The sequence below is a fragment of the Streptomyces sp. NPDC002206 genome, from assembly GCF_053593595.1.
In genome coordinates, this window is the sequence record NZ_JBSFCW010000022.1 from 55,943 (window position 1) to 113,613 (window position 57,671).

A 57,671-nucleotide genomic window follows, 5' to 3' on the forward strand; every position below is an offset into this window, starting at 1 on the left:
GAAGGCGTCCAGGCCATCGGCGTGTCCGCGCAACAGCACGGTCTGGTGCCGCTGGACCGGCAGGGCAACCTCGTACGCCCGGCGCTGCTCGGCAACGACAAGCGGGCGCAGGTCGCCGCGGCCGATCTGATCGACGGGCTCGGCGGACGGCAGGCCTGGGCCCAAGCGGTCGGGGCCGTGCCGCAGGCCGCGCAACCGGTGTCGAAGCTGCGTTGGCTGGCGCGGACCGAGCCGGAGGCGGCGCAGCGGGTCGCTTCGGTGCTGCAGCCGCACGACTGGCTGGTCTGGCAGCTGCTGGGCCGGCCGAACCGGCGGACCACCGACCGGGGTGCCGCATCGGGGACCGGGTACTGGTCGGCGGGGAGCGGTGCGTACCGGCCCGATCTGGTGGAGCTCGCGCTCGGACACCAGGCCACGCTGCCGGAGGTGCTCGGCCCCGCCGATGCGGCTGGGACGACGCCGGAGGGACTGCTGATCTCGGCCGGGACCGGCGAAACGATGGCGGCGGCGTTCGGGCTCGGGGTCGGGCCCGGCGACGCGGTGGTGTCGCTGGGGGCCTCGGGTTCGGTGATGGCGGTGCATCACGAGGCGCTGGCCGATCCGTCCGGGATGATCACCTCGTTCGCGGATGCCACCGGGATGCATCTGCCGGTCGTGTACACGCTCAATGCGGTGCGTGCGCTGCGCGGCACCGCCGAGATGCTGGGTCTGGAGAGTCTGGAGGAGCTGTCCGCGCTGGCGCTGAAGTCGACGCCGGGCGCCTCCGGGCTCGTACTGCTGCCGTATCTGGAGGGCGAGCGCACCCCGCATCTGCCGCACACCGCGGGCACGCTGAGCGGGCTGCGGCGCGAGTCGATGAAGCCGGAGCATCTGGCGCGGGCCGCGTTCGAGGGGATGCTGTGCTCGCTGGCCGACGCGCTCGATGTGCTGCGTGACCGCGGGGTCGAGGTGCGGCGGGTGTTCCTGCTGGGTGCGGCGGCCGAGCTGCCTGCCGTGCAGGGACTTGCGCCTGCGCTGTTCGGTACGCAGGTCGTCGTACCGCAGCCGGCCGAGTACGCGGCGCTGGGTGCGGCCCGGCAGGCGGCCTGGGCACTGGGGGTCTCGCAGGGGACGCTCGATCCGCGCACCCCCCCGGCCTGGCAGGGCGCGGCGGCGCAGGTGCTGGAGCCGGGCGAGGAGCTGCCGGTCGGTCAGGCGGTGCGGCAGCAGTACAGGGCGACGAGGGACCAGATCCATCCCGGGGCGTTCGACTCCGCGCTCTGATCCGACGCTCCGGGTGACACAGGGCTGTCCCCCGGCCGGAGGTTCGGTCTCCGGTAGGTGGACCGGGTCATGTTTTTGACCTGGGCTTGAGGAAAAACGTTCGCGGTCACGCCGGGCCTTGCCGGAAAATGAGTCGACTCCCGACCTCCTGCCGACTCCGAGAGACACGCGTGCTCATAAAACTCCTGCGGGCCTGTCTCGGCCCGTACAAGAAACCGATCATGCTGCTGGTGGCTCTCCAGCTGCTGCAGACCTGCGCCACCCTCTACCTCCCCTCTCTCAACGCCGACATCATCGACAACGGTGTCATCGAGGGGGACACCGGCTACATCCTGACGTACGGCGGCATCATGATCGCCGTCTCCATCGCCCAGGTCGTCTGCAACACGGGGGCCGTCTTCTACGGTGCGCGAACTGCGGCCGCACTGGGCCGGGATGTGCGGGCGTCGGTCTTCGACCGGGTTCAGTCGTTCTCGGCACGTGAGGTCGGGCGCTTCGGGGCCCCCTCCCTGATCACCCGTACGACCAATGACGTCCAGCAGGTCCAGATGCTGGTCCTGATGACGTTCACCATGATGGTCTCGGCGCCGATCATGTGTGTCGGCGGCATCATCATGGCGCTCGGCCAGGACGTTCCGCTGTCGGCGGTGCTGCTCGCGGTGGTGCCGGTGCTCGGCATCGCGGTGAGTCTCATCGTGCGGCGGATGCGGCCGCTGTTCCGCACGATGCAGGAGCGGCTCGACACGGTGAACCGGGTGCTGCGCGAGCAGATCACCGGCAACCGGGTCATCCGCGCATTCGTCCGCGACGGGTACGAGGAGAAGCGGTTCCGCGGCGCCAACACCGAGTTGACCGATGTGGCGCTCTCCACCGGGCGTCTGATGGCGCTGATGTTCCCGACCGTGATGACGGTCGTGAACGTGTCGTCGATCGCCGTGGTCTGGTTCGGTGCGCACCGGATCGACAGCGGCGGGATGGAGATCGGCGCGCTGACCGCGTTCCTCTCCTACCTGATGCAGATCGTCATGTCCGTGATGATGGCCACCTTCATGTTCATGATGGTGCCGCGCGCCGAGGTGTGTGCAGAGCGCATCCAGGAAGTGCTGGAGACCGATTCGAGCGTGGTGCCGCCGGTCGAGCCGGTGCGGGAGCTGCGCGCCCACGGTCATCTGGAGGTGCGGGCTGCGGACTTCCGCTACCCGGGCGCCGAGGAGCCGGTGTTGCGGTCGGTGGATCTGGTGGCGCGGCCCGGCGAGACGACCGCGATCATCGGGTCGACGGGCAGCGGGAAGTCGACGCTGCTCGGTCTCGTACCGCGGCTGTTCGATGTGACGGATGGTCAGGTGCTGGTCGACGGCACGGATGTACGGACGCTGGAGCCGACGCTGCTGGCGAAGACGGTGAGTCTGGTTCCGCAGAAGCCGTATCTGTTCTCCGGGACGGTCGCGACGAATCTGCGGTACGGAAACCCGGACGCGACCGACGAGGAGCTGTGGCACGCGCTGGAGGTCGCGCAGGCCAAGGAGTTCGTCGAGGAGCTGGAGCACGGGCTGCACGCGCCGATCGCCCAGGGCGGCACCAATGTCTCCGGCGGGCAGCGGCAGCGACTCGCGATCGCGAGGACGCTGGTGCAGCGGCCGGAGATCTATCTCTTCGACGACTCGTTCTCCGCGCTCGACTATGCGACGGATGCCGCGCTGCGCCGGGCGCTGTCGCAGGAGACGGCCGAGTCGACCGTGGTGATCGTGGCTCAGCGGGTGTCCACCATCCGTGACGCGGACCGGATCCTGGTGCTCGACGAGGGCCGGGTCGTCGGCTCCGGTACCCATCACGAACTGATGGACGGCAATGAAACCTACCGGGAGATCGTGCTCTCCCAGCTGACGGAAGCGGAGGCCGCGTAATGGCCGGGCCTGGCGGACGCATGATGGCGGGCGGGGCGCCGACCGACCGGTCCATGGACTTCAAGGGGTCGTCGAAGCGGCTGCTGAAGCGCTTCGCGACGGAGAGGACCTCGCTCTACGGGATGCTGGCGGCCTGTGTGCTGAGCGTCGGCCTCTCGGTGGTGGGACCGAAGATTCTCGGCAGGGCGACGGACCTGGTGTTCGCCGGGGTCATCGGCCGGCGGCTGCCCGAGGGCACGACGAAGGAGCAGGCCGTCGAGGGCCTGCGCAAGACCAACAGCGGCCTGGCCGACCTGCTCTCCGGGGTCGACTTCACCCCTGGCCACGGCATCGACTTCGGTGCGGTGGGCGACGTACTGCTGACGGCACTGGCGGTCTATGTCGGTGCCGGTCTGCTGATGCTGGTGGCAACCCGGCTGTCGATCCGGATCATCAACCAGGTCGTGTTCCAGCTGCGCGAGGACATCCAGACGAAGCTGTCGCGGCTGCCGCTGTCGTACTTCGACCGGGCCAAGCGCGGCGAGGTGCTCAGCCGGGCGACGAACGACATCGACAACATCTCTCAGACGATGCAGCAGACGATGGGCCAGCTCATCAACTCCCTGCTGACCATCGTCGGCGTGCTGATCATGATGTTCTGGATCTCGCCGCTGCTGGCCCTGGTCGCGCTGGTGACGGTGCCGCTGTCGGTGGTCGTGGCGACGAAGGTCGGCAAGCGGTCGCAGCCGCAGTTCGTGCAGCAGTGGAAGGTGACGGGAAAGCTCAACGCCCATATCGAGGAGATGTACACCGGGCACTCCCTGGTGAAGGTCTTCGGGCGGCAGGAGGAGTCCGCGAGGGACTTCGCCGAGCAGAACGACGCACTGTACGAGGCGAGCTTCCGGGCGCAGTTCAACAGCGGGATCATGCAGCCGCTGATGATGTTCGTGTCGAACCTGAACTATGTGCTGATAGCCGTCGTCGGTGGGTTGCGGGTGGCGTCGGGTGCGCTGTCGATCGGTGACGTCCAGGCGTTCATCCAGTACTCGCGGCAGTTCTCGATGCCGCTGACGCAGGTCGCCTCGATGGCGAACCTGGTGCAGTCGGGTGTCGCCTCGGCCGAGCGGATCTTCGAGCTGCTGGACGCCGAGGAGCAGGGCCCCGACGCCCGGACCGGTGAGCGTCCGGCGGAGCTGCTCGGCAGCGTCTCGCTGGAGAAGGTGTCGTTCCGGTACGAGCCGGACAAGCCGCTCATCGAGAATCTGTCGCTGAACGTCGAGCCGGGCCACACGGTCGCGATCGTCGGCCCTACCGGCGCCGGCAAGACGACGCTGGTCAACCTGCTGATGCGGTTCTACGAGGTGACGGGCGGCCGGATCGCACTCGACGGCGTCGACGTGGCGCAGATGTCGCGCGACGAGCTGCGATCGGGGATCGGCATGGTCCTCCAGGACACCTGGCTGTTCGGCGGGTCGATCGCGGACAACATCGCGTACGGCGCTTCGCGCGAGGTCACCCGGGAGGAGATCGAGGAGGCGGCGAGGGCGGCCCACGCCGACCGCTTCATCCGTACCCTGCCGGACGGTTACGACACGGTGATCGACGACGAGGGCACCGGGGTCAGCGCGGGTGAGAAGCAGCTGATCACCATCGCGCGGGCGTTCCTGTCGGACCCGGTGATCCTGGTACTCGACGAGGCGACGAGCTCCGTCGACACCCGTACCGAGGTGCTGATCCAGAAGGCGATGGCCCGCCTCGCGCACGGCCGTACGAGCTTTGTGATCGCGCACCGGCTCTCCACCATCCGGGATGCGGACGTCATCCTGGTGATGGAGAACGGGGCGATCGTCGAACAGGGCACGCACGACGAGCTGTTGGAGGCGCAGGGGGCGTACGCCCGGCTGTATGCGGCGCAGTTCGCGCAGGCGGTCGCCGAGGTCGACTGATCTCTTCGGCGCGACCTCAGTCCAGGTAGCCGCGGAGCTGGTCGGCGAAGGCGTGGTCCCGCAGCTTGTTGAGGGTCTTGGATTCGATCTGGCGGATGCGTTCGCGTGTCACGCCGAAGATCCGGCCTATCTCTTCGAGTGTGCGGGGCCGGCCGTCGTCCAGCCCGTAGCGCAGCTGGACCACCTTCCGCTCCCGCTCGCCCAGGGTGGAGAGCACCGCTTCGAGGTGCTCGCGCAGCAGCAGGAACGCGGCGGACTCCACCGGGGACGCCGCGTCTCCGTCCTCGATCAGGTCGCCGAGCGCGACGTCGTCCTCCTCGCCGACCGGTGCGTGCAGCGAGACGGGTTCCTGAGCGAGCCGCAGCACTTCACCGACCCGTTCCGGCGTCAGGTCCAGCTGGGCGGCGACCTCTTCGGGCGTCGGCTCGTAGCCGCGTTCCTGGAGCATCCGGCGCTGCACCCGTACGACGCGGTTGATCAGCTCGACGACATGGACCGGGACCCTTATCGTCCGCGCCTGGTCGGCGAGGGCGCGGGACATGGCCTGCCGGATCCACCAGGTCGCGTACGTCGAGAACTTGTAGCCCCGGGCGTAGTCGAATTTCTCGACGGCCCTGATCAGTCCGAGGTTTCCCTCCTGGACCAGATCGAGCATGGTCAGTCCGCGGCCGATGTAGCGTTTGGCGACGGAGACGACGAGGCGCAGGTTCGCCTCGATCAGGCGGCGCTTCGCCATCCGCCCCAGGACCACCAACCGGTCGAGATCGACGGCGAGTCGGGAGTCCGGGTCCGGGGTTCTCGCGAGCCGCTCCTCGGCGAAGAGGCCGGCCTCGATGCGGCGGGCGAGCTCCACCTCGTCGGCGGCGGTGAGCAGCGGGATGCGTCCGATCTCCCGCAGGTACTGACGGAAGAGGTCGGAAGACGGGCCGCCGGTGTCGGTGCGGCCGCGCGACTCCGGGAGTTCGGGCATCTCCGCCTGCTCCTCCAGGACGGCGTCGGCTGCGACGACCGCCTCGGGCGGTTCCGAAGGTTCGGGCGGTTCGGGTGTCAGTGGGTCCACCGCTGCCTCCGGATGATGCATGGCCCGGTTCTGCGCGGGGACGGCCGAGACACGCTCGGTTGTGGTCACGGTCCGGGTCTGCACGGGGGCGACCTCCAGGTGATCGCTGCCGGATCGCGGGGATGGGAGGTCCACCGTGCAGTGGGCCGACCGCGCTCCGATGACTCAGGCACCGCCCCCCAGTGTGGGGGAAGACACATCGCCGCCACGAGGGGCGTGCGCGGACTTTCTGAGTCCGGTCCGTAACCGGCCGGTTACGCGCGGGGAGGCCGGGCCCCGGCCATGATCCGCCGGACCGGCCCCGGTCGCGTCAGAGCGCGTCGGCGCCGTTGTTGCTCAGGGACTGGGCGTACTGCTGGAGGACCCAGACCTCGTTCTGCGCGGCCGCCAGATGGTCGGGAGCCACATTGCTGCCGAGACGGCTGAGGCTGCCCTGGACGTCGTTGATCCGCCGGTCGACGGCGCGCAGCCGGACCTTGACCAGGTGCTCGCCCGCGTACGCCTCGTCGATGGACTTGCCGTGGAAGACCTCCACGGCAAGCTCGGTGACCAGCTTGCGCACCGTGTCGTTGGGAGCGGCATCGAGGACGCCGACCAGATACTCGCGGGTGTCGGCGAGGCCCCGCTCGGCACCGCCCGCCTCCGCGATGCACTGCCGCACCGCCGCGTACGGCGGGGCGGTGAACTCGTCGACCCCGTAGGCGTCGAAGGCCGGGGCGACCAGGGCGGGCCGCTGCAGGGCGAGCTTGAGCAGCTCGCGCTCGGTGCGGTGGGCGGGGCTGCGGAGATGGAGCGCGGGGCCCGACGGGCCGGCGGTGGGCCGGGCCTGCTGGTGCTGGGGGCCGCCGCGGGTGGGCGCAGGGGCGGGGCCCCGGTCGCCGCGGTCGCGGGCCCAGCGGGCCAGCTGGGCGACGCGCTTGACGACGAACTGGGTGTCGAGGATGCCGAGCATCCCGGCCAGCTGGACGGCGACCTCGTGCTGCGAGGAGCTGTTCTTGATCCGGGCGACGACGGGGGCGGCCTCGTCGAGGGCCGCGCCGCGGCCCGCGGGGGTCTCCAGGTCGTACCGCCCGACGATCTGGCGGAGCGCGAACTCGAAGAGCGGCGTGCGTGGTTCGACCAGGTCGCGGACGGCCTCGTCGCCCTTGACGAGCCGCAGATCGCACGGGTCCATGTTGTCCGGGGCGATCGCGATGTACGTCTCCGCGGCGAACTTCTGATCATCCTCGAAGGCCCGCAGGGCGGCCTTCTGACCGGCCGCGTCGCCGTCGAACGTGAAGATCACCCGGGCGCTGCCGTTGTCCATCAGGAGCCGGCGGAGGATCTTGATGTGGTCGCCGCCGAAGGCCGTACCGCAGGTGGCGATGGCGGTGGTGATGCCGGCGAGGTGGCAGGCCATGACGTCGGTGTAGCCCTCGACGACGACGGCCCGGCTGGCCTTCGCGATGTCCTTCTTCGCGAGGTCGATGCCGTACAGCACCTGCGACTTCTTGTAGATCGCGGTCTCGGGGGTGTTGAGGTACTTCGGCCCGTTGTCGTCGTCGCGGAGCTTGCGGGCACCGAAGCCGACGACCTCGCCGGACGTGTCGCTGATCGGCCACATCAGCCGGCCGCGGAAGCGGTCGATGGGACCGCGGCGGCCGTCCTGGGAGAGGCCCGAGGTGATCAGCTCCCGGTCGCTGAACCCCTTGCCCCGGAGGTAGCGGGTGAGGTGGTCCCAGCCGGCCGGGCTGTAGCCGACGCCGAAGTGGGCCGCCGCCGCCTGGTCGAAACCGCGCTCGGCGAGGAACTTCCGGCCGATCTCCGCCTCGGGACCGTCCAGCTGCTCGACATAGAACTGGGCGGCGGCCTTGTGCGCCTCGACCAGCCGGATGCGCTCACCGCGCTGGTGGGAGGGGTTGTAGCCGCCCTCCTCGTAGCGCAGGGTGATGCCCGCCTTGGCGGCGAGCCGCTCGACCGTCTCGGAGAAGGAGAGGTGGTCGATCTTCATCACGAACGCGATGGTGTCGCCGCCCTCCTGGCAGCCGAAGCAGTGGAAGAGTCCCTTGCTCGGGCTGACCTGGAAGGAGGGCGACTTCTCGTCGTGGAACGGGCAGAGCCCCTTGAGGTTGCCCCCGCCCGCGTTCCGCAGCTGGAGGTACTCCGAAACGACGGCGTCGATCGGGACCGCGTCCCGGACCGCCTTCACATCGTCGTCATTGATCCTGCCTGCCACGGGTGAAGTCTACGGGTGAGGGCGGACAGCAGGAGCGCACGGTCGTCGTCGCGGGCGCCGGACGGAACCCTGATCACGACCGCCCGGCGACGGAGAAGACAGTGGGGAACACCGCGCAGAACACCGTCCTGATACGGCTCAGATCAGCGACTCCAGGGGCACCGACGGGTCCGCGAGCGCGTCCGGGTCGATCTGCCGGCCGGTCCGGATCAGCTCCTGCACGGTCTCGGTGACATCCCACACATTGACGTTCATCCCGGCCAGCACCCTGCGGTCCTTCAGCCAGAACGCGATGAACTCCCGCTTGCCCGCGTCGCCGCGGATGACGACCTGGTCGTACGAGCCCGGCGGCGCCCAGCCCGAGTATTCGAGCCCCAGGTCGTACTGGTCGGAGAAGAAGTACGGCACGCGGTCGTAGCCGACGTCCCGGCCGAGCATGGCACGGGCGGCGGCCGGGCCGCTGTTGAGCGCGTTCGCCCAGTGCTCCACGCGCAGCCGGGTGCCGAACAGCGGGTGCGGCATGTTGGCCACGTCCCCGGCAGCGTAGATGTCCGGGTCGGAGGTGCGCAGCGAGGCATCGACCGCGATGCCGCCGCCGTCGCTGCGGGCGGCGATCGCGAGGCCGGCGGCTTCGGCGAGGGCGGCGCGCGGGGCGGCGCCGATCGCAGCGAGGACGTCGTGGGCGGGGTGTTCCTCGCCGTCGTCGGTGCGGGCGGCGAGGACCATGCCGTCCTGACCGATGATCTCGGTGAGCCGGGTGCCGAAGTGGAAGCGGACGCCGTGGTCTCTGTGGAGTTCGGTGAAGATCTGGCCGAGCTCGGGGCCGATGACCCGGAGCAGCGGGGTCGCCTCCGGCTCGACGACGGTGACCTCGGCACCGTATCCCCGGGCCGCCGCCGCGACCTCCAGGCCGATCCAGCCCGCCCCGGCGATCACCAGATGGCCGTTGTCGCGGCCGAGCGCGGACAGCACGTTCTTCAGCCGGTCGGCGTGGGCGAGGCGGCGCAGATGGTGGACGCCGGCCAGATCCGTACCGGGGATGTCGAGGCGGCGGGGTTCGGCGCCGGTGGTGAGCAGCAGCTTGTCGTAGTGGATGACGGTGCCGTCGCCGAGCTCCACGGAGCGGCCGCCACGGTCGATGGCGGTGACGGGCTGGCCGAGGTGGAGCTCCACATCGGCGCCCGCGTACCAAGCCGTCTCATGGACGAAGACGCTTTCCCGGGCCTCCTTGCCGACCAGATAGCCCTTGGAGAGGGGAGGTCGTTCGTACGGATGGTCACGCTCATCGCCGACCAGGATCACCCGGCCGCTGAAACCCTCCGAACGGAGTGTCTCGGCTGCCTTCGCTCCGGCCAGTCCTCCCCCGACGATGACGAACGTCCGATGTGCGTCGACCACTTTGGTACCTCCTCGGTGCTTGCTGCGCTCCGCCGCCACCTGCGAGCGTCCCGCACGCAGCGTGATGGCGAAAGAGGGTGTACCCCGATCAGGTCACACCCGGTGGCCACAGGCCGGGGCCGACGCCGCACGGAACGGGCCCCGGGCGGAGCCGCGCGCCCGCCCGGCGTGGCATGTGCTCCCAGCACATCACCTGCGCCGTTGCCGACCGTCATCGCCGCGCCCCACGGCCGCAGGACTTGCCCGCGGCCGCCGAACAGGCAGGCGAATACGGAGGGGACGCCGGCGGGTGCCCGTATCCCGGACGGCGGCCCGCCGGGCCACCTTTCGCCCACAACGCACAGGTGGCCCGGAGCGCGGGCGGCCGGTCCGCGTCCGGGCAGGGCGCGCGGCAGCGGGGCGCTCGGGGACGCGGCGCACCGGGGCAGCCGCCCGGCGGTCCCTCACCGCCCCCGGGCGGTGAGGGAGGCGTGCAGTGAGCGGGCCGAGGCGTCCGTGAGGGCGGCGATCTGATCGACCAGGACGCGCTTGCGGGACCGGTCGTCGCAGGCGTGCTCGTACAGCGCGCGGAACTGTGGTTCCAGGCCCTCGGGGGCGCGCGCCGTCAGCGCCGCGGCCAGTTCCGCGATGACGATCCGCTGGGCGGCACGGATCGCTTCCTGTTCGGCGCGCTGCATCACATAGCGGTCGGCCACCGCCTTCAGGACCGCGCATTCATTGCGTGCCTCGCGCGGGACGACGAGCTCGGCCGCGTACCTGCCGAGGCGACCGGCTCCGTACGCCTGGCGGGTCGCGGTCTCGGCGGCGAGGCAGAACCGGCCGATCAGCTGGCTCGTCGCGTCCTTCAGCCGGGCCTGGGCGACGGCGGATCCGTCGTAGCCGTGCGGCCACCACTCCTGGCCGATGAGCCGGTCGAGGGCGTCGGCCAGCTCCTGCGGCTCGGTGTCGAGCGGGACGTAGCGCCCGATCGCCACGTCCCAGATCTCGCGGCGCTCCGGCTCCGCGAAGAGGCAGTCGGGGTCGATGTGGCCGGCGTGCAGACCGTCCTCGAAGTCGTGTACCGAGTACGCGACATCGTCGGACCAGTCCATCACCTGGGCCTCGAAGCACTTGCGGTACGACGGGGCGCCCTTGCGGGCCCACTCGAAGACCGGCAGGTCGTCCTCGTACACCCCGAATTTCCGGGAGCCGGGGTCGGTGGGGTGGCCGCCGCGTGGCCACGGGTACTTGGTGGCGGCGTCCAGCGCCGCCCGGGTCAGATTGAGCCCGACGCTGACCAGTTCGCCGGTCCGCACGTCGCGCACGAACCGCTTCGGCTCCAGCCGGGTCAGCAGCCGCAGCGACTGGGCGTTGCCCTCGAAGCCGCCGCAGTCGGAGGCGAAGTCGTTGAGCGCCTGCTCACCGTTGTGCCCGAACGGCGGGTGGCCCATGTCGTGCGCCAGACAGGCCGTCTCGACCAGATCGGGGTCGCAGCCGAGCGCGGCGCCGAGCTCCCGGCCGACCTGGGCGCATTCCAGGGAGTGCGTGAGTCTGGTCCGGGGACTGGCGTCCCAGGCGAGGCTGCGGGTGCCGGGCGTGACGACCTGGGTCTTCCCGGCGAGTCTGCGCAGCGCGGCGGAGTGCAGCACCCGGGCGCGGTCCCGCTGGAAGGCGGTGCGGCCCGGCCGTTTGTCGGGCTCGGTGTCCCAGCGCTCGGTGTCGGCCGCGCCGTAGGGCGTGGTGCCGTGTTCCTGTGTGCCCCGCGTACCGTCCATGGTCACGACAGTAAACGGCCGGACCGACAAGAAGGCTCAGGCGGACGCCAGGAGATGGCCGTTCGTCGCGACTTCATGTGCCGGGAGTGCGCCGGCCAACGCCTGGTCGTACCGGTGCAGGAGGAGTCGCGCCATCGCGGGGTGCGCGCCGAGCGGGGCCGCGGCGGTGCCGGGGGCGGCAGCGGCGGCGGCCGTCGCGAAGCGGCCGGGTGCGGTGAAGTACGAGGCGACGGCGACCCGGTGCCGGCCGCGGGCGGTGAGGGCGCGCACCGCGACGGGGACGGTGGGCGTGGTGGCGGAGGCGTACGCGGCGACGACGGGCACCCCGCCGAGCCGTTCGCTGAGCATCCGTGCGGTGCGGCGGGTGTCTGCGGCCGAATCGGGGTCGCGCGAACCGGCGGCGGCGAGGACGACGGCGGAGCCGCGGCTGTCGGCCTCCTCGGCCGGCCAGCCCGCTTCGACGAGCCGTTCGTACAGCGCCTCGACGAGCAGGGGGTGCGGCCCGAGCGGCGCGGCGATCGTGGCCCGTAGGGCCGGTGCGGCGGCGACTGCCGCAGGTATGTCCCGCTTGACGTGGTGGCCGCGGCCGAGCAGCAGCGGTACGAGAACGGCGTCACCGGACCCCAGGCCGGCCAGGGCCGCCGGCAGGAGCGGCTCGTTCAGCTCGATGTGGCCGAGCCGGACGTCCAGCCCCGGGCGCAGCTCCCGCACCCGGTCCAGCAGTTTCATGGCCGTGCGCAGCGCCTGAGGGTCGCGGCTGCCGTGCGCCACGGCGACGAGGGCGGGGGCGCGGGTGGTGGTGGCGGGGCCCGGTGCGGAGCCGCCGGTGCGGTGGTGCATGGGTCTGCGCGTTCCGTTCAGGGAGACATGGCTGAGCTGGGCGCCGAGCTGGGCGGTGATTCGGGTCAACAGTTGCGCTGTGCTGTCGAGAGGCAGGGACTCACGGGGCTGTGCCGATGCCGACTCCGTCATGCACCGATGGTGGCGGGCGCAGGTTGCCAGGTCGTTGCGCAGGGGTGACGAGTCTTTGCCACGGGCTCACGGCGCGGTCGGCGGCCCGAAGAGGCGCTCCAGGACGTGGGCCACCCCGTCCTCCTCGTTGGACATCGTGTGTGACGGTACGGCGGCGAGCACGGCCGGGTGGGCGTTGCCCATGGCGTATCCGGTGCCCGCCCAGTCGAGGACGGTCAGGTCGTTGGGCATGTCGCCGAAGGCGATGACCTCCGTGGCGTCGATGCCGCGTCCGGCGCAGAGCTCCGCGAGAGTGCCCGCCTTGGTGACCCCGGACGCGCTGATCTCCAGGAGCCCGCGCCCGCCGGAGTGGGTGAACTGGACTTCGCTGCCCGCCGGGCCCACCCCTTGCCGGGCTGCGGCCAGCAGGGTGTCCGCGTCGAGCCGGTCGGACCAGGCGAGGAGTTTGGTGACGGGTACGTCGGTCAGCCACAGGTCCGCCAGGGACGCTACGGGCAGTTCGGCGTCGATGTCCTCGGACAGGCGCAGCCGGTACGCCGGTTCGTAAAGGACCTGGTTGCCGGTCTCCAGGGCGAAGCCCACCTCCGGCAGGACGGCGGCGAGTGCGGTGGCCACGCGCTGGGCGACGGTGACGGGCAGGGCGCGGGAGGAGACGACCGTACGCGTCCCGATGTCGTAGACCAGCGCGCCGTTGCTGCACACCGCCGTCCCCGTCAGCCCCGTCGCCTCGGCGAGCCGGTCGACGAACCTGGGCGGCCTGGCAGTGATGAGGACGACCTCCGCACCGGCGCTCTCGGCCGAGCGCAGGGCGCGGAGGGTGCGGGACGAGAGGGTGCCGTCGCGGCGCAGAAGAGTGCCGTCGAGGTCGGAGGCGATCAGTCTGGGAAGCAACATCGGCCGATTTTATTGGGCGGGGTCCGCGCCCGGCGTGTGTACGGCACGCTTTGCCGCCGCATGTCACCGGCGCGGTGGCGACGGCACGTCGGGCTGCGGCCGAGGCCGGTCCGGATGAAGAAAGTCGCGGCGTGGAGAACCCTTTTGACCTGATACTCGTCCGATCAGTTGACGCAATGACACCGACCGAGGGACTCCGATGCGAGGGAAGCGGCCGCAATGGCCGGGGTGGCTCGGGCGGCTGCGGCCGCGCCGGCCGCGCACGCGGCGTGGGCAACGGTGGGCCGTGCAGGGGGTGATGGCAGCCTGTGTGCTGGGCCTGGCTCCCGCGACCTGGATGTACTCCGTCGCCGACGCCCGTGTCCGGACGACCGCGGACGCGCCCGCGCAGCAGGTCGCCGTGGTGTTCGGGGCCGGGCTGTGGGACGGGAAGCCGTCGCCGTATCTCGCGAACCGGCTGAATACGGCCGCCGAGCTGTACCGGGACGGCAAGGTGAAGGTCGTGCTGGTGACCGGTGACAACAGCCGGGAGGAGTACGACGAGCCGGATGCCATGCGGGCGTATCTCGTGGCGCACGGGGTGCCGGACAAGCGGATCGTCAGTGACTTCGCCGGGTTCGACACGTGGGATTCCTGCGTGCGGGCCAAAAAGATCTTCGGGGTCGACCGGGCCGTGCTGGTGAGCCAGGGGTTCCACATCCGGCGGGCGATCGCGCTGTGCCGGGCCGCGGGCATCGACGCGTACGGGGTCGGGGTCGACGCCGAGCACGATGCGACCTGGTACTACGGCGGGACACGGGAGGTGTTCGCGGCGGGCAAGGCGGCACTGGACGCGATGTTCAAGCCGGATCCGCACTTCCTGGGGCCCGAGGAGCCCGGGGTCGGGGAGGCTCTGGCGACCGGCGGCCGGTGAGGACGCCGACCGGCCTCACCGGCCCGGCGGAGGCCGACCTCACGGGCCCGGCGGGGGCGGGCTGAGGTCCACGTTCCGGCGGCGTAACCGGTCGCGGGCGCCCGCGTAACACCTGGCCCGCACGCTGGGGCCCATGGCCCGCACCGAGACTGCCCCCACCGCGACCCACTGCCCGTACTGCTCGCTGCAGTGCGGGATGAATCTGCGACCGGTCACCGGCGGCCCGGTGGTCGAGGTCGTGGAGCGTACCGATTTCCCCGTCAACCGCGGCGCCCTGTGCGGCAAGGGCCGGACCGCGCCGGCCGTGCTCTCCTCACGGGTACGGCTGACCGGACCGCTCGTGCGCGACGCGGTCAGCGGCGAGCTGGAGCCGGCCGGCTGGGACGAGGCGCTGGCCGCGATCGCCGACGGGCTCCGGCGCACCCGGGCCGTGCACGGGCCCGATGCCGTGGGGGTGTTCGGCGGCGGTGGGCTCACCAACGAGAAGGCGTACACGCTCGGGAAGTTCGCCCGGGTCGTCCTGTCGACCTCGCAGATCGACTACAACGGTCGGTTCTGCATGTCGTCGGCGGCCGCCGCGCACCAGCGGGCCTTCGGCCTCGACCGCGGGCTGCCGTTCCCCCTGGAGGACATCGCGCGCACCGGGTGCGTGATCCTCGTCGGGTCGAACCTCGCCGAGACCATGCCGCCCGCGCTGCGCTTTCTGACCGAACTGCGGGAGAACGGCGGCCGGTTGATCGTCATCGATCCGCGCCGGACCCGCACCGCCGAGCAGGCCGATCTGCATCTGGCGCCCCGGCCCGGCACGGATCTCGCGCTCGCGCTCGGAATGCTGCATCTGGTGGTGGCGGCCGGCCGGGTGGACGAGGAGTTCGTACGCGACCGTACGACCGGCTGGGACGAGGCCAGGGCCGGAGTCATGGCGCACTGGCCGGAGCTGGTGGAGCGGCTGACCGGGGTGCCGGTGCCGCAGCTGCGGGAGGCCGTCGAGATGTTCTGCGATGCGCGGAACGCAATGGTGCTGACCGCGCGCGGACCCGAGCAGCAGTCCAAGGGCACGGACACGGTCGGCGCCTGGATCAACCTCTGTCTGGCCACCGGCCGGGCGGGCAGACCGCTGTCCGGGTACGGCTGTCTGACCGGGCAGGGCAACGGTCAGGGCGGGCGCGAACACGGGCAGAAGGCCGACCAGTTGCCCGGCTACCGCAAGCTCACCGACCCGGCGGCGCGCCGCCATGTGGCGCAGGTGTGGGGGGTCGACCCGGACTCGCTGCCGGGGCCGGGGCGCAGTGCGTACGAGCTCCTCGACGCGCTGGGGACGGACGTGCGGTCGCTGTTGGTGATGGGGTCCAACCCGGTGGTGTCCGCGCCGCACGCCGCGCATGTGGAGGAGCGGCTGCGGTCGCTGGACTTCCTCGCGGTCGCGGACGTGGTGCTGTCGGAGACGGCGGCGCTGGCCGATGTGGTGCTGCCGGTGACGCAGTGGGCGGAGGAGACCGGGACGACGACCAGTCTGGAGGGCAGGGTGCTGCTGCGGCAGCGGGCGGTCACCGCGCCGGACGGCGTCCGCAGCGATCTGGAGGTGCTGCACGGGCTGGCCGCGCTCCTCGGGCACGGCAAGGGGTTCCCCACCGACCCCGAGGAGGTCTTCGACGAGCTCCGGCGTGCCTCCGCGGGCGGTCCCGCCGACTATGCGGGGATCACGTACGGGCGGATCGCAGCGGAGAACGGGGTGTTCTGGCCGTGCCCGGACGAGCAGCATGCCGGTACGCCGCGGCTGTTCCTGGACCGGTTCGCCACGGACGACGGGCGGGCGCGGTTCGTACCCGTGACGCACCGTCCGGCCGCCGAGGAGACCGACCGGGAGTATCCGGTGGTACTGACGACCGGTCGGGTGGTCGCCCAGTACCAGTCGGGTGCGCAGACCCGCCGGGTCGACGAGCTCAACGCCGCAGCCCCCGGCCCGTTCGTGGAACTGCATCCGCGGCTCGCCGAGCGGATCGGGGTGGCGGAGGGCGATCCGGTGGCGGTCACCTCGCGGCGCGGGCGGGCGGTGGCGCCCGCCCGGATCACCGGGGCGATCCGGCAGGACACCGTCTTCATGCCGTTCCACTGGGCGGGTGAGGGCCGGGCCAACACGCTGACGAACCCGGCCCTGGACCCGGTGTCGCGGATGCCGGAGTTCAAGGTGTGCGCGGTGCGGGTGGAGGCGGCCGCCGGGTGAGCCAATCGCCTCCCGGGATGGGGATGCCGCCGGTACGGAGGGTGCGGGTGACGGGGGCGGCGGCGAGGTAGACCCAGGCGCGGGCGGTTCCGGTGCCGGGCGGGACCGCGCCCGGGAGGCGGACTTCGCGGACGACCCGCTCGTAGAGATTGCGCGGGTGTCCCGGTCCGACGTACTCCTCCAGCCGGTCGAGGAGGACGAGCAGCTCCGCGTACCTGGTGGGCGTGGCCGTGACGAGCGTGCCGCGCACGGTGCCGTGGCCCTCGATCGCGTACGGGTAGCCGGGGCCTTCGTACAGCAGGGCGCCCGGCAGCAGGGCCGGCTGTTCCGCGATCGCCCGGTCCCGGAGGAAAAGGTCGTGGTTGGGTTCGCCGGGGAGCAGCGTGCCGTAGACGAAGAAGGGCAGTTCGGGGTCGGTCCGCGGCATGGTCAGAGGGCCGTGACCGGGGCTGTCTCCGCAGTCACCCAGGCGAGGTAGCGGTCGCTTCCCCGTACCACCGGCGTCGCGATGATCTCCGGGGTCTCGTAGTCGTGCGCCGCCCGGAGGTGTTCCTCCAGTTCGTCGTAGCGCCCGGCTACCGTCTTGAACAGCACCTGCCATTCCTCCGTGGTCTCGATGGCGTTCCGCCACCGGTAGACGGAGGTGACGGGCGCGGAGATCTGCGCGCATGCCGCGAGCCGCGCCTCCACCGCGCCCTGGGCGAGGGCGTGGGCCTTCTCCTCGCTGTCCGTGGTGGTCAGAACGGTCAGCCATGCCGGCGTTGTCACCGTCGGTCTCCTCAGCTCTTCGGCTCTGCTCTTCGGATCTTGTGCCTGTGGCGTGTCCTTCTCGTCGATTGTCGGGGCGGTTCGGTGCTGTGTCCTCCTTCATCGCCGTTGCGGTATGGACATGACATGTCATGAACCCTTAAATCTGAGGCGAGCTCAGAAGCACCGCTCAGATCGCCCTTTCCCCCCGCACCCCGAGGAGTCCGATGAGATCGATTCGGCATGCATCGCGCCTCACCCCGCTCGGCATAGCCGCTGTCGGCGCCGCCCTGCTGGCCTCCGCCCTCACCGCGACCACGGGCGCCGCCGCGGCCGGTCACCCGGCCCCGAGCCCCGCCGCCGCCGTCCGTCACGCCGAGGCCGCGCTCACCGGGCACGCCACCGCACTGGGCCTCACCGGCGCCCAGGACACCGCGGTGCGCGATGTGGTCGTCGACAAGGACGGCAGCCAGCATGTGCGCTACGACCGCACCTACCGCCATCTTCCCGTCCTCGGCGGCGACTTCATCGTCCACCTCGCGCCCGACGGCGCGTACCGGAGTGCCGACCGGGCCGCCCGCGGCGATCTCGCCGTGCCGACCGTGACCCCGTCCCTCTCCGCGTCGGGCGCCGCCGACCTGGGCGCGGCCGCACTGCGCTCGGCCCACCGCGGCGTGAAGCTCCGCAAGGTCGCCGCACAGCCGCAGCTCGTCGTGGACGCCCTGCACGGCACACCCAAGCTGGCCTGGCGCACTGAGGCGGCAGGCAAGGACTCACTGGGCAACCCGGTCGCCCGCGTCGTGCTCACCGACGCACGCACGGGCCGGCAGATCGATGCCTGGGACAGCCTGGAGACGGCGTCCGGCGACGGCCGGTCGCTGTACAGCGGTACGGTCCCGCTGCAGACGACCCAGTCGGGATCGACGTACCAGCTCAAGGACGCGACGCGCGGCAACACCTACTCCGGCGACGCGCAGAACAAGACCGACGGCTGCATCCTCACCATCTGCTGGAGCCGGGCGCCCGCGGTGCTGTTCACCGACGCCGACAACCACTGGGGCAACGGCACCACCTCCGACCGCGCATCAGCAGCGGTCGACGCCCAGTACGGCACGGACACCACCTGGGACTACTACAAGAACGTGCACGGCCGGAACGGCATCGCCGGGGACGGCAAGGGCTCGTACAACCGGGTGCACTACGGCAATGGCTACAACAACGCCTTCTGGGACGACAGCTGCTTCTGCATGACGTACGGGGACGGCGACGGCTCGACCTTCGGACCGCTGGTCGCGCTGGATGTGGCCGGGCACGAGATGTCGCACGGCGTGACGTCCAAGACGGCGGCCCTCACCTACTCCGGTGAGTCGGGCGGTCTCAACGAGGCCACCTCCGACATCTTCGGCACGCTGGTGGAGTTCCACGCGAACAACCCGCAGGATCCTGGCGACTACCTGATCGGCGAGAAGATCGTGAAGTCCGGCTTCGGGAAGGCCGCGTTGCGGTTCATGGACCAGCCCTCCAAGGACGGCAACTCGGCGGACTGCTGGAGCTCCTCGGTCGGCAATCTGGATGTGCACTACTCGTCCGGTGTCGCCAACCACTTCGCGTATCTGCTGGCCGAGGGCAGCGGTCCGAAGCTCATCGGCGGCGTCCAGCACAACGGCACCACGTGCAACGGGGCGACCCTGAGCGGCATCGGCAAGGACAAGCTCGGCAAGATCTGGTACCGGGCGCTGACCGTCCACATGACGTCCTCCACCAAGTACGCGGGTGCCCGCACCGCGACGCTCGACGCGGCGAAGGACCTGTACGGCGCCGGCAGCGCGGAGCAGAACGCGGTGGCCGCGGCCTGGTCGGCAGTGTCGGTCGGCTGACCTGGAGCAGGTCCCGGAGCGGCTGCCCGTTTCGGGACCTGCACCTGCTCGATCAACCATCAATTCCCGTACGGACGCACCGCCTTGGCCTCGCGCAGCGCCTGCCCCCACCAGACGAGCTGATCGAGCAGTGTCTTCGCCGCCGCGTCCACGGCCGCCGGATCCCTGTGCCTGCGGTCGTCATCGAACAGGGCGCCCGCGTTGTGGAACGACACCGTGTCGCGGATGGAGACGGCGTGCAGTTCGGCGAAGATCTGACGGAGGTGCTCGACAGCCCGCAGACCGCCGGACACTCCCCCGTACGAGACGAAGGCGACGGGCTTGGCCTGCCATTCGGCGTGATGCCAGTCGATGAGGTTCTTCAGCGGGGCAGGGAACGAGTGGTTGTACTCGGGGGTGACGACGGCGAAGGCGTCGGCGGCGGCCAACCGGGGCGAGACCTCGGCCAGTTGCGCCTGTACGTCGGGGCCGGGGCGGTGGGAAAGGGCGAACGGGAGATCGAGGTCGGCGACGTCGATGAGGTCGGTCTCGATGTCCGGGTGGTCCGCGGTACGGGAGAGGAACCAGTCGGCGATCACGGGAGCGAAGCGGCCCTCGCGGTTGCTGGCGAGGATGACCGCGACCTTCAGGGGCGCGGTGGTGGCGGATGCGACGGGAGCAGGTGTCATGAGGTCCATGCAGCGAGCCTCGTACGTCAACCAAGGTTGAGGTCAAGCCGCATCGTCCACCCCTTCGGCATACGGTGGAACACATGACGACCGCCGCACCCCTGTACGCCGAGTTCAACGGACACGCAGCCACGGAGGCGGATCTCCTGATCCCCGCCTTCTCCAACTACGGCCACTTCACGGCCATGCAGGTCAGGGACGGAAAGGTGCGAGGCCTCGCCTTCCACCTGGCCCGGCTGGACGCCGCGAACCAGGAACTGTTCGACCACGGCCTGGACGGGGAACGGATCCGCGAGCTGATCCGGCACGCACTCGACGGTGCGGGGGTACGGGACGCCTCGACCCGGGTGTACGCCTTCCTGCCGCCCGGCGACACGGAGGCCACGGTCATGGTCACGGTGCGCGGGCCGGCGCAGAAGTCCCCCGAACCGCACAGCCTGATGTCCGTTCCGTACGTCCGCACCGTGCCGCACATCAAGCGCCCCGGCGAGTTCGGCCAGACGTATTACGGACGGCTCGCCGCACGCTCCGGCTTCGACGAGGCCCTGCTGACCGCGCCGGACGGGGCGGTGACCGAGGGCGCGATCACCAACATCGCCTTCTGGGACGGCACTTCGGTCGTCTGGCCCGCCGCCCCGTCGCTCCACGGCGTCACCATGGCGCTGCTGGAACAGGAGCTTCCGGGGGCCGGACTGGCATCCGCACGGCGACCGGTGACGCTGGACGGGATCGGCGCCTTCCGGTCGGCGTTCCTCACCAACTCACAGGGCATCGCACCGATCCGGCGGATCGACGACACGGAGTTCACCGTCGACGAGGAACTGATGAAGCAGGTGGGGCTGGCGTACGAGGGCGCCCCCCGGGACACAGTCTGAGGCCGCCCACGCGGCGGCTCGGGGGCGCTCGACCGCCCGGCCGACTGCATCGCGGTCGCCGGGGCCGCTCGGCTTCGCCCCCCCCAGAGGGAGGCCGCCCCCATCGGGCCCAGGGGGGAGTGGGTCCGATGGGGACGGCGGCCGGGCGGCCGGAGGGAGCCTTCCCGTGGGGGGTGATGTGCGTGTGCCCGGGGTCGGCGAGGCCATGCATGTGACGTACACCACTCACGCCTCGAAGGTCGTCACCCAATCGGCACGGCGTGTCGCGAAGCGGCCGGATCCCCCCTCAAACAGGGATTTGACCTGCAGATATACCGCGCGGCAAGGAGGCAGGGCCGGGCTGATCGAGTGAAAGCTGACTCGACGTCAGCAGGCGTGGGTGGCGGGCCGCCCGTTAGCTCGGAGTCAGGAGACACCAGCCAGCGCCTTCGCTCGGAGGAACCCCCCATGCCCCGTCCTGCCCGCTCCGTGACCGGCACCGCCGCCGCAGCTCTCACCGTTGCTGCGATCGGCCTCTTCACTGCCGCGCCGTCAGCGTACGCAGGCGAGCTCGGTTCACTGGAGATACCTGCGGCCGCCGCGGCTCCGGGGGACACGGTCGGAACCGCGGCCTCCGGGAGCGACACGAAGGCCACCGGGCATGCGAACTCCCTGGAGGCAGGGGTATTCACACTGACACCGGCCACCGAAAAGGAGGCGCTCGCCGACACGTTCAGGGCGCCGGAGAGGACCGGCGCGGGAAAGGTCACCGGACAGGACGACGGTAAGGACACCGGTCAGGACAGCGCCTCCGGTGACGAGCCGGGCACCGGGCCCAAAGTGCCTTCCCTGAACGACCTGGCCGCCAGGGGCGAGAGCCTCATCGGGAACGCGAACCCCTTCGGGCTCGGCACCTCCACCGGGCAATCCGATACCCCGCCCGGCCGTGGCACCGGGAACGGTAACGGGAACGGGAACGGCGGACGCGACACCGGGAACGGGAACGGTAACGGGAACGGCGGACGCGACACCGGCAACGGCAACGGCAACGGCAACGGCAACGGCAACGGCGGACGCGACACCGGGAACGGCAACGGAAACGGCAACGGGAACGGCGGACGCGACACCGGCAACGGCAACGGAAACGGAAACGGAAACGGGAACGGGAACGGCGGACGCGACACCGGGAACGGGAACGGCAACGGCAACGGCGGACGCGACACCGGAAACGGGAACGGGGACGGCTACGACTCGCCCACCGGTCCTTCCGGGCACGTCAAAACTGGTGTAGGCGGCTCCGTCCGCCCGGACACCACCCAGATCGCGGCGGGCGTCGGCGTTCTCGCCGCATCCGCCGTCGGCGGAGCCTGGCTCCTGCGTCGTCGGGCGAGCGGCACGCAGGCCGGCAGCTGACGGGGCGTATCCACGCCCCCGTCACCGCCAGGATTCCGTCCCGGTGGCCTCGCGCCACCGGGACGGGACCCATTCCCACCTTTCCCACCCCGGAGGACAACCGTGCCCCAGAAGGCCAAGGGCTGGCTGGTCGCCGTCGCAGTGCTGGTCGGCATCTGGCTGATCCGGAACGGCTCCGAAACCCAGCTGATGCCGCCGCAGCCGACCGCTGCCCAGGCCTTCGCGGCCGGTCCCCAAGTGCAGCCCGGCTCACCGGTCGCCGAACCGCTACGCCCTTCGACACCCATCCGTCTCCGCATCCCCAGCATCAGGGTGGACGCCCCGATGATCCGGCTCGGGCTCAGGTCCGACGGCAGTCTCGCCGTGCCGCCGGCCGAGGACCGTAACGTCGTCAGCTGGTACAAGGACGGCACCCCGCCCGGCGCCAAGGGCACCGCGCTCGTCGCCGGTCATGTCGACAACGCGCAGGGGCGGTCCGTCTTCTACAACCTGGGGTCCCTGGCGAAGGGCAGCACCATCGAGGTGGACCGCCGGGACGGGCACACCGCCGTCTTCTCGCTCGACGCCATCGAGGTGTACGCGAACAAGGACTTCCCCGACCAGAGGGTGTACGGCGCCTCGCCGAACGCCTCGCTGCGGCTGATCACCTGCGGCGGCGGCTTCTCGCGGACCACCGGCTACCAGGGCAATGTGGTGGCGTACGCGCACCTCACCGGCGTGCGGTGACCCCCGCCCGCACCCTTACGACCACTGGTCGAAGGCGAGTCTCGCGACCAGTGAGAACACCACGACCAGCAGTACACCCCGGACGAACTCACTGCCTTTCCGGAGCGCCGTCCGCGCGCCCAGCAGCCCGCCCGCCAGGTTGAACACCGCCATCAGCGCGGCCAGCTGCCACATCACATTGCCCTGGTAGGCGAACATCGCGAGGGCGCCGCCGTTGGTGCAGACGTTGACGATCTTGGCGGTGGCGGACGCCGTCACCAGATCGAGGTGGAGCACAGCGGTCAGCGCGAACACCAGGAACGTGCCGGTGCCGGGTCCGAACAGCCCGTCGTAGAAGCCGATGCCGCCGCCGACCAGCACGATCGCGGTGACGATACGGGCCCGGGTGACCTTGCGGTCCGTGGCCTCGGCGGCCTCCTTGCCGAACTGGGGCCGCAGCATCACGAACGCCGCGACCGCCAGCAGTACCACCATGATCACCGGACGCAGCACGTCACTGCTGATCCCGGCGGCGAAGAAGGCTCCGGTCATCGATCCGGTCAGCGCCATGAGCCCGATCCGGACGGCTGTCCCGACCTTCACCGGCGCCTTGCGCGCGTAGGTCACGGCGGCGCCCGACGTACCGACGATCGCGACCGCCTTGTTGGTGCCGAGGACATGCGCGGCCGGGACGTGCGGCAGGCCCAGCAGCAGCGCGGGCAGCAGGAGCAGCCCGCCGCCGCCGACCACCGCGTCGATCCAGCCCGCGGCGGCAGCGGCGAGACAGAGGACGACAAGGGTGGTCAGGGTGATGTCGGGCATGTTCGCGACTGTAAGGACGAGATACGTGTTCCGTCCAACTTTCCCGTCCGGATCCTCGGAAAGTTGAGCCAACTCTGAGGTTCCCGGACCGCAGCACCCTCACAGACGGCTTCCGGGGACGCTGAGCGCAAGGTTCCTCCCGGGAAACAGCGAGGATCCGGTCGGGTAACACCCGCCGCACAGGCTGCTCACCATGACGACAGAGACGGCGGACGCGGCACGTGTGGTGGTGATCGGCGCCGGGATGGCGGGCGCACGGCTCGCCGCCCGGATGCCCGGCGTCACCGTCATCGGCGAGGAGACGCACGCCCCGTACAACCGGGTGCTGCTGGCCGAGGTGCTGGCGGGGCGGTACGCGGCCGAGGTCATCGCCCTGCCCCCGGCCGAGGTGCGGCGCGGCGTGCGGGTGGTGCGGATCGACCGGGCGGACCGGCTGGTGCACTGCGACGACGGAAGCGTCGTGCGGTACGGGCGGCTGGTGCTGGCCACCGGGTCGAACCCGGTGCTGCCGCCGCTGCGCGGGCTCGGCACCGAGATGCCGGACGGGGTGCATGCGTTCCGTACCCTCGACGACTGCTTTGCGCTGCGGGAAGCGGTGCGTGCCGGCACCCGGAGTGTGCGCGCCGTCGTCATCGGCGGCGGACTGCTCGGCGTGTCCGCCGCCCGGGCGCTCGCCGCGTGCGGTGCGCAGGTGGTGCTGGCCCAGCAGGGCGAGCACCTCATGGAGCGGCAGCTGGACGCCGAATCGGCCGGGCTGCTCCGGCGCCACCTGGAGAGTCTCGGCGTGGAGGTGCACACCGAGTGCCGGGTTCGCGGGCTGCGCTGCGCCGACGGAGCCGTGCGGGCGGTGGAGCTCGCCGACGGCTACGAGCTGGCGGCCGAGATCACGGTGCTGGCCTGCGGTGTACGTCCCAGGACCGGGCTCGCGCAGGCGGCCGGCCTGGACGTACGCCGGGGCATCGTCGTCGACGACGGGCTGCGTACCTCCGATCCGTACATCCATGCACTCGGCGACTGCGCCGAGCACCGCGGCACCGTGTACGGCCTGGCGGGCCCGGCGCTGGAGCAGGCCGATGTGCTTGCCCAGGTGTTGGCCGGGCGGCCCGCCCGCTACGAGGGGACCCGCGCCCTGACCCGCCTCACTCTGCACGGTCCGGCCGCCGGCCCCGCGGGCCCCTTCGATCTGGCCGCGTTCGGGGAGTCCCGGCCGCTGCCCGGCGACGACGTCGTCCGGCTCGCCGACGCCACGCGTGGCGCGTACCGCTCGGTCGTCGTGCGCGGCGACCGGCTGGCGGGCGGTGTGCTGCTCGGCGATCTCGCCGCGGTCGGCACGCTCGCCCGGACCTGGGAGGACGACGAACCGCTCCCCGCCGAAACGTCCCTGCTCCATCTGCTCACCAACGACGGAGGCTTCTGAGATGCCGGTGTCCACTCCCCCGACCGACCACACCGCCCCGGTGCCCACGATCGTGGTCGTCGGACACGGCATGGTCGGCCAGCGGTTCCTGGAGGCGCTCGCCGACCGTGAACTGACCGCGACCGCGGGCACCGCCCGGGTCGTCGTCCTCTGCGAGGAGCCCCGCGCCGCCTACGACCGGGTCCAGCTCACCTCGTACTTCACCGGGCGGACCCCGGACGAGCTGTCGCTCGCCGAACCTGACTTCATGGACCGGCACGGCTTCGAGCTGCATCTCGGCAACCCTGCCGAGAGCGTGGACCGCGAGGCGCGTACGGTCACCGCACGCTCCGGGGAGACCTTCGCGTACGACACGCTGGTGCTGGCCACCGGCTCGTACCCCTTCGTGCCGCCGGTACCCGGCAAGGACGCCGCGGGCTGCTTCGTCTACCGCACCATCGAGGACCTCCTCGCCATCGAGGAGTACGCGAGGACGGCGACCACCGGCGCGGTGGTCGGCGGCGGGCTGCTCGGGCTGGAGGCGGCGGGCGCTCTGAAGGGGCTCGGGCTCGACACGCACGTCGTGGAGTTCGCGCCCCGGCTGATGCCGGTGCAGGTCGACGAGGGCGGTGGCGCGGCGCTGCTGCGCACCATCGAGTCCATGGGCCTCACCGTGCACACGGGCGTCGGTACGCAGGAGGTCACCGCGGGCGAGGACGGCGCGGTGACCGGCATGGCACTCTCCGACGGTTCGTCGCTCGCCACCGACCTGGTGGTCTTCTCGGCGGGGGTACGCCCCCGGGACCAGTTGGCCCGCGACTGCGGTCTGGCGGTCGGACCACGCGGCGGCATCATCGTCGACGAGGAGTGCCGCACCTCCGACCCGGCGGTCTTCGCGATCGGCGAGTGCGCACTGGCCGCGGACGGCCGGGTGTACGGACTCGTCGCGCCCGGTTACGAGATGGCGCAGACGGCCGCCGAGGTGATCGCGGGCAGGACGGCGGCGTTCACCGGCGCCGATCTGTCGACGAAGCTGAAGCTGCTCGGGGTGGACGTGGCGTCGTTCGGCGACGCGCACGGCACGGCCGAGGGCTGCCTCGACGTGGTGTACGCGGACTCCCGCACCGGCATCTACAAGAAGCTGGTGATCGGCCGGGACGGCACCCTGCTCGGCGGGGTGCTGGTCGGAGACGCCGAGCAGTACGGCACGCTGCGGCCGATGACCGGTACGGTCCTGCCGGTAGCCCCGGAGCAGCTGGTGCTGCCGGCCGGTGCGGGCGGCCCGGTTCCGCTCGGCCCGTCCGCGCTGCCGGACGACGCGGTGATCTGCTCCTGCCACAACGTCACCAAGGGCACGATCTGCGAGCACACCACGCTGCCCGAGGTGAAGAAGTGCACCAAGGCCGGTACCGGCTGCGGCAGTTGTGTGAAGGTGATCGGGCAGCTGCTGCCGCAGAGCCAGGACAAGGGTCTGTGCGGCTGCTTCTCGCACACCCGCAGCGAGTTGTACGAGATCGTCCGCACCCTCGGTATCGCATCGTACGCGGAACTGCTCGACTCGCACGGCCGTGAGACCGCGCGCGGCGGGGACGGCTGCGAGATCTGCAAGCCGACGGTCGGCTCGATCATCGCGTCGCTGGCTCCGACGCTCGGCGCGAGCGGCTATGTGCTGGACGGCGAGCAGGCGGCCCTGCAGGACACCAACGACCACTTCCTCGCCAACCTCCAGCGCAACGGCTCGTACTCGATCGTGCCGCGCATCCCGGGAGGCGAGATCACCCCGGAGAAGCTGATCGTGATCGGCGAGGTCGCCCGCGACTTCGGCCTCTACACCAAGATCACCGGGGGCCAGCGGATCGATATGTTCGGCGCCCGTGTCGACCAGCTGCCGCTGATCTGGATGCGCCTGGTGGACGCCGGATTCGAGTCCGGGCACGCGTACGGAAAGTCGCTGCGCACGGTCAAGTCCTGCGTGGGCCGGACCTGGTGCCGGTACGGCGTGCAGGATTCGGTACGGATGGCGATCGACCTGGAGCTGCGCTACCGCGGGCTGCGCTCGCCGCACAAGCTGAAGTCGGCGGTGTCCGGCTGCGCCCGGGAGTGCGCGGAGGCCCGTGGCAAGGACTTCGGGATCATCGCCACCGCGGGCGGCTGGAACCTGTACGTGGGCGGCAACGGCGGCGCCGAACCGCGCCACGCGGACCTGCTCGCCCAGGACCTCTCCGACGCCGAACTGGTACGCCTCATCGACCGGTTCCTGATGTTCTACATCCGCACCGCGGACCGTCTGGAGCGCACCTCGACCTGGCTGGACCGCATCGAGGGCGGCCTCGACCACGTACGGGACGTCGTTGTCCATGACTCGCTGGGGCTCTGCGAGGAGCTGGAGCGGCTGATGGCCGACCATGTCGCCGGCTACCGCGACGAGTGGGCCGAGACCATCAACGACCCGGAGCGGTTGCGGCGGTTCGTCACCTTCGTCAACGCACCCGACGCACCGGACCCGTCGGTGAAGTTCGTCCCGGAACGCGACCAGGTCAAGCCCGACCTGGAGATCCTCGCCGGCCCGGTGCTCGCCGTCCGCACTCTCGAAGGGACCTCTTCCCGATGACCGCACAGACGATGGAGACGGCGCAGCAGACGCCGGTACTCCAACTCACCGACGGAGAACACTGGTTCACGGTCTGCGAGCTGTCGCGGCTGACTCCCGGGCGCGGCATCGCCGCACTCCTCCCGGACGGCCGGCAGGTCGCGCTGTTCGTCGACCGGGCAGGGCGCGCGTACGCGATCGACAACCGCGATCCGTTCACGGGGGCGTACGTTCTCTCGCGCGGCCTGCTCGGGTCCGTCGAGGGGCGTCCGTTCGTCGCCTCGCCGCTGCTGAAGCAGCGCTTCGACCTGGCGACGGGCGCCTGCCTGGACGACGACGAGGTGCGCGTCCCGGTCTTCGCGGTGCGCGCCGCCTGACGTGCTCCGCCAAGACCGGGACAGGAACGCTCGGCAGCCGATTCCGGCCAACAGATCCCGGCCGTACGCTTGATCCATGACCCAGGGCTGGAACACGAGCGACATCCCCGACCAGAGCGGCCGTACGGCCGTGGTCACCGGAGCCAACAGCGGCATCGGACTCGTCACGGCACGGGAGCTGGCGCGCCGCGGCGCGCGGGTACTGCTGGCGTGCCGTGACGAGAGCCGCGGCAAGGAGGCCGAGTCGCGCATCCGGGCTGCCGTGCCGGACGCTCGGGTGGAGTTCGCACCCCTGGATCTGGCCGATCTGTCCTCCGTACGGGAGTTCGCCGCGGCGTTCCCGTCCGACCGGCTGGACCTGCTGATCAACAACGCGGGTGTGATGGCCCTGCCGCACGGGAGGACGGCCGACGGCTTCGAGACCCAGTTCGGCGTCAACCACCTCGGGCATTTCGCTCTGGCCGGCCTGCTCCTGCCCAAGCTGCTCGACACCCCCGGTGCCCGGGTGGTGAGCGTGTCCAGCGCGATGCACGCCGCGTCCAACATCGACATCGGCGATCTCAACAGCGAGCGCAACTACCGCCGTTGGATCGCGTACGGCCGCTCGAAGACCGCGAACCTGCTCTTCGTCCACGAGCTGGCGCGCCGGCTCGCGGCGTCCGGCTCCGACATCGTGGCCGCCGCCGCACACCCCGGCTACGCGGCGACCAATCTGCAGACCGCGGGCGTACGGATGGAGAACCGCAAGGCGGCGGAACGGGTCTTCGAACTGGGCAATCGGCTCGTCGCCCAGCCCGCGTCGTCCGGTGCGCTGCCGACGCTGTACGCGGCCACTGCGCCCGGCGTGCGCCCCGACTCGTTCACCGGCCCGAAGCTGCTGGGCTGGCGGGGTGCGCCCGCCCCGTCCTGGCGGGCGCGCTGGACGCTGAACGACGTGGCGGGCGAGCGGCTGTGGGTGGCGTCCGAGCAGCTCACGGGGGTGACCTGGCCGGGCCTCAAGTCCTGACCGGGCCCCGGGCGAACGCTGCGGCTCGGCCCTGGACGCCTCAGCCCTGGCTCTGAACTGCGGCCGGGTCCATCCACACGACCTCCCAGATGTGGTGGTCGGGGTCCTGGAAGGACCGGCCGTACATGAACCCGTGATCCATGGGCTCGTTGGCGGGCGATCCCCCGGAGGCGAGCGCCGTATCAGCCAGCTCGTCGACCTCCTCGCGGCTCTCGGCACTGAGCGCGATGATCGCCTCGGTGCTCTTCGAGGCATCGGCGATCTCCTTCTTGGTGAACTCCTTGAAGCGCGGCTCGGTGATGAGCATGGCGAAGATGGTGTCGCTGATGACCAGGCACGCGGTGGTCTCGTCGGAGAACTGCGGGTTGAACGAGAAGCCGAGCTTGCCGAAGAAGCCCTTGGTCCTCTCCAAGTCCTTGACCGGCAGGTTCACGAAGATCATCTGGGTCATGTCCGTCTCTTCCCCTCGGCGACGCTCCGTGTGAGCGCGGTCGAAGGTTAGACGGCGGGTCGGTGCGGAACTCATCGCGACGGGCGACGAAATCATCCGGAGCGGCCCGACCCACCCATTGAGCGGAGTGTTCCCACCCGCCGAGCCGTCCGCCCCCACCTGTCATGAGAGCGCGAGCGGTGCGCCTCCCCTGAGGAGCGAGCCGCCCAGCGGGGTGAGCGTGTGCAGGACCGAGCTGCCGTGCCGCAGGGTGCGTACGAGCCCCGCCTCGCGCAGCACGCACGCATGCTGACTGGCTGAGGCGAGGGACACCCCGGCCCGGCGGGCGAGCTCGCTGGTCGTGCAGCCCGTGCCGATGGCCTGGAGGACCGCCGACCGGGTGTTGCCCAGCAGCCTGCCGAGCCAGGGGCCCGGGCCCGGCTCGGCGAAGACCGGGGCGGCGGAGTGGGTGACCGGGTACACGAGGACGGGTGTGAGCTTCGAGTTGCGGTAGACGACCGGGGTGGAGCGGCAGAAGAACGACGGCTGGAGCAGTAACCCCCGCCCGTCCAGGTGCAGTTCACGGTCGACGGGATAGTCCGTCTCCAGCACCGGGGCCCGCCAGCGGATCATGGACGGGAGGGAGGCGAGGAGTTCGTCGGCGCCGCCGTCGAGGAGGGCGCGGCCGCGGACGGCCCGGTCGGCCTCGATGCTGGCCTGGATGTGCGGCCAGTACGGCTCGACGGCGGCGCGGTGGTAGCCGCGCAGGGTGGTGATGAGCCGCCCGAGAGGTTCGGTCCGCCCTTCGGAGAGCGCGTCCAGTCGGACAGGCGGCACCGGCCGGCCGTCCCCCGGCCGGCCGCCCGCGGGCCGTACGCCACCGGACCGCACCCCGCGCCCGGAGCCGTGCCCGCCGCCGTGCCGCCCGCCCAGCGACAACGGCCGTCCGGGCTCGCGGCGGTCGGCGCGCAGCAGGCCCAGTTCGGCGTGGAGCCGCTCGGGCGGGGTGTCGCGCAGCGCCTCCATTCCGGCATCGAAGCCGTGCGGCTCACTGCCATCCCGGGAGGGCGTCAGAAAGTCCGGGAAATAGCCGCGGGGTGGCACGAGGGCTGCCAGCAGGCGTGTCTCACCATTCAGCCGGGGCCGGGTTTCCGTACGCCATTTCCCGAACACCGTGGAAGCGCGCCGGTCCCTCAGCCGGTGAAAACTCAGAATGGTTTCCCACAATGCGTCCGGCCGTGTGGCCATCCGCACCTTGGAAAGGTCCATCCCGGACACATGGATACGCAGCACCGAACCCCCATCTGTTGCATCCGCAATTTCCCCCGCTCAAGGGTATGCGCACCGTCACAGGACGTCACCACGGGGTTTCGGCCAGAGGTGAAACGTCTCGCCGAACCCCACTGCCACCGGAAAAGCTGTACGACGTCGGGCACGAACCTGAGCCGACCGTAAGAGCGAGTGAAGGCCGTGGGGGGTTTTGCTCGTTCGGCGGCGGTCGGCGAACGGTGCGGCTCCGTGTCCGACGGGGGTAAGCCGGGTGCGGCCCATGGGTGGGGATCCACGGGCCGCACCCCGGTCCGTTCACCGCCTACATCTTTGCGTATTGAACGATGCAATGGACCGATGAGTGAACGGCGAACACCGAAAGCGCTTGCGCCTTTTTTCTTTGCGCGAGGCCGGGTGCCCCATTCGCCCACGGCCACTCACGACCGACCGTTTCCGCACACCGTCCGGCCTACCGAACCCGGCACCCGCCCTGGCGGCTGCCGGACATGACGAAGCGGCGGCACCCCCGCACAGGGTGTACGGCTGACTTCCTGAGCTGGGAAGTCAGCCGTCTCTCATACAGAGCTGCTATCGCTCCGCCGTCCGTCCCGCCTTCCCAGTCGGCCGCGAAGGCCTTGGGCGGGCCAGGTCAGCGGCCCCGCTCCCGAAAGGCCATGTCACCTGAATGGCGCAACATGATGTGCCACCCATATGGGCGAAGATCAAGCTGGGTAGTGCCCCAACCGAGGCAATCCGTGAAAGGGAAACCAAATGCGCATTCGACGAATCCTCGCCGCCGTCATCGCCACGGCAGCCCTCGCCGGACTCGGCCTCACAGGCGCCGCCACCGCCACCGCCGCCACTGCACAGGGTGCCCCATCCTACGTCACCCCTTCTGAGTGCAAGCAGGGCGGCGGAATGCCCGCGATCAATGAGGCGGGCAACCTCTGCAAGGGCGGTACGCACGACGGGGAGCAGGTCGACTAAACCCCACAAGGCGCCCCGCAGCCACGCGCCGCGGGGCGCTCCCGCGCGAGCGTAGCCGGGAGAGTCGCAGGGACTGTGCCGACCCGTCGGACACGCCCTGGACGCCACCCGATCCCGGCCTCAGTCCGAGGCCGGTCGACGCGTGGCAAGTCGAGGGAGTCCACGCAGCAACAAGGTTCCGCCCGAACGCGAGGGCGACGCTTCCGGGCGCATCGTGGGGCATGTGTGGGGCACGGAGCGGCGCACTGCGGGAACGGTCAGCTCAGCGCGGAGTGATCGCGCGGTCTGTAAATCTGCCGGCTTCGCCTTACCAGGTTCGAATCCTGGCGCCGCCACACGGGCCGCTTGTCATGCGGTCCGGCGATCGGAGCGTTGCCTCACGCTGGGGCACCCCGTCTCGACCTGTGCGGACGGGCCGCGGACGGAACCCAGCCGCACCACGAAGGGCACAACGAGGGCACAACGGCTTCCGGCAGGCTCAACGACAACCAACGCCGGCAAACGCCATTTGGCCTGGTCAACGAATTGGCTTGACAGTCTTCGCAGATGATGCGCGGAAGGGCGGCACCCCCGCACAGGGTGCCGCCGCTTCCGGGTTGTCCGGGGCTGTCGTCGAGTCGGTGAGGGTCCGGGTGAGCCGGCGACAGCCCTGGAGTCCGGGGTGGATTCAGGTCAGCGGCTGTCGCTGCCCTTCGACTCCGCGGCAGCCCTGCCCGCCTCCAGACGCGCGACCGGGATCCGGAACGGCGAGCAGGAGACGTAGTCGAGGCCCACCTCGTGGAAGAAGTGCACCGACTCCGGGTCCCCGCCGTGCTCGCCGCAGACGCCGAGCTTGAGGTCCGGGCGGGTGGCCCGGCCGGCCGCGACCGCGCTGCGGACCAGGGAGCCCACACCGTCCTTGTCGATCGTCTCGAACGGCGACACCCCGAAGATGCCCTTCTCCAGGTACGCGGTGAAGAACGAGGCCTCCACGTCGTCCCGGGAGAAGCCCCACACCGTCTGGGTCAGGTCGTTCGTGCCGAAGGAGAAGAACTGTGCGGCCTCGGCGATCTGACCGGCGGTCAGCGCGGCGCGCGGCAGCTCGATCATCGTGCCGATGGTCAGCTTCAGCGCGGTGCCGGTGGCCGCCTCGACCTCGGCGATGACCTGGTCGGCCTCCTCGCGGACGATCTCCAGCTCCTGGACCGTGCCGACCAGCGGAATCATGATCTCGGCGCGCGGGTCGCCCTTGGCGTTCTTGCGGTGCGCGGCCGCCTCCGCGATCGCCCGGACCTGCATCGCGAACAGGCCGGGGATGACCAGACCGAGCCGCACGCCGCGCAGACCGAGCATCGGGTTCTGCTCGTGCAGCTTGTGCACGGCCTGCAGAAGACGCAGGTCGTTCTCGTTGGCGTCCTTGCGGGACTCGGCGAGCGCGACGCGTACCGACAGCTCGGTGATGTCCGGCAGGAACTCGTGCAGCGGCGGGTCGAGCAGCCGTACGGTGACGGGCAGTCCGTCCATCGACTCGAACAGCTCGATGAAGTCGGCCTTCTGCAGCGGAAGCAGCTCGGCCAGCGCGGTCTCGCGCTCCTCGTCCGTGTCCGCGAGGATCAGCTTCTCGACCATCTCGCGGCGCTCGCCGAGGAACATGTGCTCGGTGCGGCACAGGCCGATGCCCTGGGCGCCGAAGCGGCGGGCCCGCAGCGCGTCCTCGGCGTTGTCGGCGTTGGCCCTCACCCGCAGCCTGCGGACCCGGTCGGCGTACGCCATGATCCGGTGCACGGCGGCGACCAGTTCGTCGGCGTCGTCGGCGCCCGCGTGCATCCGGCCCTCGAAGTACTCGACGACCGGGGACGGGACGACGGGGACCTCACCGAGGTACACCTTGCCGGTGGAGCCGTCCACGGAGACGATGTCGCCCTCCTCGACGACGGTCCCGCCGACGGTCAGCCGACGCCGCTTGGTGTCGACCTCGATCTCCTCGGCGCCGCAGACACACGTCTTGCCCATGCCGCGGGCGACGACGGCGGCATGCGAGGTCTTGCCGCCGCGGGAGGTCAGGATGCCCTCGGCCGCGATCATGCCGTCGAGGTCGTCGGGGTTGGTCTCCCGGCGGATCAGGATGACCTTCTCGCCGGAGCGGGACCACTTGACGGCGGTGTACGAGTCGAAGACCGCCTTGCCGACCGCGGCGCCCGGCGACGCGGCGATGCCACGGCCGAGCAGCTGCGTCTTGGCGTCCTCGTCGAAGCGCGGAAACATCAGCTGCGCCAGCTGCGCCCCGGTCACCCGCTGCAGCGCCTCGGCCTCGTCGATGAGCCCCTGGTCGACCAGCTGTGTGGCGATCCGGAAGGCGGCACCGGCGGTGCGCTTGCCGACCCGGGTCTGGAGCATCCACAGCTGGCCGCGCTCGATGGTGAACTCGATGTCGCACAGGTCCTTGTAGTGCGTCTCGAGCGTCTTCATGATCTGCATCAGCTGGTCGTACGACTTCTTGTCGATCGACTCGAGCTCGGCGAGCGGGACGGTGTTGCGGATACCGGCGACGACGTCCTCGCCCTGCGCGTTCTGCAGGTAGTCGCCGTACACGCCGGCGTGGCCGCTGGCCGGGTCGCGGGTGAACGCGACCCCCGTACCGGAGTCCGGGCCGAGGTTGCCGAAGACCATGGAACAGACGTTGACGGCCGTGCCGAGGTCGCCGGGGATGCGCTCCTGGCGGCGGTAGAGCTTGGCCCGGTCGGTGTTCCACGAGTCGAAGACGGCCTTTATGGCCAGGTCCATCTGCTCGCGCGGGTCCTGCGGGAAGTCGCGTCCGGCGTCCCGCGTGACAATCTTCTTGAACTGCTTGACCAGCTTCTTCAGGTCGGCTGCGTCGAGATCCACGTCGACGGTGACGCCCTTGGCCTGCTTCGCGGCCTCCAGCGCCTCCTCGAAGAGGTCGCCGTCGACGCCGAGGACGGTCTTGCCGAACATCTGGATGAGGCGGCGGTACGAGTCCCACGCGAACCGCTCGTCGCCGGCCTGGGCGGCCAGTCCGACGACGGACGCGTCGGAGAGGCCGATGTTGAGAACCGTGTCCATCATGCCGGGCATCGAGAACTTCGCGCCGGAGCGGACGGAGACCAGCAGCGGGTCGTCGGCCTGGCCGAGCTTCTTGCCCATCCGCTTCTCGAGGGCGTCGAGGTGCGCACTGACCTCGTCGCGAAGCGCCCTCGGCTCCTCGCCGCTGTCGAGGTAGACCTTGCACGCCTCGGTGGTGATGGTGAAGCCCGGAGGGACGGGCAGCCCGAGGTTGGTCATCTCGGCGAGGTTGGCGCCCTTCCCGCCGAGCAGGTCCTTCAGATCCTTGTTGCCCTCGGTGAAGTCATAAACGAACTTCTGACCCTGGAGCTCCGGGGTGGATACGTGGGGATCTTTGTTTTCCGACACGGGTCTCGACTCCTCGAGGACGCGGGTGGCTGCCCTGACGGCCAGGAACATACCCAGATCGAAGGTGCCTGGGTACGTCCACTTGCGCGTCATACGGCCTTAACCACTCGTCCGCCAGCAGATCGAAAGTTGCGTACGGTTCCGCCTCCCGGACACGGTCATTCGACTCTTGAACTCATAATTACTCAAAGCGTTCGAGATGGCAGAGATTCGCCACGCTACGTAGTGGATGCGTCGATCGATCAAAGTAAAGTCGAGTGGCACCGAGTGCCATCATTTGAGAAATGCAGTCCCCAAAATCCCGCTCATCTGAGCAATGGTGACCTCAGGGGTGGCGAGAATCACGCCGCACCAGGCGCTCAGATGTCATCATCCGGACACCCCAAGAGCTACGTACGGTCACATGGCGACCACACAGGGCGAGTGAAAGGGGGACGGGGCGCCTCGATCGCCTGACTCGGCACCCCGCACCGCCCTGTTCGCCTCCAACTCGCACCCGATCTGCGCTCAGATGAGCAGTTGTGAGGCAAGGGCACCCGGTGCCTGATGCCGGAGATGCGAAAGGGCCCCGCGGGGGTGGAGTGACACCCTCCGCAGGGCCCTGTCCGAACCGGAGCCGCCGCCTCAGCCGCCCGACGTGTCGAGCTCCGCCTCCGCGCTCACGCCCGAGCAGTCGTAGGGGTCCTTCAGCCAGCCGTCCGGCAGCACCACACGGTTGTTGCCCGAGGTGCGCCCGCGCGGCCCGTCGGCCCCGTCCGGCCACCCCTGGTCCAGGTCGAGCTCGTGCAGCTGCGCGCCCAGCTCGTCCAGCGACGAGGTGACCGCGAGCTTCTTGCGCATCTCGGAGCCGACCGAGAAGCCCTTGAGATACCAGGCCACGTGCTTACGGAAGTCGATCACGCCACGGGTCTCGTCGCCGATCCACTCCCCCAGCAGCGTCGCGTGCCGCAGCATGACGGTGGCGACTTCCCGCAGCGTCGGCGCCTGCCGCGTCTGCGTACCTTCGAAGGCACTCACCAGGTCGCCGAAGAGCCACGGGCGCCCCAGGCAGCCGCGGCCCACGACCACGCCGTCACAGCCGGTCTCGCGCATCATCCGGCGGGCGTCGTCCGCGCACCAGATGTCGCCGTTGCCGAGGACGGGGATCTCCGGGACGTGCTCCTTGAGGCGGGCGATCGCGTCCCAGTCGGCGGTACCGCCGTAGTGCTGAGCGGCGGTCCTGCCGTGCAGCGCGACGGCCGTGACGCCCTCCTCCACCGCTATCCGGCCCGCGTCGAGGTAGGTGAGGTGGTCGTCGTTGATGCCCTTGCGCATCTTGATGGTGACCGGCAGGTCGCCCGCATGGGAGACCGCCTGGTTCAGGATCGCGCGCAGCAGGGGCCGCTTGAACGGGAGCGCCGAGCCACCGCCCTTGCGGGTCACCTTGGGGACCGGGCAGCCGAAGTTCAGGTCGATGTGGTCGGCGAGGTTCTCGTCGACGATCATGCGGACGGCCTTGCCGACCGTGACCGGGTCCACTCCGTACAGCTGGATCGAGCGCGGGGTCTCGCTCGCGTCGAAGTGGATGAGCTGCATGGTCTTCTCGTTGCGCTCGACCAGTGCCCGCGTCGTGATCATCTCGCTGACGAACAGCCCCTTGCCGCCGGAGAACTCCCGGCACAGGGTGCGGAACGGCGCGTTGGTGATGCCGGCCATGGGTGCGAGCACCACCGGCGGCTGCACGGTGTGCGGGCCGATCCGGAGCAGCGGGAGCGAGGGGGCGAGCGTGGTCATTGCTCCATTGTCGCGTACGGCGGAAGCAGCTTCGGCAGGCACCGCGGTACGGGCGACGGGCGCCGCGGTCCGTACCGGCGATGGCGCCGGACAGACGTACCGGGGGCACCGGTCGGGGCCTCTCGGCGGCGACAGTCGTTAGTTAACCGTACTATCTATGTATGCCTGAGCTCACCCACCGCCGACGGCAGTTGGTTCTGGCGATCTGCTGCATGAGTCTGCTGATCGTCAGTCTCGACAACACCGTCCTCAATGTCGCTCTGCCCTCCATGCAGCGGGAGCTGCACGCGACCGTCGCCGGCATGCAGTGGACGATCGACGCCTACACCCTCGTCCTCGCCTCGCTGCTGATGCTGGCGGGCTCCACCGCCGACCGGATCGGACGGGCGAAGGTCTTCAAGATCGGACTCGTGCTCTTCACCCTCGGCTCGGTGCTCTGCTCCGTCGCGCCGAACCTGGAGTCGCTGGTCGCGTTCCGGATGGTGCAGGCCGTCGGCGGCTCGATGCTCAACCCCGTCGCGATGTCGATCATCACCAACACCTTCACAGACCCGCGCGAACGCGCCCGCGCCATCGGTGTGTGGGGCGGTGTCGTCGGCATCTCCATGGCGGCGGGACCGGTGGTCGGCGGCCTGCTGGTGGACTCGGTCGGCTGGCGGTCGATCTTCTGGATCAATCTGCCGGTCGGTCTCGCCGCGCTGCTGCTCACCTGGCGGTACGTCCCCGAGTCCCGCGCCCCGAAGCCGCGCCGCCCCGACCCCGTGGGACAGCTGCTGGTGATCACACTGCTCGGTGCACTGACCTACGCGATCATCGAGGCGCCCTCGGCCGGCTGGGTCTCGCCGCGGATCCTGGGCTTCGCGGCGCTCGCCGCGTGCGCCCTGATCGGGCTCCTGCTGTACGAGCCCAGGCGTGCCGAGCCCCTCATCGACCTGCGGTTCTTCCGCAGCGCCCCGTTCAGCGGCGCCACCGCCATCGCGATCTGCGCCTTCGCCGCCCTGAGCGGCTTTCTCTTCCTGAACACGCTGTATCTGCAGAACGTGCGGGGTCTGAGCGCGCTGCACGCCGGTCTGTACATGCTGCCGATGGCCGCTCTCACCTTCGTCTGCGCCCCGCTGTCGGGGCGGCTCGTCGGTAGCCGGGGGCCGCGGCTCTCGCTGCTTGTGGCGGGTGCGGCCATGACGGCGTGCGGGCTGATGTTCGCGGCGTTCGACGCGGAGACGCAGAACGTGCTGCTGTTCACCGGCTATGTGCTGTTCGGTCTCGGCTTCGGCATGGTGAACGCGCCGATCACCAACACCGCCGTCTCCGGGATGCCGCGCTCTCAGGCGGGCGTGGCGGCGGCGGTCGCCTCGACCAGCCGGCAGATCGGCGGCACGCTGGGCGTCGCCGTGATCGGCGCGGTGCTGGCGGCGGGCGTGGCGGGTAGCGGTTCCCCTCGTGGCGCCGGGTATGCCACCGCCTTCCTGGATGCGAGCAAGCCCGCCTGGTGGATCATCACCGGCTGCGGTCTGGCCGTCCTGCTGGTGGGGGCGCTGACCAGTGGGCAGTGGGCCCGCGAGACGGCGCGGCGCACCGCCGGACGGCTGGAGGCCCCGGCCGAGGCCGGGTCCGGGTCCGGGGCCGGGGCCGGATACGAAGGTCAGGCTTCGGCGAGCGCCAAGGCGTGAAGGCGCTCGAGCCGCTCCCGGGACTCCTCGTCGGCGGGGACGTACGTCACCATGCGCGGACCGGTCGACGGGCCGAGCCAGAGGTCGGTGTGGTCCAGGCGGACCAGTCCGACCCGGGCGTTGCGGAAGAGCTTGGTCCGGCCGCCGGGGCCGACGACCTCGTGGCGCGCCCAGATCTCCCGGAATTCCGGTGAGGCCGTCTCCAGCCGCTTGAGCAGGGCCTTCCAGGCGGGCTCGGCGAGATGCTCGGCCATCGAGGCGCGGAACTTGGCGGCCATCACCCGGTTCATCTCAGGGAGGTCGACGACGGACGCGCGCCAGTTCTCGTCGGTGTACGACAGCAGCATGCAGTTGCGGTTCTCGGGGGCGACGGCGTCCAGGTCGCAGAGCAGCCGCCCGTAGGTCCTGTTGTAGGCGAGGATGTCGTACCGGCTGTTCTGCACACAGGCCGGGATCGGGTCCAGCTGCCACAGCAGCTCGCGCAGCGCCGGGGTGACGCTCGGGCACTCCGTGCCCGGGGCGGGGTCGACGGCGCCCGCCAGGGAGAAGAGATGGGTGCGCTCGCTCCGGTCGAGCAGCAGGGCGCGGGCCAGGGCGTCCAGGACCTGGGGCGAGACCTGGATGTCACGTGCCTGTTCGAGCCAGGTGTACCAGGTGACGCCGACGGCGGAGAGCTGGGCGACCTCCTCGCGGCGCAGCCCGGGGGTGCGCCTGCGGCGGCCGCGCGGCAGACCCACCTGCTCGGGGGTGATGCGCTCGCGCCGGCTGCGCAGGAAGTCCGCGAGTTCATGCCGCCGGACCTCGGTCTCCGGCAGCTCGGCCGAACCGGCCGGCCCGGGACCGTGGGGCATCTGCTGCGCTTCGGTCACCATCGTCGTCATGCTCCCAGAGTGCCGAATGCCCCGGTCCTGTGCCAGGTGCCGTTTGTACCAGGATAAAGACACTCTGGTACCAGGCTGCGATTCGGGCGATCGTCGATGCCGTGAGTGAATCCACCGTACGGACGCAGACATCCGCCCTCACCACTCGTGTGGTGCGGCACGACCATCCCACCCCGGTACTCGGCACACTTGGACTGTTCACCGTGCTGATCGGTGCGGCCCTGCCGCTCATCGACTTCTTCATCGTCAATGTCGCCCTGCCGACGATCGACAAGGACCTGGCCGCGGGCCCCGCACTGCTCGAACTGGTCGTCGCGGGCTACGGACTCGCGTACGCCGTCCTGCTCGTCCTCGGCGGCCGGCTCGGCGACATGGCCGGGCGGCGCCGGCTCTTCCTCACCGGCATGGCGGCCTTCGCACTCACCTCACTGGCCTGCGGGCTCGCCCCGGATGCCTGGACGCTCGTCGGGGCACGGGTGGCGCAGGGCGCCTCGGCGGCGCTGATGCTGCCGCAGGTGCTCGCCACCATCCAGGCCGCCACCTCCGGACACCGGCGGGCGCGTGCGATGAGCCTCTATGGGGCGACGGCCGGGCTCTCGATGGTCGCCGGCCAGATCCTCGGCGGCGTACTGGTCGCCGCCGCTCCGCTGTCGTCGGTGTTCGGCGAGAGCGCGGGCTGGCGGTCGGTCTTCCTGGTGAACGTGCCGGTGGCAGCGGTGGGGCTGGTCCTGGCCGCCCGTGCGGTGCCGGAGACACGCTCGGACCGGCCCGCGCCCATCGACGTACCTGGGACGCTGCTGCTCGCCGTTTCGCTGGTGACGCTGCTGGCGCCACTGACGGAGGGACGGGCCGCGGGCTGGCCGGTGTGGACCTGGATCTCCCTCGCGCTGTTCCCGATCGCCGCGGCCGCCTTCTACCGGGTCGAACAGCGGGCCGACCGGCGCGGACAGATCCCGCTGATCCCGCCGAGCCTGCTGCGGCTGGACTCGCTGCGGCGCGGTCTGGCGCTGGTGCTGCCGTTCTCGCTCGGCTTCGGCGGCTTCATGTTCGTCATCGCGGTGGCGCTGCAGCAGGGCCTGAAGCTGGGTCCGGCCGCTGCCGGGCTGGCGTTGGCGCCGATGGCGGTGGCCTTCTTCGCGGCCTCGCTGGCCGGTCCGCGGCTGGTACGGCGGTTCGGCAGCCGGGTTGTGACGGCGGGCGGGCTGATCCAGGGCGCGGGCGTGACGGTGCTCGCGCTCACTGTGTGGCTCGGCTGGCCCGCCCTGGGGCTCCCGGCCCTGCTGCCGGGCGTCGCGATCGCCGGTCTCGGCCAGGGGCTGCAACTGCCGGTCCTGTTCCGCATCGTGCTCTCCGACGTGCCGGCCGAGCGTGCCGGGGTGGGCGGCGGAGTGATGACGACGACGCAGCAGGCCGCGCTGGCACTGGGTGTGGCAACGCTCGGCACGCTGTTCCTCGCCCTGGTCCCCGGATCGGGCATGCGGGACGCGCTGATCGTGGCGCTGCTGGTGCAGTTGGCGGCGGTGGCGCTGACGACGCTGCTGAGCCTGCGGCTGCCGCGCGTGGTGGCATGAGTGCGGGGGACGGACGCGGCATGGTTCAGGTACGGCCGTGGGCCCGGATCACTCGATGTGATCCGGACCCACGGTCGTACGGGTGATGAGAAGGCGTCAGCCCTGGGCCTGCCGGCCCTGCTCCGAGGAGTCGTCCGCCTGTGCGGACTCGGCGGACTGCGCGCGCTCACGCATCTTGCGCAGCAGCTCCTGCTTCTGGTCGGCCGCCGTCTTGCGGTCGGCGTCGCGCGCGGTGCCCGCGCCCTGCTGTTCGGCGCGGGACAGCTTCTTGCGCTGTCCGCCGACGCCGAGAAGGTTGTTGCGGCTCTTGGCCACGGGGTTCTCCCATTCGTGGTGAGTCGTGAGGTCGTGGGCGACCTGGGATCGATCCGATGGGCGGCGGGCGGAGAGATTCCGGGGGCCCGCCGCGCTCTCACTCGTAGATCTGGAAGAACGAAGACATACGGGAACCGTACCCCGACCGCACCGGGCCCAGCACCAGCTTTTCGGGCCGCCCGGGTGAAGCGTCACAACAATGGACTGACAGATATTGAAATCTGTCATCCCCCATGCCACAGTTGTGTACGGCCCGCCCCCTTTCCCCACGGGAGTCCTTCATGACCACCACCCGCACGCTCGGCGCCACCGGCCCGCAGGTCTCCGCACTGGGCCTCGGCTGCATGGGCATGTCAGCGCTGTACGGCGAGAGCGACCGCGCCGAGTCGATCGCCACCATCCACGCCGCGCTCGACGCGGGCATCACCCTGCTGGACACCGGCGACTTCTACGGCATGGGTCACAACGAACTGCTGATCAACGAGGCGCTGCGCACCGCCCCCGGCGCCACTCGCGAGCAGGCGCTGACCAGCGTGAAGTTCGGCGCGCTGCGCACGGTCGAAGGCGCCTTCACGGGGTACGACGGCCACCCTGCCGCCGTGAAGAACTTCGCCGCGTATTCGCTCCAGCGGCTCGGCACCGACCACATCGACATCTACCGGATCGCCCGTGTCGATCCCGATGTGCCGGTCGAGGAGACCATCGGTGCCATTGCCGAGCTGGTCGAGGCCGGCCATGTCCGCCACATCGGCCTGTCAGAGGTCGGCGCGGACACGATCCGCCGAGCGGCGTCGGTGGCCCCGATCTCCGATCTGCAGATCGAGTACTCGCTGATCTCCCGGTCCGTCGAGGACGCGATCCTGCCGGTCTGCCGCGAGCTGGGCATCGGCGTCACGGCATACGGGGTGCTGTCGCGCGGCCTGATCAGCGGGCACTTCAGCCGTGACCGCGAGCTGGCTCCCGGGGACTTCCGCGCCATGAGCCCCCGCTTCCAGGGCGGAAACCTTCAGCACAACCTCGACCTGGTCGACGCCCTGCGCAAGATCGCCGAGCAGAAGGGTGTCTCGGTCGCCCAGATCGCCATCGCCTGGGTGCTCGGCCGGGGTACGGACATCGTGCCGCTCGTCGGCGCCCGCCGCCGCGACCGGCTCACCGAGGCTCTCGGTGCCCTGGATGTCACGCTGGACGCCGCCGACCTCGCCGCGATCGAGGAGGCTGTCCCGGCAGGTGCGGCCGCCGGTGCGCGCTACCCGGAGAACCAGATGGCCCACCTGGACAGCGAGCGCTGAGCTCCGGGTACGGTCGTCGGGGTGCGGCCCCCGCCGGGCAGCTCCCCGACCGGCGCCCTCCGAAAGGCAGCACAGACACCATGCCGTCAGCCGACCCACTGACCCCCGAGCGCATTCTCGAGGCCACCGAGGACGTGCTGCGCCGCTACGGCCCCGCCAAGGCGACGGTGGTCGACGTGGCCCGCGCGCTCGGTGTCAGCCACGGCAGCGTCTATCGCCACTTCCGTACGAAGTCGGCGCTGCGCGAGGCGGTGACCGCTCGCTGGCTGACCCGGACCGAGGTGGCGCTCACGGAGATCATCAACACGTCGGCGGAGCCCGCTCCGGCGAAGCTGCAGCACTGGCTGACGGCGCTGTTCGAGGCCAAGGCCCACAAGGCCGGTGACGACCCCCAGCTGTTCGCGACCTACATCGTGCTGATCGGCGAGAGCACGGTCGTCGAGGCGCACATCCGAGAACTGGTCGGGCAGCTGCGGGAGATCGTCGAGGAGGGTGTGCGCAGCGGGGAGTTCGCGGTGGACGATCCGGCGGTCGCCGCGCAGGCGGTCTTCGACGCGACGGCGCGCTTCCACGACCCGGCGTACGCAGCCGAGTGGCAGAACCCCGCCATCGGCGCCGAGTTCACCGCCGTCTCGGACCTGCTGCTGCGCGGCCTGCGCGCGTAGCGGCGCTGTACACAGAGCCGGTCACGGCAGGCCGCCGCCGGACAGCCGTCGGGCTCAGGCCGTCGGGTCGACCGTGGCCTGGTGGACCTCGGCGAGGTGTTCCTCGGCCTTGAGCCAGGGCAGGAACTGCACGCCCTTGCGCCAGTCGCAGGTGTCGCAGGTCAGCTGCCGCTGGATCCCCGACTTCCGCACATGGACGACATGTTCACGGCCGTGCTGATCCCATCTGCTGACCTTGCTGGTGGTCATGGACGGCATCCGAGCCTCCTGTTGACGCGTGGTCGCGTGTGCCCAGTGTGCAACGGAGCCCCCGGTTCCGTACGAGGAACCGGGGGCTTCGCCGTGGAACCGTGGTGCGTCAGCAGCCCAGCAGTCGGGCGCCGAGGTAGGCCTGGATCTGGTCCAGCGAGACGCGCTCCTGCTTCATGGTGTCGCGCTCGCGCACCGTCACCGCGTTGTCGTCGAGGGTGTCGAAGTCGACGGTGACGCAGAACGGCGTGCCGATCTCGTCCTGCCGACGGTAGCGACGGCCGATGGCACCCGCGTCGTCGAACTCGATGTTCCAGTTCTTCCGCAGGTCGGTGGCGAGGCCCTTGGCCTTCGGCGACAGCTGCGGGTTGCGGGAGAGCGGCAGCACCGCGACCTTGACCGGCGCGAGCCGCGGGTCGAGGCGCATCACGGTGCGCTTCTCCATGACGCCCTTGGCGTTGGGCGCCTCGTCCTCGATGTAGGCGTCGAGGAGGAAGGCGAGCATCGAACGGCCGACACCGGCCGCCGGCTCGATGACGTACGGAGTCCAGCGCTCGCCGGCCTCCTGGTCGAAGAACGACAGGTCCGTGCCGGAAGCGGCGGAGTGGGCCTTGAGGTCGTAGTCCGTGCGGTTGGCGACGCCCTCCAGCTCGCCCCACTCGCTGCCGCCGAAGCGGAAGCGGTACTCGATGTCAGCGGTGCGCTTGGAGTAGTGGGAGAGCTTCTCCTTCGGGTGCTCGAACCACCGCATGTTCTCCTCGCGCAGGCCCAGGTCCGTGTACCAGTTCCAGCGCTGCTCCATCCAGTACTCCTGCCACTGCTCGTCCTCGCCCGGCTTGACGAAGAACTCCATCTCCATCTGCTCGAACTCGCGGGTGCGGAAGATGAAGTTGCCCGGAGTGATCTCGTTCCGGAAGGACTTGCCCATCTGCGCGATGCCGAACGGCGGCTTCTTGCGCGAGGTCTGCTGCACCTGACCGAAGTTGGTGAAGATGCCCTGCGCGGTCTCGGGGCGCAGGTAGGCGACCGAACCGGAGTCCTGGGTCGGGCCGAGGTGCGTGGAGAGCAGACCCGAGAACTGCTTGGGCTCGGTGAAGGTGCCCTTGTTGCCGCAGTTCGGGCAGTTGAGGTCGGCGAGGCCGTTGACGGGCGGCTTGCCGTGCTTCTCCTCGTACGCCTCCTCCAGGTGGTCCGCGCGGAAGCGCTTGTGGCAGGAGGTGCACTCGGTCAGCGGGTCGGTGAACGTGGCGACGTGGCCGGAGGCGACCCACACCTCGGGGGCGAGGATGACCGACGAGTCGATACCGACCACGTCTTCGCGCGAAGTGACCATGTAGCGCCACCACTGGCGCTTGAGGTTCTCCTTGAGCTCAACGCCCAGCGGCCCGTAGTCCCAGGCGGCGCGCTGGCCGCCGTAGATCTCACTGCAGGGGTAGACGAAGCCACGGCGCTTGCTCAGGCTGACGATGGAGTCGATCTTGTCGGCGGCCACGGTGCTCTCTTCATTACGACGACGACGAACGGCGAATGCTTCAGATTACCGGCGGGCACGCCCCCTGGATCAAATCGGTGCGCGGACAGATGGTGAGCAGGGCCTCCCATCGAGTGGTGAGCAGGGCCTCCCATCGAGCTTGTTGACAATCGTTTCCACTTTTGTTGAAAATGAGTGTCATGAACGTACGCCGCCTCATACCCACCGCCGCTGTCGCCGGGGCCGTCGCCCTCGGTCTCACCGCGCTCTCCGCCTGCTCCACCTCCGACGCCGCCGAGAGCAAGAACGGGGACAAGCTGGATGTGGTGGCCTCGTTCTATCCCATGCAGTTCCTGGCCGAGGAGATCGGCGGGACCCATGTCTCGGTCACCACGCTGACCAAGCCGGGCGTCGAGCCGCACGACCTGGAGCTCAGCCCGCGGCAGATCGGCGGGCTCGGCGACGCCGATTACATCCTGTACCTCAAGGGTATCCAGCCCGCCGTCGACGACGCGATCGCGCAGTCCGGGGTCAGGAACTCCGTGGACGCGGCGAAGCTCACCACGCTGGAGGACCACGGCACGGAGACCGGCGGCGACGAACACGGCCATGCGCACGAGGGCGAGGGGGCCGGGGCCGACCCGCACATCTGGCTGGACCCGGTGAAGTACGCCGAGGTCGCCAAGGGGGTCGGAAAGTCCCTGGAGAAGGCCGACCCGAACCACGCCGCGGACTACCGCACCAACACGGACGCCCTGGTCAAGAAGCTCGACGCGCTGAACACGTCGTACAAGAAGGGCCTGAGCGACACCGCCACCAAGACGTTCATCACCACCCACTCCGCCTTCGGGTATCTCGCCGAGCGCTACGGGCTCGTCCAGGAGGGCATCGCCGGCATCGACCCCGAGAGCGAGCCCAGCCCCGCCCGGGTCAAGGACATCCACACCATCGCGGAGAAGAACAAGGCCACCACCGTCTTCTTCGAGACGCTCGCCAGCGACAAGACCGCGAAGACCGTCGCCAGGGACACCGGCCTGAAGACCGACGTCCTCGACCCCCTCGAGGGAATCACCGCCAAGTCCAAGGGCGATAACTACATCGAGGTCATGCAGTCCAACCTCGCCGCGCTCCAGAAGGCGCTCGGCTCGAAGTGACCCACGCAACACTCGCCACAGCAGTATCGGAGACGCTCATGCCCGAGCCCCGGAGCACCAAGCCCGACCCCGTGATCACCCTGCGCGGAGCCACGGCCACGCTCGGCGCGCGCCCCGTACTGCGCGGCATCGATCTCACCGTGCGCCGCGGTGAGGTCGCCGCCCTGCTCGGCGCCAACGGCTCCGGCAAGTCGACCGCTGTCCGGTCCGTCATCGGCCAGGTCCCGCTCACCAGCGGCTCGGTCGAGCTGTTCGGCACCCCGCTGCGCCGCTTCCGTAACTGGGCGCGGATCGGCTACGTACCGCAGCGCACGACGGCGGCGAGCGGCGTCCCTGCCACGATCCGCGAAGTCGTCTCCGCCGGGCGGCTGTCCCGTACGAAGCTGGGTCCGCTGCGCAAGGCGGACCGGGACGCCGTCGACCGGGCCATCGAGCTCGTCGGTCTCGGCGACCGGGCCAAGGACTCGGTGAGCGCCCTCTCCGGCGGGCAGCATCAGCGTGTGCTCATCGCCCGCGCGCTCGCCGCCGAACCCGAGCTGCTGATCATGGACGAGCCGATGGCGGGCGTCGACCTGGCCAGCCAGGAGATCCTCGCCGAGACGCTGCGCGAGCAGGTCGCCACCGGCACCACCGTGCTGCTCGTGCTGCACGAACTGGGCCCGCTGGAGCCCCTCATCGACCGGGCGATCGTGCTGCGCGACGGCTGTGTGATGCACGACGGGCCGCCCCCGAAGGCCCTGGGCCAGCACGCGCTGCCCGGCCACGACCACGTACACCCCCACGCGGCTTCCGAGCCCGCCCGGACGGGACTGCTGACCTGATGACGGAATTCCTCCAGCCCCCCTTCATGCAGCGGGCCCTGCTCGCCGCCGTACTCGTCGGCGTCATCGCCCCCGCCGTCGGCATCTACCTCGTCCAGCGCCGCCAGGCCCTGATGGGCGACGGAATCGGCCATATCGCGATGACCGGGGTCGGCCTCGGCTTCCTGCTCTCCACCAGCCCGGTCTGGATGGCCACGGCCGTCGCCGTCGTCGGCTCGGTCGTCATGGAGCTGGTCCGCTGGTACGGGCGTACGCGCGGCGACATCGCGCTGGCCATGCTGTTCTACGGAGGCATGGCGGGCGGTGTGCTGCTGATCAACCTCTCCGACACCGGCTCCAACGCCAACCTCACCTCGTACCTCTTCGGCTCGCTGTCCACGGTCTCGTCCGAGGACATCACCGCGATCTGTCTGCTGGCCGCCTTCGTGCTGCTGGTGACGCTGGGGCTGCGTCGCCAGCTGTTCGCGGTCAGCCAGGACGAGGAGTTCGCGCGGGTCACCGGGCTGCCGGTACGTGCACTGAATCTGCTGATCGCGGTCACGGCGGCGGTGACCGTCACCGTCGCGATGCGCGTCGTCGGCCTGCTGCTGGTCAGCGCGCTGATGGTGGTGCCGGTCGCGGCCGCGCAGCAGATCTCGAAGTCCTTCAAGGTGACGTTCGTGCTGTCCGTCGTCATCGGTACGGCGGTGACCCTGGCCGGCACCGTGACCTCGTACTACCAGGACGTGCCGCCCGGCGCGACGATCGTGCTGCTGGCCATCGGCGTCTTCGTCGCCCTGACCCTGCTCGCCGCACCGCTGGCCGCACGGCGCGCCCGCCGCAGCGAAACGGCTACGGCCCAGTGCACCCTGGAAGGGAAGACCCCGGACGTACCGGCTGCCCGACCGGCCTCGGACGACGTCCGGGTTTGACCCCGGCACGCGGGCGGACTGGCACAATGGCCCGACACACGTACGGGCGACACGAGGAGGCACCTGTGGCGACGGCGCCGATCAGTGGAACGAACGCATCCCCGGTGCGCGGCCGGTCGACCCGGCAGCGCGCCGCGGTGGCCGCGGCGCTCGACGAGGTGGACGAGTTCCGCAGCGCCCAGGAGCTGCACGATGTCCTCAAGCACCGCGGTGACTCGGTCGGGCTGACCACGGTCTACCGCACCCTGCAGTCCCTCGCCGACGCGGGCGAGGTGGACGTCCTGCGCACCACCGACGGCGAGTCCGTGTACCGGCGGTGCTCGACCGGGGAGCACCACCACCATCTGGTGTGCCGGGTCTGCGGCAAGGCCGTCGAGGTCGAGGGGCCCGCGGTGGAGCAGTGGGCGGCGACGATTGCTTCGCAGCACGGGTTCGTGAACGTGGCACACACGGTGGAGGTCTTCGGGACGTGCGCCGAGTGCGCGGCGCTGCCGGAGAGTTGAGCGGTACGCGGTACGGGCGGGCGGTGCTCTACGGAGCGCCGCCCGCCCGTGCGTTGTGGTGATGGCCGCCGGTGGGTCAGACGGTGCGGAACGCCAGCACGACGTTGTGGCCGCCGAAGCCGAAGGAGTTGTTGAGCGCCGCGATCCGGCCGTCGGGCAGGGGGCGGGGCTCGTCGCGGACGATGTCGGCGTCGATCGCCGGGTCGGGGTCGTCGACGTTGATGGTCGGCGGGGCGAGCCGGTGGTGCAGGGCGAGCACGGTGGCGATCGTCTCCACACCGCCGGCGCCGCCGACCAGATGGCCGGTCATGGACTTGGTGGCCGATATCGCGAAGTGGTCGGTGTGGTCGCCGAAGAACCGGCGCAGCGCCCTGATCTCGGCGACGTCGCCGAGCGGGGTGGAGGTGGCGTGCGCGTTGATGTGCGCGATCTCGGCGGGCTCGAGGCCGGTGGAGTCCATCAGGGACCGCAGTGCGGCGGATATGCCGCGGCCCGTCGGCTCCGGCTGGGTGATGTGGTGGCTGTCGGAGGAGATGCCCTCGCCGAGGGCCTCGGCGTAGACCCTGGCACCGCGCCGGGCGGCGTGCTCGGCGGACTCCAGGACGACGAGGCCCGCGCCCTCGCCCAGGACGAAGCCGTCGCGCCCGGTGTCGAAGGGCCGTGAGGCGCCGGCCGGGTCGTCGTTGTTCTTGGACATCGCCATCATGTTGCCGAAGGCGGCAAAGTTCAGTGGGTGCACCGCCGCCTCGGTGCCGCCGGCGACGACGACGTCGGCGCGGCCACTGCGGATCATGGTGATGGCGTAGCCGATGGCCTCGGCGCCGGAGGCGCAGGCGCTCACGAAGGTGTGGACCCCGGCGCGGGCGCCGACTTCGAGGCTGATGTGGGCCGACGAGGTGTTGGGCATCATCATCGGGATCGTGTGCGGGGAGACCTTGCGGGCTCCCTGCGTCTTGAGGATGTCGTACTGCTGCAGCATGGACGTCACCCCGCCCACCGCGGTGGCGACCACGACACCGAGACGGTCGGGGTCGACCGGCTCGTCCTCGCCCGCCCGGCCCTTGAATCCGGCGTCCTCCCACGCCTCGCGGGCCGCGATGAGGGCGAACTGGGCCGCGCGGTCGAGCCTGCGCGCCTGGGCGGGCAGGAAGATCTCCGTGGGCTCCACTGCGATCTCGGCGGCGATGCGCACCGGGAGTTCCTCGGCCCATTCGTGCGTGAGCCGGCGGACGCCGGAGCGCCCGGCGAGCAGGGCGTCCCAGGTCGAGGTGGTGTCGCCCCCGAGGGGCGTGGTCGCGCCCATGCCGGTGACCACTACAGTGCGGTTGTTCTTTTCCACAGAAATCGATCTCCACGTCTTGAATTGCGCGGCCTCGAGTGCGCTGCTCGAAGGGCACGGCCTGGGGTGCGAGACTTGTTCCGGCTCTCTCTGGTCCTTACCGGTTCTCCGGCACGACCACATGGTCAGAAATGGCGCATGAGCGCGGTTTCTCCTCCTCCGTCCACAGCTGCTTCGACAACTGATTCCTCAGCTGATTCCACGGCTTCGAACGTGTGGAGCGGAATGGGGAATCCTCTCTGGGCATGTACCCGGTGGTGCGGAATGGAGTTGTCCCGGCCCTCGGCGGTCGCGATTTCCCTGGATATGCGTACGGCCGTCGCCAGTAAGGGCCCGACGCATTGCGGGCCGCCGGCACCGGCGAGATCCGTCACCACGGACAGGGACGCGACGACGGCCCCGCCGCGGTCCCGCAGCGGGGCGGCGACCGCGAAGGTACGCCGCTCCGTCCGGAAGTCGCCCGCGGCGTAGCCCCAGCGCCTGACCCGGCCGACGATCCTGCGCAGAACCAGGGGATCGGCCGGCCCCCCTTGCGTGTGCCGGGTCAGCGCGCGGGCGAGGAAGTCCTCCTGCACTTCGGAGCTCGCGTAGGCGAGCAGGACGTTGCCCGATGCCGTGGTGTGCAGGGGGAACCGATCGCCGACGATCATCGGAGCCACGCGCACCGGGCCGCCCCAGCCGAGACTCTCCAGCCAGATTCCCTCGGCGCCTTCACGCACCGACAGGTTCACCATGGCTTTCGTCTTCTCGTGGAGTCGCAGCATGTGCGACATCGCCGCCGCGCGCAGCACGCGGTGCCTCGGCGCGTGCGCGGCGAGTTCCCACAGCCGGAGCCCGATGGTGTATCTGCTCCCTTCCACCCGTTCCAGGCCCCCCAGGGAAACGAGCTTTGTCGCCATGCGGTGGGCCGTCGCCACGGGAAGGCCGGAAAGGCGGCTGATATCGCTCACCGACAGCGAGTGGTCCCTGCCGCTGAAAACACCGAGAACACTGAAAGCGCGCTCGACGACCGAGCGATTTTCCGTGGTGTTGCGGATTTCCATCCGTAGTGCCTCGCTTTCACCTGGTGCACCTTGATGCACTGCGATCCCCCGATGCGACAAACAAGACCCTCACAGACGTGGAGCAATTGTGAAGGTCACTCCGGTGACACCGAGGAAGCCAGCGCCCGAACGACTACGTCACCCGCCCGTCCGGCGACGGCACGAGGGCCGTCGCCGGACGGGCGGGTGATCGCCAGGGGCCGGCCGTCTTACGGACCGACCGTCACCCCGGGTGCCGTACGGGCCGCGTGACGGGACGTCCGGCCCCGGCCCCGCAACCGTGCCGGGTCACTGCTGCGGCAGGTCGCGGCGCGGGTGCCGGGGGCGCAGCGAGGGGTCGACCGCGGGGATGCCCACTCTGAAGAAGACCAGTGGGCGTTCGCCGTCCTCCGCCCCGCACAGGGCCGCGAGGTCCCCGACGGTGCGCGGGCAGTCGATGACATGGCTCTGGGGGTGGACGTAGATCCCCTGCCGGAGGAGGTCCAGCCAGAGGCGGGTGACCAGGCGTCCGGCCGCCACCTCCTGTGCCGTGTCCTCGCCCTTGCCCAGGATCACCAGGACGACGCCGTCACCGGCGGTCGCGCTTGAGGAGAGCGGGGTGAGGAGGCGCGGCAGCCCCAGCGGGCGCAGTGCCCGGTAGACGGCCGGGGAGAAGAGCAGTCCCATGAGGAAGCACTCCACCCGGTTCAGTACCAGCATGACGTCGTTCAGACCGTCGCTGTGGTATTTGGGGTGACGGGGGCTCAGCCGCGTCCACGCCATCAGTTCTTCGGCGATCCCTGGATCGCCGAAGAACCAGTGGTAGGCGCGGACGAGCAGCGGCCTGGCCGCGGCCGTGCTGATCGCGGCCACCCGGAAGCCCGCCGCGCGGGCGGTCTCCTGCGCGGCCCCGATCGCCTTCGTGTCGACCTGCTGCGGCTTCCAGGCGCCGCGCCAGACCCGGCGGCCGGCGATGTCGGACGTCCGGAAGCCGGTGACGTACGGCCGGACGGCCGGCCGCAGCCGGCCCACGCGCCGGGTCTCGGTGTCGAGGTCGAGCTCGAAGTCGACGGCGATGCCCTGCTCGGCCGCGGCTATGAGCAGGCTCTCGACGTACGTGCCCAGCGACAGCCGCAGATCGCGGTGGGCCGGGTCGCTCGGTCCCAGCGCGTCCTCGGCGCGCCAGCCCACCTCGACGCGGTCGGTGCCGGGACGGAGCTCCCAGGGCTGGGTGTTGTGCGCGTTCGCCGCCCGGGCCGCCTCGACGGCGACCTCTCTCAGCCGGTCCAGGGACGTGGTCGTGTTCTCGGGGCTCGTCACGCTCTGACTCCGTCCTTGTGACGCCGGTCCTCGGCCGCGCCGGTGGCCGCGACGGTGGCGGCGGCCGATTCCTCGGCCGACTCACGGATACCGAAGCGGACGTGAACGCTCCGCAGCCAGGAGGGGGCCCACCAGCTGATGCGGCCGGTGGCCCGCAGCGACGCCGGTACGAGCGCGCCGCGCACCAGGACGGCGTCGATGAGGATCGCCAGGCCGGTGGCGGCGCCGTACAGCTTGATCAGGGAGACACCCGAGGTGAGCATCGCGAAGAAGGAGACCGCGAGGATGGCCGCGGCCGCGGTGATCACCGGTCCGCTCGCCCCGAGGCCGTCGCGGACGGCGGTGGCCAGGTCGCCGGAGCGCTCGTAGTGCTCCTTGATCCGGGAGATCAGGAAGACCTCGTAGTCCATCGACAGTCCGAAGGCGATGCAGAAGACCAGGACCGGCATGGAGACGGCGAGCGGCGAGGGGGTGAAGCCGAGAGCGCCGGAGAGGTTTCCGTCCTGGAAGATCCAGACCGTCACGCCGAGGATCGAGACCAGGCTGAGGAGGTTGAGCAGCAGCGCCCTGATCGGCTGCACCACACTGCCGGTGAGCAGGAAGAGGAACAGGAGGCTGAAGACCACGATCAGGACGAGGGCGATCGGCAACTTGTCGGCGATGGACCGGTTGATGTCGGTGACCTGCGCCGCCTGGCCGCCGACAAGCACGCGGTTACCGGCCGGGGGGGTGATGTCCCGTACGTCGCGGGCGAGTTGGGAGCCCTCGGAGGAGTACGGGGCCACGTCCGTCTGGACCTGGAGCCAGGTCGCGGTGCCGTTGTCGAAGCGGGCCACCTGGGCCGCCGGCAGGGGGCTGACCTTGGCGCCCTTCTCGAAGACGCCCGCGGCGCTGACGACCTTGGTCACCTCGTCCGTACGGGACAGGGCGGTGGCGTACGTCGCGAGGCCGGCGTCGGAGCCCTTCCAGTTCTGGGCGACGACGTTGAGCGCGTGCTCGTCACCGGTGCCGAAGTCTTTGCGCAGCGCCTCGGCCACGACCCGGCTCTCGCTCTCCTTCGGCAGCACCCGCTCGTCAGGGACGCCGAACTGGGAGTGGCCGAAAGGCAGGGCGATGGCGATGAGCAGGATCACGACGGGCGTGGCGAGCAGCAGCGGCTTGCGGAACGCGAGGCCGGCGATGCGGCCCCAGGTGGTGTTCGCGGCGGGCTTCGGGGCGGTCCGCCGGGCCCAGCCCAGGGCGTCGATCTTGTCGCCGAGCAGGACGAGGGCCGGGGGCAGGAGCAGGAGGGCGCCGCCGACGGACAGCAGGACCACCGAGATGCCGGCGAAGGCGAAGGAGCGCAGGAAGTACTGGTCGAAGACCAGCAGGGTGGCGAGGGCGGCGCCGACGACGCCACCGCTGACGAACACGGTGCGGCCCGCGGTCGCGCGGGTGACGCGCAGCGCGTCGGCGTTGTTGCGGCCGGCGGCGCGCTCCTCGCGGTAGCGGGTGACGATCAGCAGGCTGTAGTCGACCGCCAGACCGAGGCCGAGCGCGGTGATGAGGTTGACCCCGAAGACCGAGACGTCGGTGAATCGGGAGAGGACGTTGAGGATGCCCATCGAGCCGACCACGGTGAGCACCGCGAGCAGCAGCGGGAGCAGCGCCGCGATCACGCCGCGGAACACGAGTATGAGCAGCAGCAGAGTCAGCGGGATCGCGATGGTCTCCGCGGCGACGATGTCCTTCTCGATCTGCGCGTTCATGTCGTTGTTGACGGCGTTGATGCCGCCGAAGGACACCGCCACGGCGCCGTCCGGGTCGGACAGCTCCTCGTGGAGCTTCTTGGTGGTCTTGAGGCTCTCGTTCTCGTCACCGTTGATCCGGACCAGGACCAGCCCCGCGTCGCCGGAGCGCAGCGCCGGCTCGGGGGTGTCGAAGTAGGAGGCGACGACCCGGGCGCCGGAGTCGTCGCCGATCGTCTTGACGACCCTGTCGGCGGCGGCGTGCGCCTCGGAACTGTCGACCCCGCCCTTGGTGTCCTTGATCAGGACCAACAGGTTGGGCTGGCTAGCCGGGAAGGAGTGCTCCAGCGCCGAGGCGGCGGCCACGGAGTCGGAGTCGGGGTTGTCGAACCCGCCGGACTTGAGGTTCTCGAGCACACCTGCGCCGGCCGCGCCGGTGATGATCAGGAACAGCAGTCCGGCGAGCAGTGTGAACCACGGGCCGCGTCGGCTCTGCCGACCGCTTTGGGGTGGCACCGAAGTGGTCACCATGGGAGGTCCTTTCGTCTTTCTCTGATGGTTCGTCCGATGCCTGTCCGGGCTCTGCCGAGTGCTGTCGGGCCCCATCGGTGCTTGGGGGTGCGGAGGTACTGGGCGTTGCGTCGAGGAGCACGGCTCGTCCCCTGCGGGACACACCTGTTGATGAGCCGGCCTCGAGTCAGAATGATGCTCCCATTCGAGAGCACTGATCTGGACATGAAGCAGCGTTATCGTTGAGTGAACACTGATTCGAGAACACTGCTCCGATTGTTAAGCAGTGATCCAAATAGTGGCCATGGGGCAAACTTGAGGACGTGAGCGTGATCCGAGGAGCCAAGGAAAGGACCCGTGCCGAGGTCGGGTCTGCCATCAAGGAGGGGGCCAGGTGCCAGCTCGCGACCGAGGGGGCGGCGCGGCTGTCGCTGCGGGCGGTCGCCCGCCCGTGAGCTGGGACTGGCACCGTCGGCGGTCTATCGCCACTTCCCGAATCGCGACGATCTCCTCACGGCCCTCATCGTCGGCGCGTACGACGCCCTCGGCGCCGCAACCGGGACCGCGCTCGCGGACGCCGGGACGGCGGATCCGCTGCGGAGCTGGACGGCGGTCTGCCGGGCGATCCGGGACTGGGCTCTCGCCCGTCCGCACGAGTACGCCCTGATCTACGGCTCGCCCGTCCCCGGGCACGACGCCCCGCCGGACACCGTCGGCCCCGCCTCGCGCGTCACTCTCGCCCTGGTCGGCGTCGTGGAGGCGGCCGAAGCGGCCGGTGCGCTCGCCCCCTTCCCCGGGAGCGGGCGGCAGGACGAGGGGATCAGCGCCGACGCCCGGCGGCTCTTCCAGGACCTCGGCCGCGCGATTCCGCTGACGGCCGCGGTCCGGCTGGTGGCCGTCTGGGCGCAGCTCTTCGGGCTGGTCAGCTTCGAGGTGTTCGGGCGGTTCGACCGGATCATCGACGCCCGTGACGACGTGTTCGACCGGGCGGTGCTCGACCTGGCACACCAGGCCGGCCTGCGCCCCACCGGCACCGGATCGGCCGCCGGATCCGCCGCCGGCCGGTAGCCGTACAGGCCCGGTGCAGCCCCGGCCGATGGATGCACCGCCCCGGCCGGCCCGGACGCCGGGGCGGCAATCCGGGGCGGCAATACCCTACGGACATCCCCGGGACACACGCGCCGACAGGCCGATGTCTTCCCTTTACACCGTGTTCATTCCACTGAGCGAAAAGGCATGTCGCCGACTCTCCACGCTTGCCGAAATCTGAAGGTGCGGCGCGAAGTTGACGCCTGGCGGGATCTTGACGTTTCGTCAATACGGGCTTCTGGGCTACCTGTTACCTCGAATGTGCCTGTATGACCTGCCATTCATCAGTTTCTGATGCCGCGTCATGCAATCCATCGATATCGGATCGGGGTATCAGCTGTGACTGGTATAGCCATCGTCGGCATGTCGTGCCGCTTTCCCGGCGCCGGGGACCTCCATGAGTTCTGGCAGATGACCGTCAACGCCGAGCCACAGTTCGCAGGGGTGCCCGAATCGCGCTGGGATCACTCCAAATACCACAGACCGGGCGATTTCCGGGAGCCGCACAGCACGTACACCGACAAGGTGGCCTTCCTCCCGGCCATCGACCAGTTCGCCCCCTCCCACTACGGCGTGCCGCCGCGCCGGGCGAAGGCCATGGATCCCCAGCAGCGGCTCTTCGTCGACCTCGCCCGGGAGGCCCTGCAGGACGCCGGCTGGGAGCGCGGGTCCTTCGACCGTGCGAGGACCGGCGTGTTCGCCGGAGTGTCCTCGACCGACTACCGCGACGCGACCTTCGCGAGGATCAACGCCAGGCTCCTCGCGGACGGTTCGTTCCATGCCGGCGAGGACGATCCCGAGCTCCGGGCGGGCCTGGAGGAGGCCGCCGGGTCGGCGGTCATGCCCGTGGGGCCGTTCTCCGTCTCCGGCGTCATCGGCAACATGGTGCCGGCCGCCGTGAGCGAGGTGTTCGACCTCGGCGGCCCCTCGTACGCCGTCGATGCGGCCTGCTCCTCCGCGCTGGTGGCGCTGGACACGGCGGTGCGAAGCCTGCGGTCGGGAGGGTGCTCGGTCGCCCTCGTCGGCGGTGTCTTCGTCAACTTCACGCCCAACGCGATGATCGGCTTCTCCCGGGCCGGCGCGCTCTCCCGGGACGGCGTGTGCCGGCCGTTCGACGAGCGGGCGGACGGCTTCGTGCTCGGCGAGGGCGGCGGCTTGCTGGTGCTCCGTCCGCTGGCGGACGCCCTGGCGGCCGGCGACCGGGTCTACGCCGTCGTGAGCGGCGTCGGCACCGCCAACGACGGCCGCGGCGGCGGCCCGATGACGCCGCAGATCCAGGGACAGCTCGCCGCGCTACGCGCCGCCTACAAGGACGCCGGGGTGGCGCCCGGGGCGATCGACCTGCTGGAGGCCCACGGCACCGGCACCCCGGTCGGCGACCGCACCGAGATGGAGGCGATGCGCCTGCTGCGCGACGAGGCGGGCCGGACCCGGCCCTGCTACGTCACCTCGTCCAAGGCCCTCATCGGCCACACCCTCTCCGCGGCCGGCGCGGCTGGGCTCGTACGGGCCGCCCTGGCCCTTCACCACGGTGTCGTACCGCCGCAGCCCGCCGAGCACCGCGTCAACCCCGAGCTGCGGCTCGACGAGTCGGGGCTGCGCCTGGCCACCGCGCCGCAGGAGTGGCCTCAGGGCGAGGTGCGCCGGGCCGGAGTGAGCTCGTTCGGCTTCGGCGGCACGAATGTCCACGCCGTCCTCGAAGGCGCGCCGCTCCCCGAGCCCGCGCCCGCCCCGGGGCAGCCCGCACGGGAGGACGAGCCGTGGCTGTTCCTCCTGTCTGCCGGCTCGGTGCCGCAACTGGCCCGGCACGCCCGGAAGATCCGCGACGTCGTCGCCGCGTCCGCCGCGGAACCCGCCGCGGTGGCCCGCACCCTGGCCGTCCGCGAACTGCTCGCCGCCCGCCTCTCCTTCGTCGCCGCCACGCGACAGGAGCTCCTCGACCGGCTCGACCTGGCCGCCCTGCGGCTGGCGGAGGGCACCACCGGCGAGCTGGCCCCCGGTGTCCATGCCGCGGCCAAGCCGCTGCCCGAAGCGGAACGGAAGGTCGCCTTCGCCTTCCCCGGGCAGGGGGCGCAGCGGCCGGGGATGCTCGCGGACCTGGCCCGGCGCTTCCCGGCGCTGGCCCGACGCGCCGAGGAACTGACCGCCGTGATCGCCGAGGAGTCAGCGGAGCTCCCCGCGCACCTGCCCGGCCTGCTGTGGGCGGAGCACGCGTCCGAGGACGACAAAGCGATGGCGGCCCTCACGGTCACGGACCTGTGCCAGCCCGCGCTCGGCATCAGCGGGGTCGCCACCGCCGAGCTGCTGGCCGCCTGCG

The 57,671-nt window shown here is 70.5% G+C and carries 45 protein-coding genes and 1 pseudogene (2 of these 46 running past the window's edge); 24 read left to right on the forward strand and 22 right to left on the reverse strand.

All coding sequences use genetic code 11. The features are described 5' to 3' along the window. From ACWCP8_RS29595 to ACWCP8_RS29605, 3 genes are all read left to right on the forward strand, one after another. A protein-coding gene (locus tag ACWCP8_RS29595; RefSeq protein ID WP_352261961.1) for an FGGY family carbohydrate kinase crosses the window boundary here: on the forward strand, positions 1 to 1,263 show its 3' portion. The gene continues 183 nt to the left of window position 1, outside the view; 1,263 of the gene's 1,446 nt are visible here — the last part of the coding sequence; its start codon lies beyond the left edge, outside the window; it ends in the stop codon at positions 1,261 to 1,263. Positions 1,264 to 1,433: 170 nt separating this feature from the next. Continuing rightward, positions 1,434 to 3,167: an ABC transporter ATP-binding protein gene (locus tag ACWCP8_RS29600; RefSeq protein WP_356001059.1), complete on the forward strand. Its 1,734-nt coding sequence runs from the start codon at positions 1,434 to 1,436 to the stop codon at positions 3,165 to 3,167. Next, entirely contained in the window at positions 3,167 to 5,092 is a 1,926-nt protein-coding gene (locus tag ACWCP8_RS29605; RefSeq protein WP_451119135.1) for an ABC transporter ATP-binding protein, read from the forward strand. Before ACWCP8_RS29600 ends, ACWCP8_RS29605 begins: the two co-directional genes overlap by 1 nt. A gap of 16 nt (positions 5,093 to 5,108) precedes the next feature. Here the strand turns inward: ACWCP8_RS29605 and ACWCP8_RS29610 are convergent, their stop codons facing one another. From ACWCP8_RS29610 to ACWCP8_RS29635, 6 genes are all read right to left on the reverse strand, one after another. Next, entirely contained in the window at positions 5,109 to 6,236 is a 1,128-nt protein-coding gene (locus ACWCP8_RS29610; protein WP_451119137.1) for an RNA polymerase sigma factor, read from the reverse strand. 226 nt (positions 6,237 to 6,462) lie between these two features. Next, entirely contained in the window at positions 6,463 to 8,367 is a 1,905-nt protein-coding gene (gene dnaG, locus ACWCP8_RS29615; RefSeq protein WP_352261969.1) for a DNA primase, read from the reverse strand. A gap of 138 nt (positions 8,368 to 8,505) precedes the next feature. After that, on the reverse strand, positions 8,506 to 9,765 hold the full coding sequence (locus ACWCP8_RS29620) for an NAD(P)/FAD-dependent oxidoreductase (RefSeq protein ID WP_352261970.1): 1,260 nt from the start codon (positions 9,763 to 9,765) through the stop codon (positions 8,506 to 8,508). Between the two features lie 443 nt (positions 9,766 to 10,208). Further along, positions 10,209 to 11,519: a deoxyguanosinetriphosphate triphosphohydrolase gene (locus ACWCP8_RS29625; RefSeq protein ID WP_352261972.1), complete on the reverse strand. Its 1,311-nt coding sequence runs from the start codon at positions 11,517 to 11,519 to the stop codon at positions 10,209 to 10,211. 36 nt (positions 11,520 to 11,555) lie between these two features. After that, positions 11,556 to 12,491, reverse strand: coding sequence for a sirohydrochlorin chelatase (locus ACWCP8_RS29630; RefSeq protein WP_451119140.1), 936 nt, complete (start codon positions 12,489 to 12,491; stop codon positions 11,556 to 11,558). A gap of 66 nt (positions 12,492 to 12,557) precedes the next feature. Further along, on the reverse strand, positions 12,558 to 13,385 hold the full coding sequence (locus tag ACWCP8_RS29635; RefSeq protein ID WP_451119142.1) for a Cof-type HAD-IIB family hydrolase: 828 nt from the start codon (positions 13,383 to 13,385) through the stop codon (positions 12,558 to 12,560). Positions 13,386 to 13,584: 199 nt separating this feature from the next. Here ACWCP8_RS29635 and ACWCP8_RS29640 point away from each other — a divergent pair, with 199 nt between their 5' ends. Both ACWCP8_RS29640 and ACWCP8_RS29645 read left to right on the forward strand, forming a co-directional pair. Further along, entirely contained in the window at positions 13,585 to 14,298 is a 714-nt protein-coding gene (locus tag ACWCP8_RS29640; protein ID WP_352261976.1) for a SanA/YdcF family protein, read from the forward strand. A gap of 133 nt (positions 14,299 to 14,431) precedes the next feature. Then, positions 14,432 to 16,522, forward strand: coding sequence for a molybdopterin oxidoreductase family protein (locus ACWCP8_RS29645; protein WP_356321228.1), 2,091 nt, complete (start codon positions 14,432 to 14,434; stop codon positions 16,520 to 16,522). On the opposite strand, the gene ACWCP8_RS29650 is transcribed toward ACWCP8_RS29645, so the two are convergent. Both ACWCP8_RS29650 and cutA read right to left on the reverse strand, forming a co-directional pair. Next, positions 16,482 to 16,949, reverse strand: a complete 468-nt coding sequence (locus tag ACWCP8_RS29650) for a gamma-glutamylcyclotransferase family protein (RefSeq protein WP_451119145.1) — start codon at positions 16,947 to 16,949, stop codon at positions 16,482 to 16,484. The genes ACWCP8_RS29645 and ACWCP8_RS29650 overlap by 41 nt on opposite strands. A gap of 2 nt (positions 16,950 to 16,951) precedes the next feature. Further along, positions 16,952 to 17,290, reverse strand: a complete 339-nt coding sequence (gene cutA / locus ACWCP8_RS29655) for a divalent-cation tolerance protein CutA (protein WP_030970255.1) — start codon at positions 17,288 to 17,290, stop codon at positions 16,952 to 16,954. Positions 17,291 to 17,496: 206 nt separating this feature from the next. On the opposite strand from cutA, the gene ACWCP8_RS29660 reads away from it, so the two are divergent. Continuing rightward, entirely contained in the window at positions 17,497 to 19,146 is a 1,650-nt protein-coding gene (locus ACWCP8_RS29660) for a M4 family metallopeptidase (RefSeq protein ID WP_451119147.1), read from the forward strand. Positions 19,147 to 19,205: 59 nt separating this feature from the next. Here ACWCP8_RS29660 and ACWCP8_RS29665 read toward each other — a convergent pair whose 3' ends face one another. Further along, entirely contained in the window at positions 19,206 to 19,823 is a 618-nt protein-coding gene (locus ACWCP8_RS29665) for an NADPH-dependent FMN reductase (RefSeq protein WP_352261983.1), read from the reverse strand. A 74-nt stretch (positions 19,824 to 19,897) separates the two neighbouring features. On the opposite strand from ACWCP8_RS29665, the gene ACWCP8_RS29670 reads away from it, so the two are divergent. The 3 genes from ACWCP8_RS29670 (at position 19,898) to ACWCP8_RS29680 (ending at position 22,807) form a co-directional block, all read left to right on the forward strand. Continuing rightward, positions 19,898 to 20,689, forward strand: a complete 792-nt coding sequence (locus tag ACWCP8_RS29670) for an aminotransferase class IV family protein (protein ID WP_352261985.1) — start codon at positions 19,898 to 19,900, stop codon at positions 20,687 to 20,689. A gap of 447 nt (positions 20,690 to 21,136) precedes the next feature. Further along, entirely contained in the window at positions 21,137 to 22,081 is a 945-nt protein-coding gene (locus ACWCP8_RS29675) for a hypothetical protein (protein WP_451119150.1), read from the forward strand. A gap of 102 nt (positions 22,082 to 22,183) precedes the next feature. Then, positions 22,184 to 22,807 carry a class F sortase gene (locus ACWCP8_RS29680; protein WP_352261987.1) on the forward strand — a complete coding sequence of 208 codons (624 nt, stop codon included), beginning with the start codon at positions 22,184 to 22,186 and terminating at the stop codon, positions 22,805 to 22,807. A 15-nt stretch (positions 22,808 to 22,822) separates the two neighbouring features. Here ACWCP8_RS29680 and ACWCP8_RS29685 read toward each other — a convergent pair whose 3' ends face one another. Next, positions 22,823 to 23,608: a sulfite exporter TauE/SafE family protein gene (locus tag ACWCP8_RS29685; RefSeq protein WP_382839687.1), complete on the reverse strand. Its 786-nt coding sequence runs from the start codon at positions 23,606 to 23,608 to the stop codon at positions 22,823 to 22,825. A 193-nt stretch (positions 23,609 to 23,801) separates the two neighbouring features. Here ACWCP8_RS29685 and ACWCP8_RS29690 point away from each other — a divergent pair, with 193 nt between their 5' ends. From ACWCP8_RS29690 to ACWCP8_RS29705, 4 genes are all read left to right on the forward strand, one after another. Further along, a complete protein-coding gene (locus ACWCP8_RS29690) occupies positions 23,802 to 25,025 on the forward strand; it encodes an NAD(P)/FAD-dependent oxidoreductase (RefSeq protein WP_451119152.1) in 1,224 nt (407 codons plus the stop codon). Position 25,026: 1 nt separating this feature from the next. After that, positions 25,027 to 27,615 carry a nitrite reductase large subunit NirB gene (gene nirB / locus ACWCP8_RS29695; protein ID WP_451119154.1) on the forward strand — a complete coding sequence of 863 codons (2,589 nt, stop codon included), beginning with the start codon at positions 25,027 to 25,029 and terminating at the stop codon, positions 27,613 to 27,615. Continuing rightward, positions 27,612 to 27,971, forward strand: coding sequence for a nitrite reductase small subunit NirD (gene nirD / locus ACWCP8_RS29700; protein WP_352261993.1), 360 nt, complete (start codon positions 27,612 to 27,614; stop codon positions 27,969 to 27,971). The genes nirB and nirD overlap by 4 nt, the downstream gene beginning before the upstream one ends. A 76-nt stretch (positions 27,972 to 28,047) precedes the next feature. Next, positions 28,048 to 28,977, forward strand: coding sequence for an oxidoreductase (locus tag ACWCP8_RS29705; protein ID WP_451119156.1), 930 nt, complete (start codon positions 28,048 to 28,050; stop codon positions 28,975 to 28,977). A 40-nt stretch (positions 28,978 to 29,017) separates the two neighbouring features. Here the strand turns inward: ACWCP8_RS29705 and ACWCP8_RS29710 are convergent, their stop codons facing one another. Beyond that, positions 29,018 to 29,428 carry a VOC family protein gene (locus ACWCP8_RS29710; RefSeq protein WP_352261996.1) on the reverse strand — a complete coding sequence of 137 codons (411 nt, stop codon included), beginning with the start codon at positions 29,426 to 29,428 and terminating at the stop codon, positions 29,018 to 29,020. A 162-nt stretch (positions 29,429 to 29,590) separates the two neighbouring features. Next, positions 29,591 to 30,700 carry an ArsR/SmtB family transcription factor gene (locus ACWCP8_RS29715; RefSeq protein WP_451119159.1) on the reverse strand — a complete coding sequence of 370 codons (1,110 nt, stop codon included), beginning with the start codon at positions 30,698 to 30,700 and terminating at the stop codon, positions 29,591 to 29,593. Between the two features lie 747 nt (positions 30,701 to 31,447). Between ACWCP8_RS29715 and ACWCP8_RS29720 the strand changes: the two genes are divergently transcribed. Then, on the forward strand, positions 31,448 to 31,663 hold the full coding sequence (locus ACWCP8_RS29720; RefSeq protein ID WP_352261999.1) for a hypothetical protein: 216 nt from the start codon (positions 31,448 to 31,450) through the stop codon (positions 31,661 to 31,663). Positions 31,664 to 32,335: 672 nt separating this feature from the next. Here the strand turns inward: ACWCP8_RS29720 and ppdK are convergent. Beyond that, positions 32,336 to 35,074, reverse strand: a complete 2,739-nt coding sequence (ppdK, locus tag ACWCP8_RS29725; RefSeq protein WP_451119161.1) for a pyruvate, phosphate dikinase — start codon at positions 35,072 to 35,074, stop codon at positions 32,336 to 32,338. A 624-nt stretch (positions 35,075 to 35,698) separates the two neighbouring features. Then, positions 35,699 to 36,847, reverse strand: a complete 1,149-nt coding sequence (dusB, locus tag ACWCP8_RS29730; protein ID WP_451119163.1) for a tRNA dihydrouridine synthase DusB — start codon at positions 36,845 to 36,847, stop codon at positions 35,699 to 35,701. 161 nt (positions 36,848 to 37,008) lie between these two features. Between dusB and ACWCP8_RS29735 the strand changes: the two genes are divergently transcribed. Then, positions 37,009 to 38,517, forward strand: coding sequence for an MFS transporter (locus ACWCP8_RS29735; RefSeq protein ID WP_451119165.1), 1,509 nt, complete (start codon positions 37,009 to 37,011; stop codon positions 38,515 to 38,517). Here ACWCP8_RS29735 and ACWCP8_RS29740 read toward each other — a convergent pair. Beyond that, positions 38,490 to 39,398 carry an MmyB family transcriptional regulator gene (locus tag ACWCP8_RS29740; protein WP_451119167.1) on the reverse strand — a complete coding sequence of 303 codons (909 nt, stop codon included), beginning with the start codon at positions 39,396 to 39,398 and terminating at the stop codon, positions 38,490 to 38,492. The two genes, ACWCP8_RS29735 and ACWCP8_RS29740, sit on opposite strands and share 28 nt — an antisense overlap. A gap of 101 nt (positions 39,399 to 39,499) precedes the next feature. Here ACWCP8_RS29740 and ACWCP8_RS29745 point away from each other — a divergent pair, with 101 nt between their 5' ends. Beyond that, positions 39,500 to 40,969 (forward strand): MFS transporter, encoded by a 1,470-nt coding sequence (locus tag ACWCP8_RS29745; protein WP_451119169.1) that lies wholly within the window; start codon positions 39,500 to 39,502, stop codon positions 40,967 to 40,969. A 96-nt stretch (positions 40,970 to 41,065) separates the two neighbouring features. Here the strand turns inward: ACWCP8_RS29745 and ACWCP8_RS29750 are convergent, their stop codons facing one another. Next, the gene (locus tag ACWCP8_RS29750) at positions 41,066 to 41,284 is read right to left on the reverse strand and encodes a DUF6243 family protein (protein WP_352262002.1); all 219 of its coding nucleotides are present in this window, start codon (positions 41,282 to 41,284) and stop codon (positions 41,066 to 41,068) included. Between the two features lie 281 nt (positions 41,285 to 41,565). Here ACWCP8_RS29750 and ACWCP8_RS29755 point away from each other — a divergent pair, with 281 nt between their 5' ends. Both ACWCP8_RS29755 and ACWCP8_RS29760 read left to right on the forward strand, forming a co-directional pair. Then, on the forward strand, positions 41,566 to 42,573 hold the full coding sequence (locus tag ACWCP8_RS29755) for an aldo/keto reductase (protein ID WP_451119171.1): 1,008 nt from the start codon (positions 41,566 to 41,568) through the stop codon (positions 42,571 to 42,573). An 80-nt stretch (positions 42,574 to 42,653) separates the two neighbouring features. Further along, complete coding sequence (locus ACWCP8_RS29760; RefSeq protein WP_451119173.1) at positions 42,654 to 43,238, forward strand: TetR family transcriptional regulator; 585 nt, start codon at positions 42,654 to 42,656, stop codon at positions 43,236 to 43,238. Positions 43,239 to 43,292: 54 nt separating this feature from the next. On the opposite strand, the gene ACWCP8_RS29765 is transcribed toward ACWCP8_RS29760, so the two are convergent. Next, positions 43,293 to 43,496, reverse strand: a complete 204-nt coding sequence (locus ACWCP8_RS29765; RefSeq protein WP_352262006.1) for a hypothetical protein — start codon at positions 43,494 to 43,496, stop codon at positions 43,293 to 43,295. Positions 43,497 to 43,596: 100 nt separating this feature from the next. Beyond that, positions 43,597 to 44,979, reverse strand: a complete 1,383-nt coding sequence (locus tag ACWCP8_RS29770) for a glycine--tRNA ligase (RefSeq protein ID WP_267005274.1) — start codon at positions 44,977 to 44,979, stop codon at positions 43,597 to 43,599. Between the two features lie 179 nt (positions 44,980 to 45,158). On the opposite strand from ACWCP8_RS29770, the gene ACWCP8_RS29775 reads away from it, so the two are divergent. The 4 genes from ACWCP8_RS29775 to ACWCP8_RS29790 all read left to right on the forward strand — a co-directional run bounded on the left by ACWCP8_RS29775 (position 45,159) and on the right by ACWCP8_RS29790 (position 48,347). Beyond that, entirely contained in the window at positions 45,159 to 46,112 is a 954-nt protein-coding gene (locus ACWCP8_RS29775) for a metal ABC transporter substrate-binding protein (RefSeq protein ID WP_451119175.1), read from the forward strand. Between the two features lie 38 nt (positions 46,113 to 46,150). Then, complete coding sequence (locus tag ACWCP8_RS29780; protein WP_326603652.1) at positions 46,151 to 46,933, forward strand: metal ABC transporter ATP-binding protein; 783 nt, start codon at positions 46,151 to 46,153, stop codon at positions 46,931 to 46,933. Then, the gene (locus ACWCP8_RS29785; RefSeq protein WP_267008108.1) at positions 46,930 to 47,844 is read left to right on the forward strand and encodes a metal ABC transporter permease; all 915 of its coding nucleotides are present in this window, start codon (positions 46,930 to 46,932) and stop codon (positions 47,842 to 47,844) included. The genes ACWCP8_RS29780 and ACWCP8_RS29785 overlap by 4 nt, the downstream gene beginning before the upstream one ends. Positions 47,845 to 47,909: 65 nt before the next feature. Then, a complete protein-coding gene (locus ACWCP8_RS29790) occupies positions 47,910 to 48,347 on the forward strand; it encodes a Fur family transcriptional regulator (RefSeq protein WP_352262010.1) in 438 nt (145 codons plus the stop codon). 76 nt (positions 48,348 to 48,423) lie between these two features. Here ACWCP8_RS29790 and fabF read toward each other — a convergent pair whose 3' ends face one another. From fabF to ACWCP8_RS29810, 4 genes are all read right to left on the reverse strand, one after another. After that, positions 48,424 to 49,686 carry a beta-ketoacyl-ACP synthase II gene (gene fabF, locus ACWCP8_RS29795; protein ID WP_451119178.1) on the reverse strand — a complete coding sequence of 421 codons (1,263 nt, stop codon included), beginning with the start codon at positions 49,684 to 49,686 and terminating at the stop codon, positions 48,424 to 48,426. A gap of 125 nt (positions 49,687 to 49,811) precedes the next feature. Beyond that, entirely contained in the window at positions 49,812 to 50,729 is a 918-nt protein-coding gene (locus ACWCP8_RS29800) for an IclR family transcriptional regulator (RefSeq protein ID WP_451119180.1), read from the reverse strand. Between the two features lie 288 nt (positions 50,730 to 51,017). After that, on the reverse strand, positions 51,018 to 52,028 hold the full coding sequence (locus ACWCP8_RS29805; RefSeq protein ID WP_451119182.1) for a hypothetical protein: 1,011 nt from the start codon (positions 52,026 to 52,028) through the stop codon (positions 51,018 to 51,020). Further along, positions 52,025 to 54,286: an MMPL family transporter gene (locus tag ACWCP8_RS29810; RefSeq protein WP_451119184.1), complete on the reverse strand. Its 2,262-nt coding sequence runs from the start codon at positions 54,284 to 54,286 to the stop codon at positions 52,025 to 52,027. The genes ACWCP8_RS29805 and ACWCP8_RS29810 overlap by 4 nt, the downstream gene beginning before the upstream one ends. A gap of 302 nt (positions 54,287 to 54,588) precedes the next feature. Between ACWCP8_RS29810 and ACWCP8_RS29815 the strand changes: the two are divergent. Both ACWCP8_RS29815 and ACWCP8_RS29820 read left to right on the forward strand, forming a co-directional pair. Beyond that, positions 54,589 to 55,333, forward strand: a pseudogene (locus ACWCP8_RS29815) (TetR/AcrR family transcriptional regulator). A 360-nt stretch (positions 55,334 to 55,693) separates the two neighbouring features. Then, positions 55,694 to 57,671, forward strand: the beginning of a protein-coding gene (locus ACWCP8_RS29820; protein ID WP_451119186.1) for an aminotransferase class I/II-fold pyridoxal phosphate-dependent enzyme. 2,747 nt of this gene lie beyond the right edge of the window; the window shows 1,978 of its 4,725 coding nt (coding positions 1-1,978); its start codon is at positions 55,694 to 55,696; its stop codon lies beyond the right edge, outside the window.

Coding starts and splice junctions, on each gene's coding strand:
- ACWCP8_RS29605 (WP_451119135.1), top strand. CDS start 3,167: ATGGCCGGGCCTGGCGGACGCATGATGGCGGGCGGGGCGCCGACCGAC.
- ACWCP8_RS29625 (WP_352261972.1), bottom strand. CDS start 11,519: ATGGACGGTACGCGGGGCACACAGGAACACGGCACCACGCCCTACGGC.
- ACWCP8_RS29630 (WP_451119140.1), bottom strand. CDS start 12,491: ATGACGGAGTCGGCATCGGCACAGCCCCGTGAGTCCCTGCCTCTCGAC.
- ACWCP8_RS29635 (WP_451119142.1), bottom strand. CDS start 13,385: ATGTTGCTTCCCAGACTGATCGCCTCCGACCTCGACGGCACTCTTCTG.
- ACWCP8_RS29640 (WP_352261976.1), top strand. CDS start 13,585: ATGCGAGGGAAGCGGCCGCAATGGCCGGGGTGGCTCGGGCGGCTGCGG.
- ACWCP8_RS29645 (WP_356321228.1), top strand. CDS start 14,432: ATGGCCCGCACCGAGACTGCCCCCACCGCGACCCACTGCCCGTACTGC.
- ACWCP8_RS29650 (WP_451119145.1), bottom strand. CDS start 16,949: ATGCCGCGGACCGACCCCGAACTGCCCTTCTTCGTCTACGGCACGCTG.
- ACWCP8_RS29660 (WP_451119147.1), top strand. CDS start 17,497: ATGAGATCGATTCGGCATGCATCGCGCCTCACCCCGCTCGGCATAGCC.
- ACWCP8_RS29665 (WP_352261983.1), bottom strand. CDS start 19,823: ATGGACCTCATGACACCTGCTCCCGTCGCATCCGCCACCACCGCGCCC.
- ACWCP8_RS29670 (WP_352261985.1), top strand. CDS start 19,898: ATGACGACCGCCGCACCCCTGTACGCCGAGTTCAACGGACACGCAGCC.
- ACWCP8_RS29675 (WP_451119150.1), top strand. CDS start 21,137: ATGCCCCGTCCTGCCCGCTCCGTGACCGGCACCGCCGCCGCAGCTCTC.
- ACWCP8_RS29685 (WP_382839687.1), bottom strand. CDS start 23,608: ATGCCCGACATCACCCTGACCACCCTTGTCGTCCTCTGTCTCGCCGCT.
- ACWCP8_RS29690 (WP_451119152.1), top strand. CDS start 23,802: ATGACGACAGAGACGGCGGACGCGGCACGTGTGGTGGTGATCGGCGCC.
- nirB (WP_451119154.1), top strand. CDS start 25,027: ATGCCGGTGTCCACTCCCCCGACCGACCACACCGCCCCGGTGCCCACG.
- nirD (WP_352261993.1), top strand. CDS start 27,612: ATGACCGCACAGACGATGGAGACGGCGCAGCAGACGCCGGTACTCCAA.
- ACWCP8_RS29705 (WP_451119156.1), top strand. CDS start 28,048: ATGACCCAGGGCTGGAACACGAGCGACATCCCCGACCAGAGCGGCCGT.
- ACWCP8_RS29710 (WP_352261996.1), bottom strand. CDS start 29,428: ATGACCCAGATGATCTTCGTGAACCTGCCGGTCAAGGACTTGGAGAGG.
- ACWCP8_RS29720 (WP_352261999.1), top strand. CDS start 31,448: ATGCGCATTCGACGAATCCTCGCCGCCGTCATCGCCACGGCAGCCCTC.
- dusB (WP_451119163.1), bottom strand. CDS start 36,847: ATGACCACGCTCGCCCCCTCGCTCCCGCTGCTCCGGATCGGCCCGCAC.
- ACWCP8_RS29735 (WP_451119165.1), top strand. CDS start 37,009: ATGCCTGAGCTCACCCACCGCCGACGGCAGTTGGTTCTGGCGATCTGC.
- ACWCP8_RS29740 (WP_451119167.1), bottom strand. CDS start 39,398: ATGACGACGATGGTGACCGAAGCGCAGCAGATGCCCCACGGTCCCGGG.
- ACWCP8_RS29755 (WP_451119171.1), top strand. CDS start 41,566: ATGACCACCACCCGCACGCTCGGCGCCACCGGCCCGCAGGTCTCCGCA.
- ACWCP8_RS29760 (WP_451119173.1), top strand. CDS start 42,654: ATGCCGTCAGCCGACCCACTGACCCCCGAGCGCATTCTCGAGGCCACC.
- ACWCP8_RS29765 (WP_352262006.1), bottom strand. CDS start 43,496: ATGCCGTCCATGACCACCAGCAAGGTCAGCAGATGGGATCAGCACGGC.
- ACWCP8_RS29775 (WP_451119175.1), top strand. CDS start 45,159: ATGAACGTACGCCGCCTCATACCCACCGCCGCTGTCGCCGGGGCCGTC.
- ACWCP8_RS29780 (WP_326603652.1), top strand. CDS start 46,151: ATGCCCGAGCCCCGGAGCACCAAGCCCGACCCCGTGATCACCCTGCGC.
- ACWCP8_RS29800 (WP_451119180.1), bottom strand. CDS start 50,729: ATGGAAATCCGCAACACCACGGAAAATCGCTCGGTCGTCGAGCGCGCT.
- ACWCP8_RS29810 (WP_451119184.1), bottom strand. CDS start 54,286: ATGGTGACCACTTCGGTGCCACCCCAAAGCGGTCGGCAGAGCCGACGC.